This is a genomic window from Shewanella inventionis, from assembly GCF_019931735.1.
GTDB lineage: Bacteria > Pseudomonadota > Gammaproteobacteria > Enterobacterales > Shewanellaceae > Shewanella > Shewanella inventionis.
On the sequence record NZ_CP082926.1, the window covers coordinates 3633305 to 3690975 of the forward strand.

Below are 57671 nucleotides of genomic sequence, written 5' to 3' on the forward strand. Positions count from 1 at the left end.
TGATCGTTATAATCATTAACACCGACAAAAGTTGCGTAAATTGGCTCAAGTTTTAATTGGTCGTTAAAAAAAGCATCAACCATAGCTAAATACTGCTCAGAAGCAGTTTGTTCAACAGCTTGAACAGCTGATGATGTAGCAGAGTTAACGGGTTCAGAAGGTTTAGCACTATCTGAACATCCCTGAGACGCTAATAAAAGTGACACCGACAATGCCAATAAAGTTTTATTCATTGTTATTATTCCTTAACACACATCAAGACCAGTACGATGAGTCGTCAGGGACATACCTGACGTTACTCATTAGCAATATAAGACAGAAGATACAACATACCGAAATACCAAAGTTATATTGTATCGATGCGAAGCCATTCTTGAAACTATACTTACTCAAATACACACAAATTAACAATTTGCATAACCTTTTATAGTTAACAAATATGGAGTAATAAAAAAGCCCCTAAAAAGGGGCTTTTTTTTACAAACTTAATTGTTAAAGCGTTACGTTGTGAATACGCGCTTTTTCTTTGATATAAGAAATATAGCTTCTTGCACTACGCTCAGTCTTCTTATCATTGGCAGCAAGCACTGCACGGTTATAAGCTGACTTGTACTTTTTAAGACTTAAGTATGCTAAGGCTAACTCAAATTGAGCTTCACCAGGGTTATCAATACCCGCATCAAGTGCTTTTTTAAGCACAGGGATTGCATCGTTGTATTTTTGATCTAAAGCTAAGAGACGACCTTGCTTTAAATATAAATCACCCTTGCCGCTAATAGCCGCTGCTTTACCATAATAGTAAGCTGCTTCTTTTAGCTCTTTAGCATTATGATAAAAACCAGCTAGAGTGCTAAGACTCTTCTCGTTTTCAGCAATCAAACCTGACTTCATGTGCTTTTCAAAAATAGTAGCAGCTTTGTAAGGCGAACCTTTTTGCGCTAATAATTGAGATAAACGAGTAATGTTACCGTCTGTCTCTAAAAAGCCATTTTTATAAGCCAAATCATATGTTGCTAATGATTTATCATAATCTTCAGTCATTAAGTAAAACTGAGCTAACTGAACCCACAGACGCTTATCGTCTTGGAACAAAGGCACCATAATTTCTAATACTTTTACGGCATCTCTGTACTTTTTCTGGTTAAAGTAAGCAGTTAACTTCATCTGATACAAACCTTTGTCAGGTGCATCAGCTAAAGATAAACCTTTATCAGCTACTTGAAGTACTTTATCCCATTCTTTTAGTTCAGTATGTGCAATACCAATACGACGATACATTTGTGCATCAGCCTTACAGGTAAAGTCCATCCATTTGTAATAGTATGGAATCGCTTCTTTAAATTTTTTCTCTTGTAGTAATAAATCAGCATACAAACGCATTGTTGCAGCATGATCAGTACCACCAAGAATGTCAGCGTTTACAGCAGTCTTTAAATATTTGATTGCTGTACCCATCTGACCTTTTTCAGCATAAAAGTTACCTAACATACGATCGACATAAGCTTTGTCGAAATCGTTTTTGGCATTAGCTTCAAGCAGTATCGAAATGGCTTGGTCTAAGTTACCCTCGGTATATGCTTCAAAAGATTTTTGAACTTTCTTTGCTGCACTTTCACCTACAGCGCGAGATTGACGCTTGTCAATTTCACACTTTTCAGCTGCAAATGCAGCACCAGACAACATTGCACTTGTACAGACAGAAAGTAATAACGCAGTAGCGATACTAGTAACTTTACGCATTATCTACCTCCCTTCTCTAAAGTAAAATCAAGTTGTACGGTCATACCAGGTTGTTTTAATGGCTTACCATCAACAATCTTTGGCTTATATTTCCACTTTTTCAATGCGCGAATTGCTTCACGATCGAATAAACGCTTAGGTTCAGCTTTGATAACAGATACATCATCAACACCACCTAGTTCGTTAATAGTAAAGCTAAGTTGTACCCAACCTTCTTTACCGTCACGAGCTGCAGCAATTGGATACTGAGGCTCAATACGAACGATAGGAGTAGCGTCACCATCACGGGTCATCATATTGCCCAGCTTAAACCCAGTACTTGGTCCACCGGCTTCAATACCACCCATATTAAACGCCAAATTGGTGTCAATATTAGATGATGAATCAGGCGGAGTAGTATCCGGCTTCGGTGGCTGCTCCGGTGGTGGAGGTGGCTTAGGTGTAACCCTTGGTTTTTTCTGTGCCTTCGAATCCTGTTTATCCATCGTAATTTCAATAACAGGGGTTTCCGTTGATTCGTCGTTGCGCTGTGCGCCACCACCTACAAGGAAAGCCATGAAAGCAAACAGCCCAAAAGTCACTGCAGCACCAATGATTATTGATACGAGTGCTCTTAGCATATTACTCATTCCCCGCTGATACTGAAATTTTGTCAATACCCGCAGCTTTAACATTATCAAGCACTTTAACAACCAAACCATGTTGGGTGTCTTTATCTGCTTGGATCAGTACTGCTGCTTCTGGTGCTTCTGCTAGCATACGTTCTACGTTAGCAGTTACACGTTCGATATCAACCTGACGGTTTTCCATCATAATGACGCCAGTTTTGCTGATGCCAATAAAGATGTTTGCCGAAGGTTTAGACGTAGCCTGTGACGCTTTAGGCTTGTTGTAGTCTAAGCCAGATGGCTTAACAAACGATGTTGTTACAATAAAGAAGATCAGCATGATAAACACGATGTCTAGCATCGGGGTCATATCAATTTGAGCTTCCTCTTCCATATTGGAATGCTTCTTACGTGCCATGTTCAATCTCTCTCTAGTGGTGAGGCATGCTGTCTTTTAGCTTTTCTAAACTGATTCTCATTTTTGAGTCTAAACGGGTGCTAAAGAAAACACCTGATAGAGCTGCAACCATTCCTGCCATTGTTGGCATTGTGGCCATAGAGATACCAGCGGCCATTAAACGAGCATTACTCGTCCCCTGAACTGCCATCACATCGAATACTGAAATCATACCTGTTACGGTACCTAATAGACCGATCATTGGACAAATAGCAACTAAGGTCTTAATTAACAGCATACGTGCATTCAAATCTTGCTTCGCTTGGGACACCCAAGCTTCACGGATACGGTGAGCATGCCAAGAAGTTGTTTCTTCTCTTGCTTCCCATGAGGCAATTACTGCTTGATGTTGTTTAGGTGATATCCAATTTAGATACCAATAACGCTCAAGCATTAACACCCACATAAGAAATAGCACTGCTGCAACCAACCAGAGGACATCGCCTCCGGAGGCCATGAAGCCCCTGACGGAATCCCATATGTCCATCAGGATTAGCATCATTAGTCAGCCCTCTTCTCAGCATGTTCTGCAATAATACCAGCACTTTGCTCTTCAAGAACTTGAACGATAGACTTGCTACGAGCAACTACCACAGCGTGTAATAACATTAATGGTAATGCTGCAATCAAACCTTGAACAGTTGTGATAAGCGCCATAGAGATACCGCCAGCCATCAATTTAGGGTCACCAGTACCGAATAATTGAATTGATTGGAAGGTTGCGATCATACCAGTAACAGTACCTAATAGACCCATCATTGGTGCGATTGCTGCGATAACTTTGATAATAGAAATCCGAGCTTCTAGTGCTGGTGTTTCTTTTAAAATCGCTTCGTCAAGTTTTAGCTCTAAAGTTTCAACGTCTACATCTTTGTTAGACTGATACACTTTTAGGATACGACCAAGAGCGTTGTTACCTGGGTTATCGATATTTTTACGTTGGCTATTCACTTTACCGCCAATAACAGTAAGAGTGATTAAACGCTCAACTGCAATTAAAGCACCTAGTGCTAATAGAGCCAAAATAATATAACCAATTGTACCACCTGCTTCTAAACGATCTTCAAGACTTGCTTTGTTAGTGAAGATGTTTAATAACACGCCACGAGCTGGGTCGATGTAGAAAGGAGCAGTACCTGATGTGGTATTTTCCCAAGACGCTACAGCGCTCACTTGGTAACCTTCAGGTTGTTGTGATAATTGCTGAATCAAACGCAACTCTGGTTTGTAAACAACATACTTACCTTCAGCAGTTAAGTTGAATGGACCAACACGGTGAATAGCGGTATTAACCACGTTACCGTCGATAGCAGTAACAGCACCATCAAACTTAACAACTTTACCAGACTCTACCATTTCAAATAATTGAGCTTCCCAGAATTGCTCTAGTTCTTCAATTTTTGGTAATGATTTACGAGCACCTAGATCAGCGATAAATGCATCACGTCCAGGGAATTGAGCGCTGATGTTTGAAGATGCTAACTTACCAGCGAAATCGCCAGCTTCACCTTTAACAACACCAAACATTTCACCCAAGTCACCTTGAGCAGTTTTTAAGTCTTCTTCTAACTGAGCAATTTTACGCTCGTTGTCTAAGAAAGCTTGGTTTAAATCTTTACCGCGTTGTTTTTCTGCTGCTAAAGCATCTTTTTCACGTTTCAGTAAAGCAGCTTTATCTCCACGTTCAGCTTGGAATTCTCTTTCACGCTTAGCGTTGGTTTTGCCTTCGTTAGCACGGTCAACTTTAACTTGCTGTAACAGTTGATCGATAGTTTTAGGTGCGTCTGCAGCTGAAACCATACCGGCTGTTAAAGAGAAAGTTGCAGCTACTAGAGCTGATGTAATTAACTTCTTCATTATTGTGCAGTCTCCGCAGCAGGAATTGGTAATCCGAATAGATCAAGGGCGCCTTGCTTACGAGCAATGCGAATACCTTTAGTGATGTCACGTAAGTAGCTGTCTTCTAACTTGTTCCAAGTTTTAGCGTCAGCGTCATACATCCATGCTATTTTTTGATCTAAGCTTTGTGCGTAAAGAGCAACACGACCTAAGTTAAAGAAGTCAACTAACACTTCTTTACCGTCTAAGTTTAATTTACCAGTGTGCACTGCAACGAAGTTACCGTATTCACGCTCGATGCTGTAAGCATCAAGGATCAAACGGTATTTTTCAGCTAGAGTTACCTCAGCTGTGTTTAGAATGTTTTTTAGGTTTTCAACACGTTCTTTACGAACTTCGGTGTTGAATGGAAGATCTAAATTAACGAATTGATCTAAAGCTTCAACCATTTTAAACATCAATGGCACTACACCTTGACGTAATTTATCAACGCCATTGATGTCAGTTTGAATAGCATCAAGTGTTTTTTGTTGATCAGCTACCAAGCCTGCAACGTAGTCATTATAAGATTTTAATGACTCACGCTCATCAGCAACGCTGCCATACTCAAAAAGCATGTCTTGTGCTTGGTCAAAATATTTGTCGACTTTCTGTTGTGACGCTGCTGAAGCAGCGTGAAGGCTGCTATCCGCTTTTTGAACGTCAGCTAGAGGACCTGCAACTACGAAGTTGCTACCCGCTAAAGCCAGTGCGCCAACAAGTGCAGTAGCGATTTTTGTTCTATTGCTTACCTTGGACATAGTTCCCAACCAATTTGAAGTGAATTAAAAAGTTCTACTTACACACAAATAACGATGATACAAACTTGTTATCAATGTTAATTATGCTAAGTGTGTCTTTTTCTTGTGATTGTTAGTTTTCTTCCCTTTTCTACGCCAGTAAAGGCGTAGACCCGTTCGCATCATTTCACAAAATGTTGACCTGTGTCAACATTTGCAAAGCTTAAAAACTAGTGGAAAGAGCAGTTATAACAAGCAATGTAAACGAAAGGTGAATTAATGAACATCTTCGACATAAATCGGTAGTAATTTAGTGCTATGGGTAAAACTTTACTTTTTTAAAATCATGATCTTAATCAAATTATTATAGGAAACCTTTCATGAATTTATTTGAAAAACTGTTCAACCAACTATTTTTTGAGCACTTAAATACCAAGCTAAGATGTCATTTTGTTCATTTTTTAGCACTTTAATCTCATTTAAAGAAATTGAATGTTGATTAAAATGACTCACAAATTGCCCTAACTTGGCTTCATCAAATGAAGCTTGCACCAATTCTGTTAACCTTAATTTCAATGTATCCATTTGTAACTTAATGAATTCAATAAATTGTTGCTTTTTTGCTACAGTCCAAAACAATCCTTCCTTAAAAAATTGCGCAACAAATGCCATCAGTTGACAGTCTTGTGCCGCTTTCTCATCAAATAATACTAAATACTTAATCAATCGGTTAATTTCTGCGCGAATTTTTTCACAATTTGGATCTTGCTTAATCCTTGCAATATCATCGGGTGATGACACCTTGCCCATTGCAATGGCTATATCATTTAATCTAGCCACTAATGATTGCGCTTGTGGTAGTTCTATTAAACGTAAAATGTTTTTGTTTCGGTTTAATATCATTGAATTTGCATGGTGAAAAACCAAGCAAAACTGACCATTGTTCTTAAGTACTCTCGAAGCTTCTTTCAACGACAAATTGATATCTGAATACTCAAAACCAAATTGTGAGGTATATAAATCAACGCTAGCCGTTGCAAAGGGTAATGACTCACTTGCCTGATTAGATAATAACGTAATGTGAATATTGCTTTGTTCTAGCGCATCTTTTTCTGCTAATTTCACTTCAGCTAAATCAACACCAATCACTTCTCCAGTTAAATTTTCACTACGTAATGATTCACGTATCAAAAGTGGTAATGATCCATTTCCGGTACCAATATCTATAGCCATAAAGCCTTGCTGCAGCGCGATAAATGTTGGTTGCCATATCGACTTTAATATCCCTTCATAATTACCTGATAACGCATCGCCAAAAGAAGTTGTATGTCCTTGCTGCCAATATTCGCTCCAATGATTATTCATTTATTTCACCTGCTGATACTTCATCGTTTTGATTTATTATATTAAAGAAAAAGGCTCCCGAAGGAGCCTTTTTTGTCTATAAATCAAGCAAATACTTGCTCAGATTTAGAACTTAAGAGTATAACTTGCACGGTATTCACGACCGTAGTTGTTGTATAGGTCAGCATTAGTATATTGCCCTGTTGAAGTTAACACAGGATCTTCATCAGTTAGGTTGTTAATACCTAACAATACTGAGCCATAGTTACCAGCATCATATACGTAACTTAGGTTATGAATTAACCATGAATCTAAATGACCAGTGTCGTTAGTTTCATAAGTAGAGCTAGTGTAATTAATGTTCCAAGAGAAACTATGGTCACCTAACATGTAGTTAGTCGTGAAGATAGACTTGTAGTCAGGAGCACCGTTCCAACCAGCAGTATCAACAGCAGCCTGTCCACCTTCAACTTCTTCGATGAAATCTAGTACGAAGCTGTTAGTCCAGTTAAAGCCGATATCACCAATTGATGTTTCAAACTTAGCGTTTAATGCAACGTCAATACCAGTGATTTCTAACTTATCAGTGTTACCATAGCCAGTACCAATTTCAAGTGCACGGCCAAGAGTGCCATCTGTAGTAGGAGCACGTTCAACATAGAATGTATCAGTTTCTGCTAATGTACCTGCAGCAACACCGCGCATTACGTTTGTAATTGAACGTTGGCTGATAACATCGTCAATGTTTAAGTTGAAGTAATCAACTTTAATACCGATATCGTCTACGATGTCCCATGCAACACCTAAGTTGATGTACTCTGATGTTTCAGGTCCTAGGTCGCTGTTAGCACTAATGTATGTATCATACTGCTTTGAAGCACAATCAGCATCAGCTACATTTGTTGATGTACAGAAAGGATAATCAATACCCGTCTCTGCACTGAAAGTCGTTGCTGCATATAACTGGCTCAATGAAGGTGCACGGAAGGCTTCAGAGTAAGATGCACGTACAACTACGTTGTCAAGAGCCTGCCAACGCACAGATGCCTTAGGTGCTAGGTTATCACCAAAGTCACTGTAATCATCGTAACGAGCTGCAAGGTTTAACTCTACATCGTCAGTTAATGGTAATACTGCTTCATAGAACATTGCCCATACTTGACGGTCGCCGCCAGAAGAGTTACCTGCACTACCACCAATTAAGCCAGCTTCTGATTGAGCGTCATAAACTTCACTGAACTGTTGGTCGAAATATTCCATACCAACATAGTGAGCAACTGCACCGCCTGGTAAATCGAACGCATCAAAACCAAGACCAGCACTGTATTGATCGAATGTAGCTTTACCGGTAGTAAGCGTTGTTGCTTTCATGTTATTGATACCGGCTTCTGAACCTAGATCAATATCATTAGCTTGGTTGTAAGCAAGACCAGAATAACTTAAGTAGTACTGACCAACAGACTTGTTGTCTGCGATGTTGTGGTGGTAATAAACTTCCCACTCAGCATCATTTAATGCACTAATCGTACCGCGTAAACCAGTTAAATAATCTTGGTTGTAATCATCTACGTAACCGTCACGTGTACCGATACCAACCCAACGGAAATAACCTGTGGTTTCTTCACCGAAAGGGTTATTTGGGTTATCAGCAGACATGTTATTCCAAGCTGCCGCAGGAGGTGCATAACGACCAAATGAACTGTTTTGTGTAACCATCACACGACCAAACCATTCTACGTCTTCTGCAACTTCATAGTTAGCATCAACATATACTGTATTACGGTCAATAGATGCTTTGTTGTAAGATACGTTAGCAAACGCATACATACAGTAAGTTGAGCCTGGGCTCCAATCGTTGTCTGCCGCAACCGTTTGGAAAACGTCTGAACCATATTCAGCTTCTAAATCATCACATAAAGGAGATGCTTGAGCGCTTGAAAAATCTGGTGCAGCAACAGTTGCACCATAGATACTCCAACCAGATGTTTCGTCATAGGCTTGGATTTCACCATCGCCATTGAAGTCAGTCATGCTAGCAGCAGTGTAAGCACGGTCAGCGTCCGAAATACCTTTACGGTCTTGATGGTCAAAAGCAAAAGTAATGTTACCTTTGTCCATTTGATAACCAGCAACTACCGAGAATTCTTTACTAGTTAAGCCGCCATCTTGGTCACGTGAACCACCACCTGCAGTGAATTCAAGACCTTGATAGTTCTTTTTCATGATGATGTTTACAACACCAGCAATCGCGTCAGAACCGTACGTAGAAGAAGCACCGTCAGTTAGAATATCGATACGTTCTACAGCAGCCATTGGGATGGCGTTTAAGTTAGCAGACGAGCCACCTAAAGTAGGAGAACCTGGGAAACGCTTACCATCGATAAGTACTAAGGTACGGCTTGAGCCTGCGCCACGTAAGTTAATTGTTGCTTGAGATTGTGCAGAGCTACCTGAACGTTCAGAGAACGAACCGAAAGAGTTTAAGTTACTGTTACGAAGTGCGTCAGCAACAGTAAAGTTACCTTCCATCTTCATATCTTCAGTAGTGATAGTCGTAATTGGAGAAGCGCCTTCAAGGTCAGAACGCTTAATACGCGAACCAGTAACCTCAATACGTTCTACTTTTGCGCCATCTTCATCAGCAGCGAATACTGCTGGTACAGTGAATGCCGTTGCAGCTGCACCACTGATCAGTGCTAAACGCACTGATTTAGCTAATACGTTCTTATGCATTGTCTATCTCCCTGGACTTTATGTCTTTCTTATAATGCTAACGACTTTTTAGGCGTTAGTTCAATGAACGTAAGCAACAATTAGGGCTACATACGTTCAATTACGTATGCAATAAAATCACATTTGATACAACTAATCAACAATTGAAGTGTCGTAAGCGCAAAAGTTAATCAAATGTGATATCCATTCTTGTTAACTAAAATGAACACCACTACAAAAACATACTTAAAAACAATCGGTTGACTTTATTTGCAGAAATTTGCAGAAATTTTGAATGTTAAAAATAAAAAACTTAACACCCTGTTTTGCAGAATGATTTTTTGTGCTAGGGCTTTTTTTTTAAGCCTGTAGTGACCAAAAAAAATTTAACAATTATACCTCGCGGTTTGTTCATTAATTGTTAAGCACATTTTTTTTACTCTACTCTAGATGACTTAAATACTCGTTTATGCTAGTGATTAACGCTAAAAATGAACTTAAGATATGGAAAAAAAAGCCTTATTGTTACGGCATTTGACTATCGCTTAAATGCCTATTGCGCTTTAATGCCTATTGAGGTGTTTTTTGGCTTATTACTTCTCGACTTATATCTACTTTAGCTCATGCCAAAAAAGGAAAACTGACTTAGCGTTTAGAATTTATAATAGCGTTAATTGATCATTGACCAAGGTATCGAAAGATTGTCCACACAATTGCAAAATGGGCTCAGCAATCGGTTGAATTTGTTTACTGATATAATATTCGTAATCAATATTATTGGGTTTTGCCTCAACAGTTTGTGCGCCTGTTGTTGTCATTAAATATCTAATTTTTGCACCTTTTCTGGTTGCCTTATCGGTACCTTGAATTTGTGCTAATTGTTTTGCGGCTTTGACATGGGGAGATGACTTGGCTGTATAATCTTCAGCATGGCGACGTAAACGCTTATTAAAAACTAGTTCGAGATCTCTATCGCCTTTTTTGATGGCATCTAATTCTTCACGAAGATAATCAACAACATCTTCGCCTTTAAAAAACATTTCATATAATCGAAATTGCATTTTACGGGCAATGGGGCTCCAATCACTCCTAACTTGCTCCATACCTTTAAATGTTAATTTCAGCGTTTCATCATCGTTTATAGAGGCGCCAACATACCGCTTTTTACTGCCTTCATCTGAGCCTCTTAACGTTGGCATAATAAATTGGTCAAAATGCGTCTCAAATTCTAATTCAAGAAAACTCTCTAGTTGGTATTCATACTTGCACCAGTCGCGCCATCGTGCCGTAACCTTGTCTGCAAGCTGTTGCCCTAACTCGGCAATATTGGTAATGCCATGATTATCACCGAGCCAGACAAAGGTTGAATCTGTATCACCATAAATAACTTGAAAACCGTCCTCCTCTATCCATAGCTTAGTCAACTTCATAATTTGATGACCGCGCATGGTGATTGAACTGGCCAGTTTCGCATCATGAAACACGCAGCCTCTAGAGCCTAAAACACCATATAAGGAGTTCATAATAATTTTTATTGCTTGAGAAAGAGGAGCATTTTTATCTGCCTTCGCGTTTTCTCTTTGCGCCGCAAGCTTAGCGACCAATGCAGGTAAAATGGGATTATCACGTGAGAAGTGAGCCCCTAAATAACCTGGCACATTCATATTAACCTCCCCTTGTTCTACCGATTTCAACCCTTCAACTAACCCTTTGGGATCAATTAAAAAAGTACGAATGATAGATGGATATAGGCTTTTAAAATCTAGCACTAAAACATTTTTGTAATAACCAGGAATGGAAGACATAACATAACCACCTGGGCTTTCCAAACCATGACTTGCAGGCTGAGCAGGGGCTACAAAACCACTACGGTGCAAGTGGGGTAAATACAAATGATAAAATGCAGCTATCGAGGCGCCTACACGACCAAACTCTAGTCCAGTTAATTTTGCTCGTTCAATGGCAAAATCAATCAACTGAGTTTTTTCAAAAATGTCCCACACTAAACGACTGTCTGTGATGTTATAAAAAGCTAACGCATTTTTATCGGTATGGAACAATGTTGTAATTTCTTGGCCACGATTTTCCACATGGTCAATTGCCTTACCCTCGTTAAGAAGTTGCCTAGAAACAGACTCCAAAGAGAAACTGTCAAATTGATAAAATGCCGCCTTTAACCAATCAATACCATCTAATACAACTCGTCCAGGCAATGATAAAGTTTCAGGCCTATATTTATCGCTCACTTTCCAGCTTAACTCGGTTCTACCACGGCCAATAAGTAACGGAATTTGATGTAATACGCAGCGTCGATATAGCAAAGCTAAATCAAAGGTGACCACCGCCCAGCCGATAATGATGTCTGGATCATATTGCCCAAACCAAGCGATAAGATGGTGGATAAGATCAACTTCATCTTTTACCCACACAATAAAGTCGTGGCTGTTACTTTGTGGCTCACCAACCATAAACACACGTTGATATTGTTCACCATATAAAGCCACAGAATAAAGCTCACCCTCAAAGCTGCATTCAAAATCTAGCGAAATTACAGATAGTTTCATATCAACATCTGTCGATTTATAAACAGGTTTTCTTGCCCGTTCGATTACCATTAACGGCAAGACATTATCAACATTTGTATTTTGGTAAACGCCAATACATTCAATATCAAGTGCAATAAAGCGCTCAATTAAATAACGCTGCTCAGGTTTTATATCGGTTTCAAACAGCGTAATGCCTAAATCATTGGCGACCCGAGTAAGCCCTTTTAATTGATTATTTGTTTTTAAATACAAGGCACAAACAGGTTCATGAGCAAAACTTGCTAATGAAATGGCCTCCGATTTCAATTTATAATCGAGCCTTTGCGCCAACCTTGAAACATCTTGTTGGCGGCAAAAACAAATAATTTCGCTGTGGTGTATCTCGGCTAAAATTGGACCATTTGCCGTTTTTAAATAATATTGCAGCACCAGCTGCCCATAGCGGTAGATGGCATGACGAGTCAATACAGTGCCCTTCACGCTTACAAAATTAGGCTTTGGTTGATGGCCACTGTATGGCGGTGTTAATTGGGTCGTTAAATCATTCAATTTAATTAATACTTAGTAGCAGGCTAATTCACTGTTATTATGTACAGCATAATTCAGACAACACAGAAATCATACTTCTATGCTACCGGATACGATAAAAAGTCAAATTCGCACTATTTATAAACAAATTGCCGGTGCTATGCCGCAATTTCGATCTCGTCGCGAACAAAACTACATGGTGGCTGAAATATCTAAAACGCTGGCCGGTGAGTATGACAAAGACCGTCGAATTATTGTGGTTGAAGCAGGCACCGGGATTGGTAAATCATTATCATACATTTTAGGAACCATCCCCTTAGCACTTGCAAGTAAAAAGAAAGTTTGTATAGCAACGGCAACAGTTGCTCTGCAAGAACAACTCTTGCATAAAGATTTGCCGTTCTTTTTACAACAGTCTGGAATCGATTTTAAATTTGGCTTAGTAAAAGGCCGCCAACGCTATGTGTGTTTAGCAAAACTTGAAGCCATGCTAGGCACACAAGACAGCTCACAAATGGCCATGTGGCAAACCAAACCCGATCAAAGCCAAATAAATGAACTGCAAAAACTGCATCAAGATTTTCATCAAAAACGCTGGAACGGTGAAATTGACACCCTGCAACAACCTATTCCGGACTTTTTATGGCAACAAATTTGTTGCGACAAACACAGCTGTCATCGTCAAGTATCAGCCCATCACAATTGCCCATTTCATAAAGCGCGTGAAGACGTTGACACGTGGGATGTACTCATTGCCAACCACAACTTGCTCTTTGCAGACTTAGAATTAGGCGGCGGGGTGATTTTGCCTGAACCTGAAGACATGTTTTATGTGATAGACGAAGCTCATCACTTACCCATAGTTGCAAGGGATTTCTCCAGCGCGCAGGCCACATTACGGGGCGCCTGTGACTGGTTAGAAAAAGCATCAAAGACTTGCTCAAAACTGCAAAACCAGCTTAAAACCAATAACATTATTGCCCCGGTGCAAGCCATGCTTGATCACACCACCGATTTAACCAATTTACTGACACAAGTGGCGCATTATTGCGACACCCAGCCACAGTTATTTGCCAATCCTGAGAGTCGTTTGCGCTTTGAGCACGGCCAACTACCGCAAGCGTTATTAATTCAAGCCGAAAATTTAGCAACGGCATCTGGCTCTGCAGTAAAACAATTTAATAAAGTGGTGTCGGTATTAAGTGAAGCCATTAAAGACGGTGAAGTGCCCAAGCATCAATCTGAAGGTTTGTTATCTGAAACAGGCTTTATTTTACAGCGTTTAGAAAATCTACATAAACTTTGGAAAATGATGGCCAAAGAAGACAGTAAAAAAGGCGCGCCAATGGCACGTTGGGCAGAGCTTATCACTGGTAAGCAGCAAGATTATTTATTTTGCTCATCCCCCATTGAAGTCGGTTTTATGCTTGAGTCAATGCTGTGGCAAAAAGCGGCAGGTGTAGTACTTTGCAGTGCGACTTTACGGGCGTTAAACAATTTTAATCATTTTGCTCATCAGGTCGGTTTAGGCATAAATGACGGCAGTCGATTTTTAGCCTTATTGTCACCTTTTGATTACGAAAATAACGCCACATTGTTTATTCCGCAAATGGTCACCGAACCCACTGATGATAATTACACCGCCGAAATTGCAGAGCATATTATTGCACTGGTCGATGGCGAAATGGCCACGCTTGTATTGTTTGCATCGTATTGGCAAATGGAAAAAGTCGTCGAGTTTGTGGAAGGAAAAATACCGAGAGATCAATTATTCGTGCAAGGTGAAATACCAAGGCAACAGATCTTAGAAAAGCACAAAAAACGCTGCGATGACGGTTTACCCAGCATCATCTTTGGTACGGGGAGTTTTTCAGAGGGTCTCGATTTACCGGGTGACTATTTAACCAACTTAATTATTACCAAACTCCCCTTTGCAGTACCAACATCTCCGGTGGAGCAAGCACATGCTGAATATATCAAAGTAAAAGGTGGTAATCCCTTTTTACAGCTGACAATTCCTGATGCATCGCGTAAATTAGTCCAAAGTTGTGGTCGCCTCCTTCGTAAAGAGCAAGATTATGGTCGAGTCACCATTTTAGACCGTCGTTTAGTCACAAAACGCTATGGCAAATCATTAATTGATGCCCTTCCTCCCTTTAGACGTGTAATAGAATAGGTATTGAGTTGGATTTATTATTAGACCCTAGCCACTGGGCTATTTTAGCGGTCATCGGTATCATCGCAGGTTTTATTGATGCCATTGTTGGAGGCGGAGGCTTATTATCCATTCCAGCATTACTCACTGTGGGGATCCCGCCTCACCTTGCTCTAGGAACCAATAAGTTAGCAGCATGCTTTGGCTCTATAACTTCAAGTTTTACTTTTTATAAACAGCAACTGTTTAACCCCAAATTATGGACTGCATGTTTTATCGCAACCTTAATAGGGTCAATTTTCGGCTGTATTTTGGTATTTATGGTTGATCCTAAATGGTTAGATAAACTCTTACCCTTATTGATTATTGCTATTGCCATTTATACCTTATTGAGCCCAAAAGCCATGGGCGATAGTAATATGACTTTACCTGTAAAACGATCACCTAAACATAAACAAATCAGCCAAGGCTTGTTACTAGGCAGTTACGATGGTTTTGCCGGCCCAGGTATAGGCGCTTTTTGGACCGTATCGTCTGTGTCACTGCACAAATTGCCTTTATTACACGGCTGCGGCCTAGCAAGAGTGATGACCTCTGTAAGCAATATCACTGCATTAGTTATTTTTGCTGCAATGGGACAAGTACAATGGATGTTAGGGTTATGGATGGGCGTTTGCATGATGGCTGGCTCTTATATTGGTGCAAGAAGTGCTATTCGTTTTGGCATCCCTTTTATTAAACCCATTTTTATTACTATGGTATTGTCAATTGCGATCCACTTAACCTGGAGTGCTTGGGGATGAATACCCAACAATTGGTTTCAATGTTAAAACAGCAACTCAATCAACTTGAGCGCGATGTACTATCGCATGACCAAAATTTAGCACCAAACCAGCGACAAACCTTGCAACAAACTGAACGTTTTAACAGCCAATTGTTTGCTCAACAGGGCGCGCTACTCACGCCATGTATTGCTCAACTGCGCCAAGATATTCAAAAGCTTGAAAAACAATTATCTCTGCGTTTAGGCCAACACGTTATCCAGCTCAGTTGTGAGCGTATTCAAGACCGTTTTATTGCCTTAAAAAGAGCCCTGTTAACCACCGACATTAACTTAAAAACCGAAGCACAACGTAAAGCCAGTAATCGTGCGCGATATGCAAAAAAACAGCAGCAGGCGGTACAAGACAGTGGCTTTGGTTGGATAGCCAGTAACGTGATGCAAAACAGCCATCAATTATATGAAGAACTGAATAAACACCTTAACTGGGCTAAAAAAATTGAACAAAAAATACAACAAATGGAAGCAAATCTTGAATTCTGTCATAGTGATGACAAAATTAAATTGCAAAATGATATCCTTTTGATGCATCGTCGCTTAGGGAAATGTAAACAAGCAATTAGTTATATTGAGGAGCGCATTCAATTATTTGAACGACCTCGCCAAAGTTACCCTCGTTAAGGAGCAACAATGAAATCTGTATTGACCACTAGTGCGCTGTTAGCATTTTTAACTTCATCATCGTTATTTGCAGCTAATTTAACTATTCCAATGTCTTTTGAATACTTAGCGCTTGATGGCGAAGCGATTGAAACCAATATGTTTACGCATCAATCGGATCTAGCACTCACCAACGGCACCCATAAAATCGCTATCCGCTATCATGATGTCGTTGATGACTCTTTTAGCGACAGCCAATCATTTGTTAAATCAAAGCCATTTATTATCACACTAACCGTAGATGGCGACTATAAATACAGCCTAAAGCCTGCTGATGGTGATGTAGTCAAAAAACCAAAGGTCTTTGCCAAAGACCCAAAAATTAAGCTAACTCGACAAGATAATGGCCCAGTTACATATAGCGTTGAACACACTCAGTATACTGAAAAATCGTTTATCACTAATTTGTTTAAAACCAATCAGAAACAAGATTTTGACGAATTAGCTGTTTCAGCCACCTCAGATGCACCAACAGCCGTGACCCAAGCACCTGCAAAATCAGACATCGCAGTCGCTACGAGCGTGACTCCCACTGTAACCAGTACAACACCTGCTGCAACCAACAGCAAAAACCCAGCTCAAGCTGAACAGATGCTGCAATATTGGTGGTTACAGGCAGATGAAAAAACACGTAAAGAATTTATGGGCTGGGCGATAAAGCAGCTTTAAATGTTAACTTCCATTCCTTTTGTGTACCACGCCAGCTATTCGCAGCTGGCGTTACCTGCAACTCATCGATTTCCAACAACAAAATACCAACGGCTATATCAACATGCCATTGAACAACAATTGTTGTTTGAATCCTCACGTTATATCCCTAGCGCCATTGAAATAGACACTCTCCAAGCAGTGCACTGCCCAAAGTATGTTGATCAATTTATTCGCGGCCTGTTAGATCACAAAGCACAGCGACGAATAGGGTTTCCCTGGAGTGAGCAATTAGTTAATCGAACCTTGCATGCTGTTAATGGTACAGTGCTTTGTGCACAATTAGCATTAACGCATGGAATTGCAGTGCATTTAACCGGAGGGTATCACCATGCACACTATGATTTTGGCAGTGGTTTTTGTATTTTTAATGATTTAATTATTGCGGCTAAAAGTGCTATCGACAGTGGGCATGCTGATAAAGTGTTAATCTTTGACTGTGATGTCCACCAAGGTGATGGCACTGCAACCTTAGCTCAGCAGTACCCTAATATCATTAGCTGCTCTATTCATTGTGCACAAAATTTTCCAGCAAGAAAGCAAGACTCAGATTACGACATCGATTTAAATAAAGGTTGTAGCGACCAAGAATATATTGAGCACGTCGAGCAAATTTTGCCTTATCTTATCCGGCTTCATCAGCCTGATCTTATTCTTTATGATGCGGGTGTCGATATCCATCAAGATGACGATTTAGGGTACTTTACTATTTCAAGCCAGGGTATTTTGGCACGAGATACCCATGTTATATCGATAGCCAAAAGCCATAACATCCCACTTGCGGCCGTGATCGGTGGAGGCTATAGTCGTAATGAAGCAGAATTAACTCATCGGCATAGCCAATTGCTTATAGCCGCAAACGAGTTATGGTTACAGCCCAAATCAACATAACGTATTAATATTTGACACGAAACCAATTCGACATAGACGTCGATAACGAAACTGATCTCAATGGAGCATATAATGCACTTAGATATTCGTAACTATTATGAAGTTCTATTAATGGAAATATTAAGAGATGAAGGCTTAATGGAAGAGCTACCTGAAGAATACTTAGCTGATTTATGCTGCGTCACACTTAATCAGTTACCGGTGCGCTATATCCGTCACTTGGTTGATACTTATTTTTTTGAAAACTACCAAGAGCTGCACACAATGAAAACAGAAATTTACGATGCGCTTGAAAAATCACGCCAATTTCTAAAAGCCAATTTACAAAAACGCTTAAAAGAAGAGGCAGAAATAGCCGCAGCGCAACAAATATAATAAGACTAAAAAGAAATTAACATTACGCGAAGGGAACTATATTGGAGGTTCCCCTAGAGCCGACACCCCGGCACACGAGTCGCTTGCTGCGGTTGCTCCCTTCCGGGCCTGGCCGAGTTCACAAGTTATCGTTGCGGGGGGACCCTAGGGTCACCATAGATTTCTGACAAACAAAACTTGTTTTCAGAACGTGGCGATTATCCCCTAAGCTATAATCTTGATCAAGCCTTTATCCAGATAACTTTGCAATCCGTGGTTTAGTTGCGCAATAGTTATGCAAAACGGATTAATCTGCCTCAATCCAGCGCAATATCAACATTTAGGGTTATTGAAAGTACAAAATTGATTACTCCTAAATGAATAGTCAGATCTTAGTCACAACTCTACACATAATTCAATGAGTAACTTGCAAAGGTTAGCTAACATAATAAATGGATAAAATCCGCACACTGTTAACCCATGGTGAAATGCGTGATAACTAAAAAAAGCAGGGAATTCATGATGAAAACAATAACCGTTCGTCCCGCAACAAAAGCGGTATTGGGTGCAGGGCTTCTTGCACTGGTTCTTACTGGCTGTGGAGGCAGTGATGGCGCCGATGGTGAAAACGGCACTGATGGCATCATTGGTGTCAATATCGACAATGCGTCTACATTACAAGCTTCATTTACAGATGCGAGTATTGCCAACGGTACCGTCAATGTGACCTTCAGTCTAAAAAATGCCAATGGTGTTGCTGTGCTTGGGTTAACAAAAGATCATGACTTACGTTTTGGTATTGCTCAATTAACCCCTGTTGTTGAAACGGTTAACGATGATGAAATCGATCGTGGTTATCAGTGGCAATCTTATATCAATGTATTAAAACAACCGAACACAAGCTCAATCCCTGACGGTGAAACTAATATCGCCCCATCAGAGCAATATCAGGCTGAAGTAGAAGTAGCATCTGCTTGTGAAACTTGCTTAGTTGATAATGAAGATGGCACCTACAGCTATACCTTTCAAACCAATGTGAGTCAGGTTACTGAACCATTAACCATTACCTACAACCAAGATAATACTCAACGCATTACGCTTGAATTAAAACAACCATTAGTCACAGCCAATGCCCACTATGATTTCCAACCGTCAACAGGGTTAACAGAAGATATCGCCTCGCGTGACGTAGTATCAATTGAGACGTGTTACACCTGTCACCAACCTGACAGTCTTGAGTTACACGGTGGTCGCCGTATTGATTTAGAAAATTGCGCATCTTGCCATACCGCCACATCAGGCGACCCTGAAACTGGCAACAGTGTCGATTTTACTTACATGATCCACGCTATCCATAAAGGCCAAGACCGCGTAACGCATACCGCAACAAGTGAAGAAGCTGCGCCTTACAAAGTAATAGGTTATGGCGGAAGTTTACATAACTACGGCAATGTTATGTATCCACAAAAACCTGCCGCCGATTGCAGTGCATGCCATGTTGAAGGCGATAATGCACCAAAAGATGCCGCATTATTTACTGCTAATAAAAGCGATACAGCCTGTATTGCATGTCATACAGAATCCGCATCTGAGCATCATGTTGGTTTAAGTGCACAATGTACTTCATGCCATATTGAAGATGGCTATGCACGCAGCGCAAAAGAAGCTCATGGCGATGTAATGACGGCTTACAATGAAACTAAAACTATAAATGTGGTCTTTAGCGATACAAGCGTAACGACTGATGGTGCATTCACAACCAAGGTTCAATTTACCGATGCGTCAGCCAATGTTATTGCAGCAGAATTTATCGACACCAGTAGCCGCATTGTCATGGCATGGGACAGTAACATCGATTACCCAGCTTATAACGATGCAAGTTACAACCAAAGACGTTTAAGACTCAGTGAAGGTGTTGCTAATGAAGATAACAGCTGGACATTAGTGTGGAGCAACGTGACCTTACCAAGCGATTATGTGGGAAAAACGTTTGAGCTTTGGTCGGCTGTTACTGCGTGTTACAACAACGGCGGATATGGTCGCCCTGAAGTGCAACTCACCTCTTGTGATACTGACGATGTTCGCACCGTTGAAATCAAAAGCAATGCTTATCAGTTTGTTATGGGGGCTGATGCTGTAGATAGCACTCAAACAGCAGCAGAGCGCAGAAACATTATTGATACAACAACTTGCCAAGGCTGTCACAACCAAGAAGTGTATCACTATGACAATGGTGTTAACTGTCAAACCTGTCATACACCTGATAAAACACTCAGAACCGATGATACCTACCCAGGCGGTAAAAAATCGACTAGCTTTGCATTTAAAGCGCACAGCGCTGAAGGCCACGATTTAAGTGTTGCTGGTGTTGAATCAGGTACAGTATTAAAAACAGATTGCGCGACATGCCACACCTCAGATGGTTTTACCTTAGGCCGTGCAGAGGATCGTGTATGGCGCTTTGGTGATACTGATACTGGTGCTGATATTTGGGTGTCATCAGACACCGGGGCTTGTTTAACTTGTCACCAAAAAACAATAACCGAATCGACGGTGTCTCACATAGAGTCTAATGGCGGTATTGTTGATGGTATGAGTGAAGAAGATGTACGCACACGCGCTGCAGAAATGTGCTCAACCTGCCACACCCCAGAACGTGTAAGCGAAAGTCACGGCTCTTAATGTTAATCACTTAATCATCTATGTTTATTAAAAAGGCTCCAATCACATTGGGGCCTTTTTATTTTACAAACAATAAATATGAGTTAAGCCTGTATTTTACATACCTCTTTATTAATAGGCTGATCACCATCACACTATTGCGTTCGCCTTACAGACGTCTAGCTGATAGTAAAGTAATCTTAATGTTGGGAATACTTTTTAAACATCAACTTAACTGATTTAAATATTGCAGAACATACTGCCAGTGAGTTTGATGTATGACCTTTGCAGGGACAATATGATGAATATAAAACACACAAAAATTGCATTATTACTTGCTATGTCAGCATCAATGACACTGGTTGGTTGCGGTAGCGGAAGTGACGGCGAAGATGGTGACGCGGGTAACCCAGGTGGCGAACCAGCAGAAACAATCCAAACACTCAATCTTGATATCACAGATGTCACTTATCAGGACAACAAACCAACGGTCACAGTATTTGCGACTAATCAAAACGATTTACCCATTGTTGGTCTAACCGAATTAGAAATTAAAAAAGTGGTTCAGCTCATTCCAGCTGGCGCCTCTGGTGCAGGTAATGCTGCACAATGGCAATATATAGGTTCTCAAGATACTTTTACCGATGTAGGCAACGGTAAGTATACCTTTACCATCAACGTTGAAAATTTTAACCCAGAACTAACTCAACGTTACAATGTCATTTCAAGTGCATCGACATTACTTGACGGTGTAACCGCGGTACCAAGAGCTGAAATCACCGAAGATTTTGACGGCGAAGGCTATACCGCTAAATACACTAAAAATGTGGTTAGTGATGCCACCTGTAATAGTTGTCATGCAGAAGGCGAAAGCATTTATCACAGCTATACCGACTTAACGACCTGTATCAGCTGTCATACCAATGAAATGGCAATCGAAAAAGATAAAGTCCAGGTCGACTTCAGCCATCTTATCCATAACGTTCATAATAGCGCCAAAATGTATGGCCGAAATTTAGATAAAAGCGCCGAAGCCGCTCATGCCATAGTGCAAGACAACTGTACTAACTGCCATATAGAATCTGAACAACTCACTGAATGGAACAACTGGACGCAAATTCCTACTATGGAAACCTGTAGTAGCTGTCATACTGATATTGACTTTGAAGCAGGTGATGGACACCCACAGCAAGTCGACAATTCTAATTGTATTGCCTGTCACAATGCCAGCTGGACAGAAACATTACATATTTCAGCATTCAGTGAAAAGCAAACCTTAATCAACCAATATGGTATGGATGCAGCGCTTGTGGCCAACAAAACCACAGATGAAGACATGTCAGCAACCTTAACGGTGACACTAACTGATGCTAATGGAACATCAATTGATGCGGCAACTCTCGTAAGTAAAATTCAACGCATCGAAACCATCACCAACGTAGGGCCTAACTTCCCTATTATGGGATATAACGCTAGCCCAGGCAGTGGGTTAGCAAAAATTAGCAAAGATTTGGTCAAAGTGGGTGAATTGCAAGCCGATGTCACCCTTGTTGATGGCAAATTGGTTTACACCATCGCCTCTTTACCTTTTGGCAGCGGTGACACAGACACAGCATTTACCTTTATTGGTTTAGAAATGTGCAGTAATGGCAGCCAAGCAATTGATTGTGTTGATGGTGTCGAAACCACCAGCATGAAAGCAGAGCTTGCACACGCCACACGTTCAGGTGCAGCCCCAAGTTACCGTCATATCGATTCGGTTAACTTTGGATCATGTGAAAGCTGTCACGGTGAAACATTTGAACTTCATAAAGGTTATCACGCTGGCTTTATCATGACAGAGCAACTGGGTCGTGAACTCAATGGTGAAATAACTGTTGGTGTAGACGCCTGTGTGACTTGCCATACTCCAGACGGTACCTATGCTTCAGGTGGCAATCAAGGTGCACTTGAAATGAAACTGCACAGCGTGCATGGCGAACAAGGCATTATTAAAGACTGTACTCAATGTCACGACGACTTTAATCTTGATGCCTTTAAAGTCAAAGGAGCACTTGCTACATCAGCTGGTCTATATACCACACCCATTACCGCAACCTGTGCGTCTTGTCATGGCTTTGACGACATCGCTCAACATGCAACTAGCCAAGGTGCCATTGTTAACGGTAGTTACCAAGAAGCCAACGATGCAGCGCAATTAGAAACCTGTTTCTACTGCCATATACCAAGCATTGAAAATCATACCGAAGTTAAATTTTAATTTGTTCAATGGGAGATAAGCCTCACTTATCTCCCATGCTATGACTTACTTTATCAAACTGTTGATCATCAAAATGGACAAATTAGGAAGTCTACTTATGAAGACCACAAACCAAATAAATACGCTATTGTTCAGCTTACTTTGCCTCACAGCATCTGCCGTATTTTTATCAAATCAAGTGCACGCAGCAAAATGGGACGCCACCATGACGCCCGCAGAAGTAGAAGCCACACTTGATAAAAAATTTGCAGAAGGTAAATACTCCCCTAAAGGCGCAGATTCTTGTTTAATGTGCCATAAAAAATCAGAAAAAGTCATGGATCTGTTTAAAGGTGTTCATGGTTCAATCGACTCATCAAAAAGCCCTATGGCAGGTCTTCAATGTGAAGCATGTCATGGTCCACTAGGTACCCATAATCGTGGTGGTAAAGAACCCATGATTACCTTTGGCCCAGACTCAAGCCTGGCAACCGATAAGCAAAACAGCGTTTGTATGAGCTGTCATAACGATGATAAACGTATGACCTGGGAAAGCAGCCATCATGCCAATGCCGATGTTGCCTGCGCATCTTGCCATAGCGTTCATGCCGCACATGATCCTGTTTTGTCAAAACAAACAGAAATGGATGTGTGCACCAGTTGTCACACTAAGCAAAAAGATGACATGAACAAACGCAGCAGTCATCCCATGAAATGGAACCAAATGACCTGTAGTGACTGTCATAACCCACATGGTAGCTTAAGCGATGATGATCTGATCAAACCTACTGTCAACGAAACCTGTTATACCTGCCATGCAGAGAAACGTGGCCCAAAGCTGTGGGAGCATGCACCCGTGACCGAAAATTGCGCAAACTGCCATAATCCTCATGGGTCGGTAAATGATGCAATGTTAAAAACGCGTGCTCCGCAATTATGCCAACAATGCCACTCAGGCGACGGTCATACAAGCAGTGTTTATTTAGGCAACACCGGCATGGGTTCAACAGTTAATGGTAACGCATTTACTGGCGGACGAAGCTGCTTAAATTGTCATAGCCAAGTCCATGGGTCAAACCACCCATCGGGCAAACTATTACAACGCTAAGGAGATAACAACATGAAAACCAAATTGAATATCATTACCTTAGCGTTATTATCCAGTTGCAGTTTTGGTTTATTCGCACAAGGATACGGCTTGTCTAATGCGAAAACAGATAACGTTAAGTTTGATGCATGGCAATGCAAAAGCTGCGTAGTTGAAACAGGAACAACTGGCACTGTTGGTGCGGGTATTGCCTACAACAATGAAGATGACATTTATTCTGCCAATGCTTTTAACAGCAGTAATGAAGTTGCAGGCAAAGTTGACGCCGATATCCATTATCGCGGCGAAGAAGGCTATCAAGCCAATGTTGATGCCCATAATTTGGGCATGGACAATGGCCGCTTAGATCTCGATGTCGGTCAGCAAGGTGTGTATAACATCAATGTAAATTACCGCACGCTTGCTCATTATGAGTCGAACAATGCACTAAGCCCGTATCAACAAATCGGTAGCGACTACCTAACGCTGCCAGATAATTGGGAAATCGCAGGTTCAAGCTCTGACATGACGATGCTCAACAGTAGCTTAAATCCATTTGAGTTATCATTAAACCGTGACCGTTATGGCATGGGTGTTGAGTACCAAACTCAATCAGTTTTTTCCACTTATGTGAACTTTCAACGTGAAGAAAAAACGGGCACAAAAACCACATCGGGTAGTTTTTATAATCAATCAATGATGTTAGCTGAGCCTGTTGACTACACAACAGACATCTTAAATGCTGGCATTAAACTTAAAGGCGACAACTGGTTTACTAGCCTCAACTACTCAGGCTCGGTGTTTAAAAATGACAACAACCAACTTGGTTTTGACAGTGCATTCAACCCAACCTTTGGTGCACAAACAAGCGGCTATATGTCATTAGCCCCTGACAACGAAGCGCATACCGTTTCCTTATTAGGCCAATATAATCTGGCCAAAACAAACCTAAGCGGTCGTTTACTGGTTGGTCAAATGACCCAAGATCAATCACTCACCAGCATAGGTTATGGTTATGACTTACCGGCTGAAAGTATCGACGCCAAAGTCGATATTACCGGCGTGACATTAAAAGCAATGACTCGGCTTAACCGTGCTTGGCGAGTCAGTGCTAGTTATGACTTCAACGACCGAGATAATAAAACGCAAGTTGAACAATGGACTCAAATAAGCATCAATGATGTCACTGGAGAAGCGGCATACAACACACCCTATGATCTCACGACTCATCGAGCCAAATTATCTAGCGACTATCGAATTACTCAAGGGATAAAACTGGATGCTGGATATGATTTTGAACGCGATGAGCGCAGCTACCAAGATCGAGAAACCACAGACGAAAATACCCTATGGGCTCGAGTAGGAGTCAATAACTTTGAAATGTGGAATATGTGGTTAAAAGCAAGTGTTAGCCAACGTGACGGTTCAAAATATCAAGCATCACAGATATCATCATCTGAGCAAAACACCCTGTTACGTCGTTACTATCTTGCCGATCGTGACCGCAGCCAAATTGAAGCTCGATTAAGTCATACGCCATTAAGTGACTTAACGGTCGACTTTGGTGCGCGCTATTCGCTGGACGATTACACAGACACAGCAATTGGCTTAACAGAGTCAACTGACACCTATTATGATGTCAACGTCCATTACGCCATCAATGCAGATGTGTCACTCAATGCATTCTATAACCATCAAATCATTAAATCTGAGCAAGCTGGCAGTTCAAATTTCAGCATCGCCAATTGGCAGGCAGACATTGAAGACACCATTGATTATGTCGGTGCAGGCTTAAGTTACAACAACTTACTAGATAGCCGACTAAAACTTGGGCTAGATTATGCATATTCAGACTCAGACAGCACCACACAAGTAAGGCAAGGTATCACTGGCGAATATGGTGATTATTTTGCAAAAGTGCATAACATCAATGTATACGGTCAATATCAAGCAACAGACAATATGAGCCTGCGAGTTGACTACAAGATTGAAAAATATCTTGATAATGATGACGCAAATGACATAAACCCAGATACTATTTGGAACCTAGTCAGCTTTGGTAACATCGACCATGATTACACCGCACATATGATTATGCTAAGTATGAACTATCGCCTGTAACTAATAGATTGATTTTTAAGTAACAATAAATAAATACCAACATCTTACATGTTGGTATTTTTATTGGTTGCATAAAACGCTTGCAACCTAACGCGATTTAACATTATATTAACAACGTGAATAACTTGTGATTAAAATTTGGGCAAACGGATGTTGCCCACATTTTCTTATTTACTCCCCCCTCCCCATTCAATACCTGAACATGATTGGTTATGATAAAATCATTACTCAGTTCTTGCGTCTCGCATAGCAAACCAGCGCCAACTCTCAATTGATTATGCTTTTTGGCAAAAACACAACTGTTCCCTGAGGGCATTATGCTTCAAATAGATACCGACATTGCAGGCAAAATTGTCGACCGCACCATGAAAATTATTGGTCACAATATCAATGTCATGAACGCACAGGCCGTCATTCTCGGTTCTGGTGAAAAACATCGTATCGGCACCATCCATGAAGGGGCATTATTAGCCATCAGCCAAAACCGTAACGTTGAAATAAACCACACTATTGCCGCTAATTTGCAAGGTGCAAAACCCGGTTTAAACCTCCCCTTGCACTACCAGGGGCAAGTCGTTGGCGCGATTGGTATAACCGGTGAACCAGAAAGCTTAAGTCACTACGGCGAGTTACTCAAAATGACCGCTGAAATGATCGTCGAACAAGCAAATTTACAAGAGCAACTCCAGTGGCAAAATCGCCAAAAAGAAGAGTTTATTTCGCAACTGATCCACGCGAGCGAAACAGAACTCCCCTCGTTAAAGCAATGGGCTTTGCAGTTAGGTATTGATTTATCGATGCCAAGAGTGGCTGCAATTATCGAATTAGACAGCAATAACCCGTCTTTTCAGCAAGATAATCAAGCCCTCAAACAAGTGATGTACTTATTGCAAAACCCAATGCGCGATAACCTAATCGCCATGACATCATTAACCCGACTTGTGATTTTAAAGCCCGCTTTTTTAGACGGTAAGCAATTTGACCCTGAACTTGAAAGCCAACGCATCGACAAATTACTCAAACGCTTACCGGCTAATATGCAACTGAACTTACACATCTCATTAGGGCATTATTTTAGCGGTGAGTTAGGCATTACTTATTCTTACCGCACCGCCAAAGAAACACTCGACATAGGAAAAAAATACCATCCAAATAAGAGTAAATATTTATACAAAGATTACAGCTTACAAGTGCTACTGTCAGGCTTACGTCATCATTGGCGTGGTAATGCCCTCGCTGGTCCGTATCAAAAATTGATCGAAGCAGATACCAACCAACAACTGCAAAAAACATTCGCAGCATACTTAGACCATTTAGGTGATCTACAAGCTTGCGCCAAAAGTTTGTTTATTCATCGAAATACATTGCGCTATCGCCTTGATAAAATACAATCAATTACTAATGTAGATTTACATAATTTCAATGGCTTACTCAGTTTGTACCTCGCACAACTTATCCACCAGCCTGAATAACTCCACCCTTATAAAACTGTGCATCTGCACAATAGCGAGCATAAAAACAACATCAACTTAGTGCAAAACAACAAAGCTATTTAGACCAAATGATTTACTATTATTGAGTGTTTTTACCCTCAAACAATAATAATGAGTAACTTATGGGCCTAATATTGATCCTAATCGGTGTTATCGCGTTTATCGTGATTGCCACCTCAAAATATAAACTACATCCTTTCTTAACCTTAATCTTAGCGTCATTTATTGCTGCTTTTGCTTACGGTTTACCTAGCCAAGAAATCGCCAAAACAATTACAAATGGATTTGGTGGTATTCTCGGTTATATTGGCCTAGTGATTGTCTTGGGGACTATCATCGGCACTATTTTAGAAAAAAGTGGCGCAGCCATTACAATGGCAGAAGTGGTGATCAAACTGTTTGGTCAGCGCTTTCCAACATTAACCATGTCTATCATCGGCTACCTGGTGTCTATTCCGGTATTTTGCGACTCAGGTTTCGTGATTTTAAACTCCCTCAAACAATCAATGGCCCTCCGCATGAAAGTCTCTAACGTGGCAATGAGTGTTGCGTTAGCTACAGGTCTTTATGCAACCCATACTTTTGTACCGCCAACACCTGGCCCCATTGCCGCCGCGGGTAATTTAGGCCTAGAGTCACAATTAGGTTTAGTCATTGCAGTGGGTGTATTTGTTGCGGCAATCGCCGCATTTGCAGGCATGTTATGGGCAAACCGATTTAAAAATGAAGAACCAGATGGTGAAGGCTCAGAAGAGTTAAATCAACAACTTGATCAACTCGATGACCTTAAAAACGCTTACGGTAAACTACCAAGCCCAACCAAAGCATTTGCCCCTATTTTTGTACCAATTTTACTTATTTGCCTAGGGTCAATAGCCAACTTCCCTTCTAAACCACTTGGCGAAGAAGGTATATTCTCAGTATTGGTATTTTTAGGCCAACCGGTTAACGCTTTAATGATTGGTTTGCTATTGTCGCTATCACTTTTAAAAAGCGATAAAAAAATTGCCGAATTTAGTGAACGTATCAGCCAGGGGCTTGTAGTTGCAGCGCCGATTTTACTGATCACTGGTGCCGGTGGCGCCTTTGGCGCGGTATTAAAAGCCACTGAAATTGGCGCATTTCTTGGCAGCAGTTTATCGGCATTAGGTGTGGGTATATTTATGCCATTCATCGTTGCTAGTGCGTTAAAGTCAGCTCAGGGTTCTTCAACCGTGGCACTGGTTGCAACTTCTGCATTAGTTGCGCCATTATTAGGTGATATCGGTCTTGATTCCGAAATGGGTCGCGTACTGACCGTGATGGCGATTGGCGCAGGCGCAATGACAGTATCGCACGCCAATGACAGCTTCTTTTGGGTTGTGACCCAATTTAGCCGCATGAGCGTTAAACAAGCTTACCGCGCACAAACTGCAGCAACATTAATCCAAGGTGTCACAGCAATGATTGTTGTGTACATACTCAGCTTATTTTTACTGTAACCCTTAATCAGAGACTATTATGAAAATCGTTATTGCACCAGACTCGTTTAAAGAAAGCCTTAGTGCACTAGAGGTTGCTAACGCCATTGAGCAGGGATTTAAACATGTGTTTCCCAAAGCCGAGTACTGTAAAGTGCCCATGGCCGATGGAGGTGAAGGTACGGTACAAGCAATGGTCGATGCCACCGATGGAAAAATCGTAACATGCCGGGTCACAGGGCCGTTAGGTGAACCAGTTGAAGCATTTTACGGCATTCTAGGACAACCAGATACCAACAGTCGACGTACGGCAGTAATAGAAATGGCTGCAGCATCAGGCCTTCATTTAGTACCGACAACTCAGCGAAACCCTCTGCTGACCACCAGTTTTGGCGTGGGCGAATTAATTGCAGATGCGCTTAACAATGGTATCAAGCATATTATTCTTGGCCTTGGCGGCAGTGCAACTAATGATGCTGGTGCAGGGATGATACAAGCGCTTGGCGCTAAGCTCACTGATATTAATGGCCATAATATTGCTCTGGGCGGTGCGGCATTAGCAACACTGCATAATGTTGACCTTGAGTTACTTCATCCTAACATCAATGAATGTACAATTGACGTGGCTTGCGATGTCGATAATCCCTTATGTGGTCCTCGAGGCGCGAGCGCCATTTTTGGCCCTCAAAAAGGGGCGAGTTCTGACATGGTAGAACAACTCGACCAGGCTTTGGCTCACTTTGCCAACGTGATTAACAGACAAGATTCACCGCACATTAAACTCAGCTGTGAACATCAAGCAGGCGCAGGTGCTGCTGGCGGAATGGGCTTTGGGGTGATGGCATTACTCGCTGCAACCTTAAAACCTGGCGTCGACATTGTGACTGAAACCGTTCAGCTTGCAAAACATTGCCAAGATGCCGATTTAGTCATTACTGGCGAAGGCCGCCTTGATGGGCAAACAGTGTTTGGAAAAACCCCAATGGGCGTGCTTAATGTTGCTAAAAGATACAATGTTCCTGTTATTGGTATTGCTGGTTGCTTAGGTGATGATGCTGGCGCTATTGTGCAACAGGGGATGACAGCGATATTTCCAATCATTCCGTCATTACAGCCACTAGAGCAAGTATTGGCCGAGGCGCAAACAAACCTGACTCACACTGCGCAAAGCATTGCTGCTGTTTGGTCTTTATCTCTAAAGCGGATTTAACCTTATCGCCGATAATAAAACGTCTAACCCCCTCGTGTTAGGCGTTTTTTTATCGCTGTAATTTAACGCAAACAGGATAAATACTTGAAGCAATGCATGGCTTACAGTAAAGTTAGCACCCTCTTTTCGTTCATTGGGCATCGCAGTAGTTTTTACACATAAGCTATTGTCCATAACACGAAGTTTTCATCTTAACGGCAAGAAAATGACCTCTAAAATTCCACGTCAAGCACAGGCTTCTGAAGACAGTTTATTGCGTATTTTTACCGCGCCAGAAGACGCTACATCGACGTTAAGCATTATTGAACAGAGGTTATCTCAAGATTTAGCCGGATTTTTGGGTAACAGCATAGCTGCTTTAGAAAAACCGCTATCTGAGATTGAAACAGATTTTAATGCCTATCAAATTCCAATAGACCCAACATTTGTGTCTGATTATGCTGACGAAATCATGCAAAATCTGGTGGCTCATTCAGTGCACACTGCAGCACCAAGTTTTATTGGTCATATGACCTCAGCACTCCCCTATTTTGTATTACCGCTATCTAAGATGATGGTTGGGCTTAATCAAAACTTAGTTAAAATTGAAACATCAAAAGCCTTCACCCCACTTGAGCGTCAGGTGCTAGGCATGATGCATCACTTAGTGTATCAAGAGCCCGGCCGCTTTTATGACCAATGGATGCACAGTGCTAATCATTCGCTTGGCGCTTTCTGCTCTGGCGGCACAGTGGCAAACATCACCGCATTATGGATAGCCCGCAACCGCTTGCTCAAACCACAAGGTGATTTTAAAGGCATCACCCGCGAAGGTATGCCTAAAGCGCTACGTTTTTATGGGTTTGACGACTTAGCGATTTTAGTGTCCGAGCGTGGACATTACTCTTTAGGTAAAACCGCTGATTTACTAGGCATTGGCCGTGACAATATCATCAGTATTGCAACAGATAAAAACAATAAAGTCGATGTTGATGCAATGCGCCAAGCTGCTAAAAAACTAGCGGCGCAAAATATTAAAGTGATGGCCATTGTTGGCGTAGCAGGCACAACAGAAACCGGTAGTGTCGACCCACTAACAGAGCTAGCAGAGCTGGCTGCCGAGTTACAATGCCACTTCCACGTTGATGCTGCTTGGGGAGGCGCTAGCTTATTATCTAACAAATATCGCCATTTACTGAAAGGGATAGAGTTAGCAGACTCTGTCACTATTGATGCTCATAAACAAATGTATGTGCCAATGGGCGCTGGCATGGTGATATTTAAAAACCCAGAACTGGCACAAGCCATTGTGCATCATGCTGAATATATTTTACGAGTGGGATCTAAAGATTTGGGCAGCCAAACGCTTGAGGGATCACGCCCAGGCATGGCCATGCTGGTACATGCTTGCTTGCAAATTATTGGCCGCGACGGCTATGAGATTTTAATTAATAACAGTTTGGAAAAAGCTCGCTATTTTGCATCCATTATCAAACAGCACCCAGAGTTTGAGTTAGTAACAGAACCTGAGTTATGTTTACTTACATATCGCTATGTTCCAAGTGCAGTACAACAGTTTTTAAACGATGCAGTGACAAACCAAAATGAGTCATTGGTATCTCAAGTCAATGAGCTTCTCGATGGCTTAACTCAATTTATTCAAAAGCATCAACGTGAGCAGGGAAAATCGTTTGTATCACGTACACGCATAAAACCGGCTAAATACTTCAGGCAACCCACGACAGTATTTAGAGTTGTATTAGCCAACCCGTTGACCAGCGAGCAAATTCTGCAAAACGTGTTAACAGAGCAAGTTGAAATCGCCCAATTAGATAATGAATATTTACCACAACTCATGGCGTTATTAACCTCAACTCTGGATAAGAGATGTATTGATAACGATATAAATTAATAGATTGACTAAAATCCACTGTCAAGCTTGTGATTTGTTTTGCTAACAAGGCGAATTAACGCGTCAATAGCTAGCCTATTGCAAGTTAATTCAACGCAGTGAGGAAGGCAAAGAACTGCTTGAAAGGCGTTTGTTATCCAGAGCTGAGGTTGATTAACATAAGTAACGCCATTTCCCACTAAAAATGCCCATTAATAGCTAAAAACAACTAAAAATGGGCATCCAAAAAAATCAAGCTGTTAATGTTAAAAAGTAAACACTTCGACAGACGCTTTCAGTTGTGACGAAATGCCTTTAAGTTCTGTGGCAGTATGATTGTTACTTTGTGCACTGTCGAACGTGCCTTTGGCTAAATCATTTATCGCGACAATACTTTGATTGATTTCTGCCGCAACATGGGTTTGCTCTTCAGCAGCGGTAGCGATTTGGTTATTCATATCTAATATCAGCGACACCGATTGTAATATGGCCACTAACGCTTCATTTGCACTTGCTGAACGCGCCGCAGTACTTTGAGCGTTTTTCATATTCACTTGCATTAAGCTCACTGACTCTTTTGCTTCAGCTTGTAATTTACCAATCATATCTTGAATTTCACGAGTACTTTCTTTAGTACGATTAGCTAAACTCCTTACTTCATCCGCCACCACAGCAAACCCGCGACCATGCTCACCTGCCCTTGCAGCTTCAATGGCAGCATTAAGTGCTAACAGGTTGGTTTGCTCTGAAATGCTATCAATGACGTCTAAAATGCCACCAATTCGCTGCGTTTCTTGCTCCAATCGGGTCGTGACAGTAACGACTTTATCTAACCCGCCAACTAAAGTGGTGATTTCAGAATTCATTTCATTAACGATCTGAATCCCTCCTTCTGAAGACTTTTGCGCTTCATCTGCAGCCGTCGATGCCTGCAACGCATTACGTGCGACTTCATCGACAGTCACTGTCATTTCGTTCATTGCCGTCGATGTTTGTTCTAATTGATGCATTTGCGATTCTGAACTGTGACTCACATTCGATGCAGCGAAAGACATTTTTTCTGAAGACGTCATTAACTCAGCACTCGCCTCATTAATACGCTGCAGAGTTGAAGTAAGTTGCTTCACCATCACCAATGTCGCGGCATAGACTCCCGTTTCATCCCCGGTGCCAATCCCAGCCGCTGATAAATCCCCTTTTGCCACGCGTTTAACAATTTCTTCAATATCAGTCGGTTCACCACCAATGGGGCGGTACATTAAGCGGGTCACCAAGATGTACGTCAACACCAACGATGCCAATAGTGCCAGTAACGCAATACCCACGCTCAACATTAAATTTGCCGTTGATGCAGCATTAATCTTTTGCCAACGGTCCCAAGACCAAACACTCCAACCTAAGGTAGTTAATTTAGCATTAAGCGCAAAGTAATCTTCACCCTCTTGCTTATAGTTAATACCAGTTGAGATACTGTTTTTAAAAGAGGCAAAATCAGGTTGCACATCAAATAAATTTTTCCCTATTTGCTCTGCATACTTAGACGCTAAAATAAACCCGTCCTCACGGCTCACATACAATTGACCATTGTCAGACAACCCAGCAATAAAATCAGTGATCGATTGCACGCCAATATTGACACACAATACAGCGAGGATTTTACCGCCACGAATAACAGGTACAGCAACCGCCATTACAGGTGTGCCAGTGCTACTAATATAGGGTGTCGTTACTATGTATTGCTCGCCGGCGAAGGCTCTAACATACCACTCACGTTTCAACTCAACTGCACTAAAATTGGGGATCATACCATTTGGCAAATAGGTAACTCCGCTCTCGAGTCCAACATAAGCTTCCAATACGCCCAATTCCTTTTCCATATGGGCTAATTGGCGCTTAATTTCCTCAATATTAAGTTGTCCTTCAGATATCGGCATATTTGCAGCGACCAAAGATAAAGTATCAAAGTAACGCAGCATTCTTTGCTCTAGGGCGTCTGCAATCAGTTGAGCTTCATTACTTAACTTATCACTGTAATCATTCACCGATGACGCCTTAAAATTTAAATAGCTCACTGTCGTTATCAATAAAATCACAACAGCAAATAACCCACCAATAAAACTGACTAATTTTAACTTCGCGCTCATTGACACTCCTCATCACCGTCATATTTAAACGATGTCATTATTCGATATCTCAAATTAATCAATATAACTATAAGCTACTGGTAAAATTTGGTGAGATTTTTTATATCAGTAAAAGTGCTATCGGTAGAAACCCCAAAAAGCATCAAGGCTTGCCGAGGCGATAAAAGCAAGCCGATCAATTTACTTAAAAAGGAGTGTAACCAGGGTCTGTTGAAAAACCACTTGCACCTAAAGCATCGCCTAATTGATCAACCAGAGCGCAAGGGATTTCACCTTTCACCATTCTCTTAACAATAAACCCAAATTTCAGACACAAAAAAGCCCCGACTGATATCGAGGCTGATTCACAGCATACTTAACGTATGTAATTTCTTACTATAAATAATGGTACCCGAGGCCGGACTATTCTCGATAGCAAAGAATGGCACGCCTGATGTTCAACCAGAGCGCGAGGGATTTTGCTTTTGACTTTAATCCTTAACAATAAACTCAAATTTCAGACGTAAAAAAGCCCCGACTAATGTCGAGGCTTTTGTACACCATACTTAACGTATGCAATTTCTTACTATAAATAATGGTACCCGAGGCCGGACTACTCTCGATAGCAAAGAATGGCACGCCTGATGTTCAACCAGAGCGCGAGGGATTTTGCTTTAACCTTTAACGTTAAAACTCAACTGGCACATGCAAAAAAGCCCCGACTGATGTCGAGGCTTTTTTGCACCATACTTACGTATGTAATTTCTTACTATAAATAATGGTACCCGAGGCCGGACTTGAACCGGCACGCTTATTCAGCGAGGGATTTTAAATCCCTTGTGTCTACCGATTCCACCACTCGGGCAAAGTGTTGTTTTAACCGTTACGTAAAGTAACCATCAAATGCAATTCGTGGAGGCGCGACCCGGAGTCGAACCGAGATCGACGGATTTGCAATCCGCAGCATAGCCATTCTGCCATCGCGCCATCTTTAACCAACTTCAAATCCATCGGATAAGATAAGAAATTGGAGCGACATATCGGGTTCGAACCGATGACCTATACCTTGGCAAGGTATCGCTCTACCAACTGAGCTAATGTCGCCTATATAACTTTTACAATGCTTTATTACTACTGCTAGAAAGGTATCGTCTTTTAACCTATCCAACTGAACTAATATCGCCTATATAACTTTTACAATGCTTTATTACTACTGCTAGAAAGGTATCGTCTTTTAACCTATCCAACTGAACTAATATCGCCTATATAACTTTTACAATGCTTTATTACTACTGCTAGAAAGGTATCGTCTTTCAACCTATCCAACTGAACTAATGTCGCATTTTAAAACTGGTAAACAGTGCTAATTAACGTTAAACCTTAAGGTTTGTTGTGGCTCATCACTTGTCTACGGGGAGGCATTCTACCGAATAAACCTCGTGTGTCAATTATTGATTTACGCAATTTTGACTGTTTGCGCACTAAATAAACTTATTGGGCTATTATTATGCTATTCAGCAGTTAAATCTTTCCAAGCTGCTGAAATATAACTCATCATCGACCAAAACGTTAACGCTGCAGCTACATAAAATAATGCAAAAGCAAGGTCGGTGAGGAGCTCGGTAGGCTTCCAAATCAATCCTACAATTGCAGCCATTTGCGCAGCTGTTTTGTATTTGCCTATCCATGACACTGCCACTACGCCCCGTTTGCCTATTTCAGCCATCCATTCACGTAAGGCTGAAATCACAATTTCACGGCCAATCATAAACAATGATGCTAACGTTAAATACATATTGTCATTTTGCTGCACCAGTAACACCAGCGCAGTAGACACCATAACCTTATCTGCAACCGGATCTAAAAACGCACCAAAGCGAGTTAATTGACCCAATTTACGTGCAGCATAACCATCTAACCAATCGGTAAGCGCGGCAAGCCAAAAAATAAATGCGGCTACAAAGGGTGCCCATGTGTAGGGAAGATAAAAAACCACTACAAATACGGGTAATAGAGCAATACGAAATAATGTCAGTGCAATAGGTACATTAAACGGCATAAAAAGACCAATTTGTCAGAAGCAGCGCCAATCTTGCCTTAATTTTAGCCCCCTCGCAATGCATCGTGAATTGTTTGTGCCATTTCTAGGCTAATTCCAGGTACTTTAGTTAATTCAGCTACACTTGCGCCTTTAACTTCTTGGAGTCCACCAAGGTGCTGCAACAAGGCTTTACGTCTTTTAGGGCCAACACCAGCGATAGATTCGAGTGTCGACGTGTTACGCGTTTTTTGGCGTTTGTTACGATGACCAGTAATTGCAAAACGATGCGATTCATCCCGAATATGTAAAATGAGGTGAAATGCAGGGGAGTCGCTAGGGATCTCAAAGGTTTGCTCACTGCCGCCGACGGTAAAGGTTTCTAAGCCAGCTTTACGGCCCTCGCCTTTAGTCACACAAATTAATAAAGGTGGGTTATCAATGTTAACGCACTTTTCATCTACTATGGTTTGCGCCACCCTAAGCTGGCCAAGCCCACCATCAATAAACAGTAAGTCAGGTACTTTGCCATTATTGTCGATTTTATCAAACCGGCGGCTAATGGCCTGCTCCATTGCGGCATAATCATCGCCACCGGTTATGCCGGTAATATTGTAGCGACGATAATCGGCTTTATGTGGCCCTTCGCGGTTAAATACCACGCAAGATGCCACCGTACTTTCACCCATGGTATGGCTAATGTCGAAACATTCCATACGCTTAATTGGTTCGTTAAGCTCCAGCGCCTCTTCCAATAATTGAAACCGCTGTTCAACCGTATTTTTGTGAGATAACCGTGTAGCGACTGCATTGCTGGCGTTTGTCATGGCTAAGCGTAAAAAATTCGCTCTATCGCCACGCACTTGAGTCTTAAGTTCAAACTTTTTATCAAGGGCATGTTCTATTGATGCTTCAAGCTCTTTAATACCGTCAAAGTGGTGGCTTAGTATCACCTCTTTAGGAATGGTGCGTTGAATATCGGCGTTGAGGTAAAATTGCCCTAAAAATGATGACAGTACTTCTTCAATGTCGGTTTCAGCAGGCACCGAAGGATAATAACTGCGACTGCCAAAGATTTTACCATCACGAATAAATAACAAATGAAAACAAGCAATCCCCGAGGCATAGTCCACCCCGATAACATCCATATCACCTTTATGGTTAGACACTTCTTGTTGCTCAGCCACGCGCCTCAGTGCGGTAATTTGATCGCGGTACTGCGCAGCTTGTTCATAGTGCATATCAATTGCAGCCGCTTCCATTTTGGCCACCAGCTGGCTAATAACCTGCTTGTCTTTGCCGCGTAAAAACAGTCCTGCCAGCTTTACCTGTTCACTGTATTCTGCGTCGCTAACAATACCGACACAAGGCGCACTGCAACGGTCTAGTTGGTACTGTAAACAGGGACGAGAACGCGATTTATAATATAGGTCATCACATTGGCGAATAGGAAACAGCTTTTGCATTAAGTGCAAGCTTTCGCGCACCGCACCGCCATTTGGATACGGCCCAAAGTAATGACCTTTTTCACGTTTTGGGCCACGGTGATACGCTAATCTTGGGTGTTTATGACCACTGAGTAAAATATACGGATAAGACTTATCGTCGCGCAGTAACACATTATACTTAGGCATGTACTGCTTGATGTAGTCGTTTTCAAGTAATAATGCATCGGTTTCACTGTGAGTGACAGTGACATCGATATGATCAATATGGCTAACTAAAGCCTGAGTTTTAACACTGGGGATGTTAGCGCGAAAATACGAGCTTAGGCGCTTTTTGAGATCTTTAGCTTTACCAACATAAATGACCTGTTGGTGTATATCGTACATTCGATATACACCCGGTGCGCTGGTGACGTTTTTTAAAAAAGATTTGGCATTAAAACCACTAGACATGATTAAAACTGCTTAAGCGTTACGCGGGTTATACCCAACTAAAATGAACCTGTGTCGAGCATTTTGTATCGAATAGCCAAACGGGTCAACTCAACATCGCCACCAATCCCTAATTTAGCAAATAAGCGATAGCGATAACTATTAACGGTTTTTGGACTTAAATTGAGTTTTTCAGAAATATCGTTAACTTTTTCGCCGTTGGTAATCATTAACATTATCTGCAGTTCGCGCTCTGACAAACTGCTAAATGGGTTTTCGTCTGAGTGATTAAACTGACTCAGTGCCATTTGTTGGGCAATTTCAGGCGACAAATAGCGCTGACCACGTGCGACTTGAGTTATTGCACGTAGCACTTCTGGCGAGGTTGAACCTTTGGTTAAATAGCCCGAAGCACCGGCTTGCATAACCTTAGTCGGAAACGGATCTTCTGTCTGTACTGTTAATACAATGATTTTAGCTTCGGGTTGATAACGTAAAATTTTACGGGTTGCTTCTAAGCCCCCCATACCCGGCATATTCATGTCCATTAAAATTACATCAGCTTCATTCTGTCGAGACCACTGAACGGCGGTTTCACCGTCGGGCGCTTCGCCAACAACTTTAATGCCTCGTTCGTCTTCCAGAATACGACGGATCCCTGTTCTTACCAGTTCATGATCGTCAACTAAATATACAGATATCACGTTAACCCACCTATTATTATGCGTTATTTTTTAAATTCTTTAGGGCCGTTTTATATACAAAACATTTGTATGCTAGCAACAGGCAAAGTAAGCCCAATAAAACTGCATACCTTAAGCGTTTCAGTAAGCTAACTGAATTTAGCATCTTTACATTTACTTACACAAGCAAAGTCAGCCACCAACGTGAGGGCTGCATACAAAACAAGCAAATATGTTATCCAAGCCCCATTGAGTATGGATAAACAATTAACATATTTATACTACTCGCCCTGTATTGTAACAATGATTGTTCGCGAAGATGCATGATCGCGATGTTCACATAAATACAATCCTTGCCAGGTGCCTAAATTCAAGCGCCCAGCCGTAATAGGTATGGTTTGGCTTACACCAATCAAGGTCGACTTTATGTGCGCCGGCATGTCATCTGGGCCTTCATAAGTGTGCTTATAATAAGGTGCACCTTCTGGGGCAAGCACATTGAAATGACGCTCCATGTCACCTCGCACTGTTGGATCTGCATTTTCGTTTATCAGCATGAAGCTGAGGTATGTTGAATAAATACATGCAATAACCCAACATTAATCTCTTTTAACTCTGGTAATTGCAATATCACTTCGTCAGTAATTAAATGAAAACCACGTTTTTTAGAAGCAAGTGAAATTGTTTTTTGCATCCACATAAATAAACCTATTCAATAAAATACACCAGCGATTAACAGTGATGGCAATGAGGTAGTAAACAACACCCGAAAAAGTGGTACACCTTAACATAGACAGTGCAAACCATTTCCGTCCACAGCAGCAATAGAGCATACACCCTAGTGATGACTATCGATACTATTTAGACCGTCATTTACCATCGTGCAGGCCTTGAAAAATGCATAATTTGACATGCTTGAGTACATATTATGAAGATTAAGCGTTTGGGTAAACAGATTGCCCATAACTCAGGAAAGGATGAAAATTAAAGGATGAATTTTAAATTTTTCAATGGGGTAATACAAAAAAACAAGCCGTTTTTATAATTAATGTTATACAAAAACGGCTTTAATACTGCGGTTTTATTCAGTCATTAATTGCTTTATGTCAATAATAAGATTGGCAACAGAGGTGTTATTTAACCCATTATAGATCCCTCTAATATGCCTGTTTTTATCCACTAATACTAAGTTTTCTGTGTGTAAAAAATCTTCGTTACTCACATATTCCCCTAAATCTTCATTGGCAAAATAGGCGTTTCTAGCCAGCGAATAAATGTGGTCGCGCTCCCCAGTGACTAAGCGCCATTTAGCTGCATTGATGTTATTTTTTTTGGCGTATTGCTGGAGAACCTCAACCGTATCATTTCCAGGTTGAATAGAATGAGACACAATCATTACATCGGCATCGTCCATAAATTCACTTTGCACTTTAGACAGCTGCGATTTCATGCGAGGGCATATACCTGGGCAACGTGTAAAGAAAAAACTCGCCACATAAATTTTATCTTTTACCGTGTCTTGAGTGACCATTTCACCCTGCTGATCAATAAATTGAAACGCCGGAATTTGATGAAAACCGACCAATTCAGGGCTGCCCGGTTTAAACCAATGTGGCGTAAATTCAGCGCTACCGTAATAAGGTAATGCCCCCATAGTGGGTTCGCCACTAGGCTCGGCTTGCACAAAACCGCTAAACAAAGCCACAGATAAACTAATTAGACTCAACCACTTCTTCATCTTCTAATTCCACACACATATTTGAACGTTTAAGGCCAAACACTCGGCCGTTAATATACTGATAGTTACTAAATAACTTGCCATTTCGTCGCCAGGCTTGTTGTAATCCTACTTCTTGGCCATCAACATAATTCATTTTTTTAAACAGCTCCCCCGTTGCATACCATTGTAACGAGGTGCCATTAACCTTGCCCTGACGATACACCGACTCCGAACGCATATTGCCATTACTCCACCAGCTTTGCGTTTTACCCTCAAGCACTCCTGCAACATACCGAGAGTCAAACGCTAAGGTGCCGTTTTCAAACCATTGAGTTAAAAAGCCGTCACGCAGTCCGTGCTCAAAATGTTCTAATTTAGCCCGCTGACCGTTGGGATAATAAGTTACTGCATCACCAGTAAAAGGCTTGTTTTGATACATTCTTAAACCGGTTGAATGTGAAATGCTGATGTCTTCACTAGCTACGGCTTTATTTTCAGATTCAAAAAACGAAATAAAGACCGCGGTAAACACCAACATAACACAAACCAATGCAAGCCTAACGGATAGCACTGGCGCTTCCTTGGTAATCACCTGGGAATAAAATATAGTATGACCCTAAGTAGAGCTCATTTTGGATGTGATAATGGTATTCAGCTTCTTGTGCAAATTGGGTAATCGACGTATGACCACCAGAAGCATCTAAATCTGTTGGATAAGTCCCCGTTGAATTACACATTCTGCCATACAAGAAAAAACCATCCGCAATCACGCCAACTAAGTTTGAGTCATCATCTGAAAAAGAAATGGGTTCTAAATGATAATGATAGCTTTGAGGCCCTGTGTGCGCGCCATTAAAATCAAGACTTGTAGCAGCATCATCTAATGGCACCCCTGGCCCTTCTTCATCGTTATAAATCACGGAGCCACTGACTGCAATACCAATTGCCCCAAGTCCGGTTGCCGATGTAGATGTTGCTTTAGTTGGGCTATTGTCGACAGTTAATGTGTAGGTTCCAACAAAGTCATCAATGTTGCCCGGCGCCATTTGTGCATATGATGTGACAGTAGGCTCAACATGTAACTCATGGCCTGACGACCAATATGGCGAAGTATGGTTAGGTAATCCATTAGTCTCAATCACGACTTTGCTACCGCTTAGCACAACATTAACGTTATCTTGATCAAATTCATAATATGCAGGATGTAAAATCCCGCTGCCTGAGTCTTCAGAACCATCATCGGTATCAGTACTTGTATCAGTAGCGGTATCGCTTGTACTGGTCGCATCTATTGACTCAGTACTGTCTTCTGAACCACCACATCCTGTTAACCCTAAAGTTAGAGCTAACGTAATGGCCAATGCTGTCGAGCTTAAAGGTGAAGAATTCATGGTATTTCTCATTGCTGTAAACATAAGGCAAAGCTTAACAAGCAAATGTGCAGAAATTACGCAGAAACCATGAATAAGCAGCAGGTTTGTATACATCAATGTTAAAAACGTTAAACACTATTCTCATCGCTTTTTTCGGCAAAAATATCGCAATATCAACAATGAGAATAACTTCACAATTTTAATTATCACAAAGTCTTAGTATCAAGAAATAGCTCACGTTTGTTGCAAAAAAGAGCTGATAACAAACACATTTCTCGTCGCTTAAGGTGCACCCTGACACCTAAGGAAGCCGCCATGAAAAGTACTGATATTCGTGTTATTCCCGGCATTATTTCTATTGCAATAATTTTACTTCTTTGGTTTATCGTCGAGCCTCCGCAAGGGGTATCAGCCAATGCCTGGCATCTACTGGCGTTATTTGTCGGTACTGTTGTTGCCATTATTGGCAAAGCAATGCCAATTGGAGCTATTGCTGTGCTTGCCATTACACTTGTTGCGTTAACAGGAGTAACCAATGACAAGCCATCAGATGCGATTAAAGATGCATTAAGCGGGTTTTCAAATTCGCTCATTTGGCTAATAGGTATTGCTATTATTATCTCGCGCGGATTAGCCAAAACAGGTCTAGGAAATCGTATTGGTTATTACTTTATTGCTTTATTTGGCCGAAAAACCATAGGTATTGGCTACGCATTAGCGTTATCAGAGCTCGTTATCGCCCCTGTCACCCCAAGCAATACAGCAAGAGGGGGCGGGATTATTCACCCAATAATGAAATCCATAGCCAACAGCTTTGGCTCATCACCAGAAGAGGGTACATCGCGAAAAATAGGTCACTATCTTGCGTTAGTGAACTACCACACAAATCCTATCACCTCGGCGATGTTTATTACGGCGACGGCACCTAACCCATTAATCGTTAAATTAATTGCAGATGCCACTGGTGCAGATATTAGTATTACCTGGGGAACATGGGCACTAGCAGCCTTATTACCAGGTCTGTTATGTATTGCACTGATGCCACTGATTATCTATGCAGTTTACCCTCCCGAGATTAAACGCACTCCAGATGCCAGCACTTATGCAAAAGATAAATTAGCCGACATGGGGCCAATGTCATTTTCAGAAAAAATCATGGTAGGTGTGTTTGGCTTATTGTTGATTTTATGGGCAGGCGTGCCCGCCATGGTATTTGGCCCAGACTTTGCCGTTGATACTACAGCCGTTGCCTTCTTAGGATTATCAATTTTATTAATTAGCGGCGTATTAAGCTGGGAAGATGTGCTAAAAGAAAAAGCTGCATGGGACACTGTCGTGTGGTTTTCCGCATTGGTGATGATGGCAACCTTTTTAAATAAACTCGGTTTAGTCGCTTGGTTTTCTGGCGTGGTTGAAAGCAAGATTGCTCAATTTGGCGTTGGTTGGATGGTGTCGGTCATTATCTTAGTGGTGATTTACTTCTATGCACACTATTTTTTTGCCAGCACTACTGCACATATTACCGCCATGTTTGCAGCATTTTTCGCTGCTGGTATCGCATTAGGTGCACCACCATTATACCTAGGCCTTCTACTTGCGGGCGCATCTTCCTTAATGATGTCACTCACCCACTATGCTACTGGCACCTCACCCATTATTTTTGGATCGGGCTATGTCTCAATGGAAAACTGGTGGCTAATGGGCTTAATAATGAGCGTGGTTAATTTAACTGTTTGGGGCGTAGTTGGTGGGCTTTGGTGGAAAGCACTGGGATATTGGTAAATAAGCTCAAAACAGGATCGGGCCAAGCAAAGCAAAAGTATCCCTTGGTTCGAATGTGACAAATACAAAAAACCTCGACATTTATGATCAAGACTTATAGATAAATATGCTGAAGAGATAGCTTGCTTATAATAAAGAGGAACCCGTGGGTTCAAAATCCTATCTTTCGCCCAATAAAAAGGCCTTATCAATTTCTGATGAGGCTTTCTAGTTGAATATTGAGGAGGGATAGTTTGCTTGTAATAAAGGAGGAACCATTGGGTTCAAAGTCCTATCTTTCGCTAAAATAAAAGGCCTTAGATTTGTCGATTTGGCATTTGATTTGAAATCTTGCAAAGGGATAGCATGTTTGTAATAAAGAGAACCCGTGGGTTCAAAGTCCTATCTTTCGCCAAAATAAAAGGCCTTAAATTTGTCAATTGGCATTTGGCATTTGGTCTTAAATCTTGAGGAGGGATAGCTTGCTTGTAATAAAGAGGAACCCGTGGGTTCAAAGTCCTATCTTTCGCCCAAATAAAAAGGCCCGCTAAACATAGCGGGCCTTTTTATTGAATGTGGCGGAGGGATAGGGATTTGAACCCAAGAAATCAGCCACAAAATAAAACTAAAATTCATTATAATCAATTACTAATCGAAAAATCACATCTCAGATATTGAACATTCGTAGTCGATATATGACATTTAAATATTTATCGGTTAAATTGTCAAAGATTAACGCCTTATTATAAGTCATATCCACCGTTCTCAATTTTGGCTCTTATTTTCGGCAATTGGCGCCGAACAATTGTATACACGGGTATTAAAGGTATAAATGCTACCAACGGCAGGCTGCTAAAGACCCAGAAATATATAAACCACGACTGAGTTATTATTAAAGTTATCGCTTTTATTTTTTTGCTAAAAAGCGAAATATCTACAGCTGCAAGAATGGGGTATGAATAACACAAACTACCGACACAAGAAATTACAGCAAAAATTAACGTCTGTGGGAAAGCAGAGTCGGACTTGATAAATGAATAAACTAAATCTACGTAAAAAGGCAGCAAACCCAATAGGATAAGCACTAACGATGACCGTTCAGCATCTATGTGCTTCCTGTGAGCGCGGTTTTTCTCCGCAAGTTTCTCTAATGCATCCATGACTTTTAACGCCTAGCTAAAGCGCGCCGCTTTTTGGCGTCGCCTTTGAGCTTTTTGTGTACGCCCAGCATGGGCATGAACTAATGAGGTGAAAGTCCTCTGTAGGAAGATCACCGTTACTCTTTCTAAAAGAGAATAACATACTGTTATTAAACGTTAACTACTAGCGAATGGCAAGGGCTTAATCGCAAGGTTTGGTCTGGAGGAAGCCGCTAGCAAATTTGCGAGCTGATGAACAAGAACATCATATGAGGCGTAGGCTAGAGGTGAGTTGGCAGGGTCTGCCCCGTGAAGCAAGGGTACAAGACGACGAAACCACGTGATCTAATGGCACCATAATGATGCAGCAGTGCAAAGAAAGTTCATGTTCCTTCTCTACCAATAAAGAGTGGGGAGATCTGCTTAACACGCGATCGGTCATTAACCAGTAAGGCTCTGGTTTATAAGTGCCTTGGCTTTTCAGCATCATCGACTGAAAAGAGCGAACTAGATGGAAACCGATAGCGCATGACGGGGTAACTTGGCATGTGATTAAGCAGAAGTCAGCAGACGGCATAGTAGCCCAACGCCCAGCGTAATGGTTGGGACATGGTGAAGGCCTGAACATTTAGAAGAAGGAGGAGTCTTGTCAAACTTGTCGATACCCACTACGTCGCCAGACGATTACTATCGGCAGCGTATTGATATGCAACCGGCCTTCAACCGCGATCTATTTCAACAACTGCTCGAACCTGAAAATCTACACCGAGCTTGGCGTCAAGTTAAAGCCAATAAAGGTGCGGCGGGCATTGATGGCATGACCATCGAAGCCTTCCCGCTCTGGATGCAACAAGGCGGCTGGCAACAGTGTAAATCTCAATTGGAACGAGGTGAATACCAACCCTCAGCGGTCAGGCGCGTGGAGATCGACAAACCCGATGGCGGTAAACGCAAATTGGGGATCCCGAACGTTATTGACCGTGTGATACAGCAAGCCATTGCTCAAATACTCACGCCACTGTTTGACCCATTCTTCTCGACTAACAGCTTTGGCTTTAGGCCGAACAGAAATGCCAAACAAGCGGTACTGCAAGTAAGGGATACCATCAAACAGAAACGCAAATTTGCCGTCGATGTTGATCTGTCTAAGTTCTTTGACCGAGTTAATCATGATCTCTTGATGACTCAACTTAGGAGCAAGGTGCAGGATAAGCGTCTGTTGGCGCTTATTGGTAAATACCTTCGAGCTGGTGTGATGGTCAACGACCAATTTGAAGCAAGCTTTGAAGGTGTGCCTCAAGGCGGCCCACTCTCACCATTACTCTCTAACATTATGTTGGATAGTCTAGATAAAGAGCTGGAAAGCCGAGGGCATAAATTCGCACGCTATGCGGACGACTTTATCATTTTGGTAAAGTCTATTCGAGCGGGAGAACGAGTACTCAAGAGCATCACTCAATACCTTGCTACTAAGCTAAAACTGGTTGTTAATGAACAGAAAAGCCAGGTGGTTAAGGTAAGTCAAAGCAAGTTCCTAGGCTTCACATTTAATCGCGGGAAAATCCAGTGGCATGCTAAAACATTGCACATTTTCAAACAAAAGATGAGGCGACTAACGAACCGAAATTGGGGCGTGAGTATGAGTTATCAGCTGTTTAAAGTGCGGCAGTACATGCAAGGCTGGATCAATTACTTTGGCATCGCTAACGCTTATCAAGGGTGTGTCGATTTAGATCACTGGATCCGACGTCGTGTGCGTATGTGCTACTGGCGTCAGTGGCGAAAACCACGGACTAAGGTACAAAACTTATTAAAACGTGGCGTCAGGATCCAAGCTGCTGTTGCTTGTGGTACCACTAGTAAAGGCCCTTGGCGTAGCTCGAAGACACCAGGAATACAGCAAGCACTGAGTAATGAGTATCTGAAGAAAGCAGGATTATATTCACTAAGAGATGGATGGATCGCAGTTCATTATCCTAACCAGAAAGCTAGTTAGGTGTTCTAAATGAACCGCCCTGTGCGGAGCCGCATGCAGGGTGGTGTGGGGGCTGGAGGTTAGATACCTCCGGCTACCCGATTAGACCTATTTTACTAAGTATTTCTAATTCCATTTCAATTTTAGCTGTCGCTTTTTTTGTACGAGAACAACTACTTGTACTAAAATAACCATTTTTATCAGTACCATGTAGATAAAGGAGGTAATTTTCACCTTCTTCAAAGCTATACCCGCACATACAGCAGGCTATTACAATCTCTGTAAAAAACCTTTTTCCATGCTCCCCTTTCCATGACTTCAATGCAACAAACTGAGTCCGTTGTTTATTATAATAAGTTTCTTTATGATGCCCTTTCTCTTCACTCCATACATCAGAAACAAACGGTTCCAAATTTTCAACGTGCTCAGCCGTTGCTAGGACGACAGCGGATGCATTTTGATAAGATTCGATTACCGCTTCCTCAAGCGTGCCATCATGAAATGCGCAAGAACAGGCCACCGCTTTAGTAGTGGCGAGCATCAATAAAAGTAAAACGAGTACGTTCTTCATAAACTTTCCGTGATTCTGATTATAGGTCTAACGCCCTAATAATGGGCAAAAAATTGTTGGCTAAAATGTTGAGGAACGAAAACAGCCAACTGTTTTTTGTCCTTATTTATTAGCTTGTTATGTTTCATTTGGTAATGATAGGTTGCTTATTAACCTTTGTAAGATTAGCAACTTTTGCAACACCGTAGCCACCAAACATTAATGGTTGTGCGCAAACTTCCGCACTCAAGGTGTAACCCTGTTCTTTCATATCTCGCGGGTTAACTTCCCATAGTTTTTTCTTGTCTATATTCTCTATAAAGAAGCGTTTATTTTCAATAGCTAAGGTTACAACGCTTTTACCTAAAACCCCTGTTTCAAATATTTCTCTAGGAGAGAGTTGTATATCAACAAAATCAAATACAACTTCACTTTTAAAGCATTCAACTTTATCAAAGCTTGGCAATCGATAAATAATAACGCTTATAACAAGGTATAAAACGACAACGGAAATAATAGAAAGAACTAAATACTTGAGAAATTTCACCAATCGTCCTTGAAACATAACGCCTCATTAAGAGGAAATTTATAGTTGGCTAAAATGTTGAACGCAGTGAAAACAGCCAACTGTAAATTTTCCTGCTTTAATGACTTGTTGAACGAAGCCGCTCTGCGGCAGAAAAGATAAAAGCCCATCTTTCTCACCATCATAAATACTTACTAGACCCTGCCTACCTTGGCATTACCTAGGAGTATCACCATGGAAACTCATGAACAACAACGCTTTGATTTTCTTTATCAACAACATCTTACCAATTTAACCCTGCAAGGCAAGCGACCTGCTACCATCGATGCGTACAGTCGCGCCGTTAGGCGCATTAGTGCTTATTTTGACTGTTGCCCTGATAACCTTTCAACCGATGATTTGAAGCGTTATTTTGCTGATTTAATTGCCTCTCACTCCTGGAGTACCGTAAAACTCGACCGTAATGGATTACAGTTTTTCTACCGGTATGTCCTTAATCAATCTTGGGAGTGGCTCAACATTGTTAAGCCGCCGCAGGTCAAACGCCTACCGGATATTCTAACCCCTGCCGAAGTCTCAATCGTCATTAGCCTCACCCATAAGCTGCGATATCAAGTGTGCTTTTTAACCTTATACAGTATGGGGCTGCGCCTCGGTGAAGCAATTTCATTGCAGGTTGGCGATATCGATTCAGCGTTGATGCAGGTGCATATTCGTGACGCCAAAGGCGGCAAGGATAGGCTAGTACCTTTACCGCAACGCACATTGTTAGCGCTGCGGTATTACTGGCAAACCCATCGCCATCCTCGGCATGTATTTCCCGGTAAAGACGGTAAACCAGACTCGCTGATGGACCGCGGTGGTATTCAAAAGGCCATGAAAAAGGTGATTTCTGAGTGCAACATTCACAAATCTATCAGTCCACATAATTTACGTCACAGCTATGCGACTCATTTGCTAGAGCAAGGATTAGATTTACGCTCAGTACAACACCTGCTCGGTCACAACAGCCTAAACACCACAGCAAGGTATACACGTCTCACTCAAATTACCCGTAAGAACACGGCCTTGTCGGTTAACCAGCTCACTAATAATTTGGTGTTGAAGTGGGAGTGTGACATATGAAGTTTATCGATATTTTACGTGACCATCTTGATGTGTTTAATCAAGCTTATGACGGCCAAATAACAACATCAATGCGTCAAGCGATTAATGCCATGCTGAGTTGCCGCACTCATACCCAACGCGCCAGCCTCTGGACTTGTCAGGGGTGTACTCATACAGCTGATTTTCCGCTGTCATGTGGTCATCGCAGTTGTCCCCAGTGTCAGTACAACACCACGGCAGATTGGTTAGCGAAGCAGCAGACCAAACTGTTACCTGTCGATTACTTTATGGTGACATTTACGTTGCCATATGAACTGCATGTGGCGGCTAAATATCAACCGGAATCACTCTATCCAGCCATGTTTTCAGTGGCTGCCAGTGTGCTCAAAGACTTTGCGCTTAATTCACCAAAGCTTAGCGGTGATATTGGTTTTACCGGCGTATTGCATACTCACAGCCGGCGGCGTGATTTACATCCGCATATTCACTTTATTATTCCAGCGGGCAGTTTCAACAAAACCCAACAACACTGGAAAAAGAATAAGGGCAAATACCTGTTCAACGCTTTCAATTTAGCTAAAGTGTGGCGCGCACGTTTACTGGAACAGTTGGTAAAACTGAATCTCAAACTGCCAACCTCACTGCCGAAAAAATGGGTGGTTGACTGCCAGCATGTGGGCAAAGGGTTGCCTGCACTGCAATATCTATCACGCTATCTTTATCGTGGTGTACTGCCTGACAAAAACATCAAAAGGCTCGTCGATGACAATGTGAGTTTCGAGTATGAAGACAGCCAAACAAAGTCAACAAAAGTCCGCACTTTACCCACCATAGAATTTCTCTGGTTAATACTGCAACACGTATTACCGAAGGGATTAAGACGAGTGCGCGACTATGGATTACTCAGAGGCAATGCCAAAAAACTCAGGCTACAAATACAACTGATGCTGGCGGTTGCTGGGGCTGTATTTCCAATCATTCCAGAGATAAAGCGCAGATTAGCGACGCGCCGTTGCCCCTGTTGTCAGCAACCAATGCGCTTTATGGGCATAGTGAAACGACCGACAAACTTAATACCCTGACCCTAATGTTGAAAATGATAATAAGGATAATGGCTTAACTGAATACCGTGGAGGGTTAATTTAAGATACTGAAATATAGCGAGTTAACTAATTAGCAAAGAGGCTAAGGGAACTTGCTGCCTACTGAAAAGTAGCGAGCTAACAATCACATCAAACAGCGCGTTTTCTCGAACTGTTAATTACATAATAAAGAGTCACATCTCACGTGTTCGGGCTTGTTCAACACTTGGGATAAGGACGCGGCTTCGCGCGGCCTATCCTTATTAGTTATATACCGTTTACTCGTTAAGTATGTTTTCTTTTACTTTATCCGGTAATTTATCCCATAAAACATCGTAATAATACTTTCGGATTAACGGGTAATTTTCCTGCCCGAATTTTTCGACTTTATCAGAATCAGAGTAGTTCATTGGTTGATGAAATAGCTCGTTAGCTTTTTCCATAAATCCATAAAGCTCAAGCAACTCAGCTTCTGTTAATTGGACACCTGAACTCATAAGTTACCTTAGGTATATAACAGCTTATTGAAGGGCAAATGAAAATTAAAGTCGCCCTTTAACTTATTGATTAATAACATCCTACATTTGCTATCTTATTGAAGTAAAGCAATTAATTGTGCCTAACAGACAAAAACAAACCGAGCTTGCGCGTAAAGTAGAATTTTGGCTCAGTACACTAAAAATTAAAGTCAATAAAATCAGATGATTACGGTTTTTCTATTTTTAATACGATACAACTAAAGAACGATTTTGAATCGTTTTTTAGTTGTAAATCGATGAAATCCCATTATAACTGTACATAAAAACAGTGCGTACCATATAAAGGTGTCCCAGCTGATTTTATCTTTCACTCTTTTGACTTTTTCACATGCGCAGCATGTGGCTGTTGGGGTTAAGGGGTTCACCCCTTGCCCGTAGCTCCTATCCGATCTTTTTGGAACAAAAAGTGGGATAGGAGCGTACCGGGTTACGTTGTAGTCCCACTTAATAAGTGGGCTGCTTTGGCTTCGCACTCACTGAGTGCGAAGCGGTTTAAATTGCATTCTTTAAGTGAACAGTTACGTGAAATGAGCGTGAAATTAATGCGAAAAAAGGTGAAATTTCGATTTCTCAGCAAGATGTATTATCGATTTACGCCCGTAGGATTTGATAAGTGCGGCTGAGAAATGATGCCGCTGATAGGCTCCATCATTTCTCAGGCTGATTATTGGTTCTGTGAGAGCAAATTTTGGCGTATAAAGTCACTCAGGATTTACTGACTGTTGTCATGATTAACGCTCTACGGTTGATCTTTTCAGCAAAAATCCTCTCATATAATCCCACTTCTTATACTGGTAGAAATAAATTCAATGTGTAACTTACTTTATCCACCACTGGTTTGAGTGTTTTCACATCATATTGCTTGCCGTATCGTCCATAGGTGATGTTGTGATAAACGTGTCCAACAAGCTGTGCCACCATCGACTCTTCGATTTGCAGTTGTTTCAGTTCATCAATAAAGGTGTGACGGAATGAGTATGCTGTAGGTCGTTTACCTGCGATAAAGTGAAGTTGCTCGAGTAATTTACCAAACTCACGGCAGAATCTGTGCGACCAAACACCATCGCTACTGGGTTGATAATGAAATAACGGGCTGTTTGTTAAATGACTATTTTTTAACTGACAGCTTTTTGATGTTCGGTCAGTAATGGTTTGAACGAAATCAATAAAACCAAGCTCAATGAGTTTTTGATGTAGCGGAACAGTTCGTTTTGACTTAGCAGTCTTGAGTTGTTGGCTCATGCCCTCATTAGTCACGTGAATGACGCTTATGCCATCTATTACGGCTATATCATTGCTGTGTAGCTGACAAGCCTCTGAAGGCCTTAGGCCGTGATAGAGCATCAATAGTGTTATCCATTTAAAGTCGGCTTGTTTATCAATAAAGTCTTGTGATTGCAGTACGTGTTTTAGTTGCTCTGGTTGCCAGCGCTGACGCGCTAAATCATGCCCAGCGTGGTTACTTGGCTTTGACAGTTTCACTTCATCAAACGGGTTGGCGCTGGTGTAGCGCATCAGTTTGCACCACTTAAAGAACTGCGACACCGCTGCTAAGTAGTCTTTATTACTTTTATGGCTTCGACCTTCTTCGAGTAAGCAATCCTTGTATTCCATCGCCTCAGCGCTGGTTATGTCGAATACATCATCTAGGTGAGTTCTTTCAATAAAGTGGCCTATACGTTGATTAAGCTGCTTTACCGTTAACACTGAGACAGACTGCTTTTGTTTAGACGCAATAAACTTAATTAGTGCATCCGTTAATGTGACGTTAGCGACTGAATTTGTTTGTTTTTTACTATCCGATTTTTTTGAGAATGCCAAGTTTGTTAGTGAGGGACAATTGTCATATGTCGCACTATTATGGGCTAATTGCGTTGGCCGAGTGGGAATAAACTGAATGATTTCCCGCACTGGCTTGGCATTTTCATCAAGCGTATCTGTTGCCCCAACAAAGCCTGCACGGGCATCATTAATCAATTGATTAACGTGTTCCTTAAACGCATCGGGCTGTGATTGTGGGGTTAAGTTGCTGATTAATGGTCGTAAGATACCCGCAACGACAAGGTTACGGCCTATCGCGATTGAGCGCTGTTTAGTGAGCAAGGATACTTTGATGTCGGCAGCGAAGCCTTTATCACGAAGATAAGCAGGCAATACCATGCGGGTGTAATAGGTACAATTTGTGGCTCTGAATAGGTACATATGTCTCAGTCATCCGTTTTGGGTCTGAGAATATGATTTTTCAAATGCTAGAAAGCAAAAAAGCCATTGATTATCAATGGCTTTTTCACTTTAGAATGTGGCGGAGGGATAGGGATTTGAACCCAGACTCTCGAATTAAATAGTTAAAATAGTCGTTTAAATTCATTTGGTTGCAGAGTTTTACATCTTCAAGTTCTGCAATTGCTAACTAAGATTGACTTTATTCCTGAAGTTGAAAAAAGTCAATAATTATGAACCTTTAAAAGTGCTAACTTGATACATCTAAATTTTTAATCAAAATGCCATATAAATGAAACAGCTATGATTACAAAAATCGAGCAACCCATTTTTTGAACAAGTAACGAAATAATTATTGGTGTCATAATTATTATGTCTTCTTTGTTGGCCATTCTGGCTATAGGCTCACTGAGTGAACGCATAAACCAACTAATATCGATTAAGCGTTTATGATACTCGGTAATGCATTCATTAACCGTTTGACGCTCAAATTGATTGAGGTCTTCCCCTTTTAAAAACTTATGGGTTAATAGTGTACCCTTAAAGCCTTTGTGCCATTGAATGAGCACTTCTTTATCTGACCACTGTTTTACTTTGTCAGCATCAACCTTTAACACCACATGTAAGTGATTACTCATCACGGCATAAGCACAGATATCAATAGCAAAAATGGTCGCTAACTCAAGAATGCGTGAATCAACCCACTCGCGCCGATGCTCAAAGTTCTCACCAGTAGATTTATCGATTCCACATAAGAATGCCTTGCGTACTACTCGGGAACAGCAGTGGTAGTAAGGCGTATCTTCTAGACTAACGATAGTTTGTCTTGGTCTGGCCATCTTCTATTACCATTTGAAAAGGGTAATAAAGCCTAGTTCAGTGTTGAATATTTAGCCAGTTAGAATGGGTGGCCATGTTATTGTTAAAACCTTCGGGTAACTACAACGAGAGGTTTGAAATCAAGTGAGAATAACTCTCAAATGTTACTACACCTTTTTATTTAGTTCCTAGTTTCAATAGTTTTATTTTGACCTTCGAATTCGAAAGTTATCGGTGATACTTTTTCAGAATCAATACTCAGGCCACCTAAATTTAGCTCAAATTTTTTCAACGGATTTATTTGAGGAGTATCATATTCAATTTTCAGACAGGCGTAGTCATTTCCCATCAGCTTTATAGCATCAACTTTATGACTAACCACTTTATTGCAAGTGCCATCCAAAATAAGAATATTTACGTAGTCTATTTTATTTATTTGAACTGACTTTCCTTCATAAAGTAAGTTAACAAAAGCTGAATTCCAAAACGAATTACCTCCAACTTTCGATCTAACCGCCACATAAAAAGACTGATTTTTGTTTTCTGTATTTGTTGAAAAGCTCTCCTGATCTATAGTTAGTAAAACTTTACTAGTTCTATTAATAACTAAATCATTATCAGGTTTAATAAATATATCAAAATTATCAGTTCGTAAAGGCCAAGTTTCAATAGCTACACTATTAACTTTGGGAATACTCCTGATGATATCTGAACTAACTGAGCAACCAATAATTGAAATAGAGAATACAATCAAACCTGCCAACACTATTCGTTTAATAGCCATCTCTTATGCCTCGATAGTAATATTTATAACTATTCACACCTAATCCAACATAATTCAGTCCATTAATTGGAACTATTGTCATTTGGTTTGTTAGAAATTGACCAGCAGTACCTAAATAACTTACATCGGATGACCAGAATCCATGCCTGGTAACTTGCCAATTGAGCCTGTTAACCAACCATTTTCATTAATCATACCAGGTGCTTTAGAAGTTACATTACCTATACCTACATGATTATAGCCATTTCCTCCTAAGCCAGAGGTCGCATCACAAATATCAAGACATGGGTTCCATACCTCATCACCTAAATAGTCATCAGCATTAACTTTTACTAAATGTCCCTTATCTCCATTTTTATATGTAGGTTTTTGAGTTGTAAACTTTTCAACACCGATACTAACTGCTTGAGCTATAGCTGCTAACTTAGCACCTCTGCTGCAAGAACCGCCAGACGCTTTACCAGCTCCACACCCACCAAGCGCTGACACAGCGATCCTTTGTGCAGCATCTCCCCAGCCACCAACACTGCCAAGAAAAGAAAACGATGCCACCCATTTTTTGAACAAATAACATAACTCGTTTTCATGGCTTTGGCGAGGGTTACGAACGATGTGATCAACTCATCAATCTTTATCGATACAGCTAAAATATTATCGTTAAATGAGTGGTTTATTCATCATTTGCAGAATTCAACACAGCAGAGGACCTTGATATCAATCAAGTATAAGGTGAATTGTAATTTGATTGGGGATGATGACTTAAGCGCACAGCCAGCGCTGACAATTTGCAGCGCCTTGTCGTCGTTTTCGCTCTAAATGCTCACAATATTCAGTTAATGCGGGTAATGCTCCGACAGCACCTTTAAATAATGTACCAAATTCAGTGGTGATTTTAAGCCAATTCTCTGCTGGGATGTTGAGTCTATTCAGTATGTCCTGACTGCTTGAACTAATGGCACCACGCTTATCTTCTCGAATTATCCGACCGGTATCTTCAACCAGTACAATGTAGTCTTTCACGCTGAACATGAGCCCGTTAGGCATATTGAGTCTTTCATTACCCACAAACGGTAATAGCTCTGGTGGTTGCTCGCCTTTTATTGCTGAATTTATTCGGCGCTGAATACTGGTGTAATCCGAGGTTTCAGGGGTTGCAGCCATTTTGGCTCTGACAGGGTTTAAATCGACATAAGCCATACAGGCTAAAACTGCGGCTTCATCAAGTAGTGCTTGAGATTTAAACCTGCCTTCCCAGAATCTTCCGGTACATTTATCTTCTTTGTTGGCCATTCTAGCTATAGGCTCACTGAGTGAGCGCATAAACCAACTGATATCAATTAAGCGTTTACGGTATTCAGTAATGCATTCATTAACCGTTTGAAGCTCAAACTGGTTAAGGTCTTCTTCTTTTAGGTATTTGTGCGTAAGCAACGTGCCCTTAAAGCCTTTGTGCCATTGAATGAGCACTTCTTTATCTGACCACTGTTTTACTTTGTCAGCATCAACCTTTAACACCACATGTAAGTGATTACTCATCACGGCATAAGCACAGATATCAATAGCAAAAATGGTCGCTAACTCAAGAATGCGTGAATCAACCCACTCGCGCCGATGCTCAAAGTTTTCACCAGTAGATTTATCGATTCCACAAAGAAATGCCTTACGCACCACACGCGAACAGCAGTGGTAGTAAGGTGTATCTTCTAGACTAACGATAGTTTGTCTTGGTCTGGCCATCTTCTATTACCATTTGAAAAGGGTAATAAAGCCTAGTTCAGTGTTGAATATTTAGCCAGTTAGAATGGGTGGCCATGTTATTCGGGTGTAGCCAGTTAGAATGGGTGGCCATGTTATTCGGGTGGCCATGTTATTCGTAGAAGAGTCAGGCCAAAAGCCTTAGGTGAGCAGAGTATTGTCTTGACTCACAGGGAGCGTCCATATATGGCACTTATTCCCTTTTTATTTTTTACAATAAGCTTTTGATAATTTCATCTCCTAAATTTCTTCCTGTTTTAGCGTAGTAGATGAATAGAACTCCAAAAGCAAGGGAGCTAATAATTTCAATTATCAAAGTCATATAGGTAGTAAAAAACAAAATACTTAAAAGAGGCCCTAATATAATAAAAAGCCCTCCGATTAATGCTGCTAAAATTCTCATAAAATTACCCTCCACTATTTATACAATCTACAGTACAGTATCCACGCGCTCCCCAAACAAAACCTTTTGCACCAGCGCCTGCTACGGCAGAAATCCCCGTTACATATTGAAATTGTTTTATAGTTTTTAATTGCCTAGTACCTGCTTCAAACTGTTTTTTCCCCCCATAGGTATTTCTATTTGCGATTGCAGGGGACTTTTTTTGAATATATTTTGCGTATTGATTAGCAGCCAGTCCAGCCAACCCCTGCTCAGCTACAATTTGCGCATCATAATATAAGTCGCCATAGTATTTATCAATACAAGTTGCTCGACACATTTTTGCAGCCTCACCTGTGAAATTATTTTCCATCCAATCCCAATTTGAAGCCAATAAGCCCTCTCCACTAGCCAACATAGCTTGATCTGCGGCTAACTCAGCTTGGAAGTATGCTTCTTCTCTAGCATCCCATGCTGCACTACCTTCTTTAGGTGGGCTTGTCCAATCCTGCCTCAAAGCAGCAGAAAAAGCAGCACTCATTGCACCATTAGCAAATTTACCTCCTGTAACTTTTGAAATTGTTCCACCAATAATCCCAGATATAACAACATTCGCATAAGGGTTATCAGTAATACTATCTCCGCCTACGGCACTATTTAATCCGGCAGCCCAAAAGCCATGTCCAAAATTCCCACCGGATGCATAAGATATACTTCCACCGACAGCACCATCTAACACAAAGTTACCTATAGAACTTCCCGTATCGGCAGCAGGCAGTGATGCTGACACATAAGATATAAAGGCTGCTTTCAACGAACCTGTCGAACTATTACCCATTGCCCTATTAAACTCATATGTCCAAGCAGCTGCCCCCAAAGGACCACCAACATAAGTTGCAACAGCAGTTCCAACCA

General features: G+C 41.3%; 45 protein-coding genes, 3 tRNA genes, 1 other RNA gene and 2 pseudogenes (2 of these 51 running past the window's edge). 18 read left to right on the plus strand and 33 right to left on the minus strand.

The features are described 5' to 3' along the window. The 10 genes from K8B83_RS16210 to K8B83_RS16255 all read right to left on the minus strand — a co-directional run. Window positions 1-233, minus strand: partial view of a DUF885 domain-containing protein gene (locus tag K8B83_RS16210; protein ID WP_188739789.1) — the 5' portion only. Its footprint begins 1597 nt before the window's first position; the window shows 233 of its 1830 coding nt (coding positions 1-233); its start codon is at window positions 231-233; its stop codon lies beyond the left edge, outside the window. A 259-nt stretch (window positions 234-492) separates the two neighbouring features. After that, on the minus strand, window positions 493-1740 hold the full coding sequence (locus K8B83_RS16215) for a tetratricopeptide repeat protein (protein WP_188739790.1): 1248 nt from the start codon (window positions 1738-1740) through the stop codon (window positions 493-495). After that, complete coding sequence (locus K8B83_RS16220) at window positions 1740-2360, minus strand: energy transducer TonB (protein ID WP_188739791.1); 621 nt, start codon at window positions 2358-2360, stop codon at window positions 1740-1742. Before K8B83_RS16220 ends, K8B83_RS16215 begins: the two co-directional genes overlap by 1 nt. Window position 2361: 1 nt before the next feature. Then, window positions 2362-2766, minus strand: a complete 405-nt coding sequence (locus tag K8B83_RS16225) for an ExbD/TolR family protein (RefSeq protein ID WP_188739792.1) — start codon at window positions 2764-2766, stop codon at window positions 2362-2364. A gap of 13 nt (window positions 2767-2779) precedes the next feature. Further along, window positions 2780-3307 carry a MotA/TolQ/ExbB proton channel family protein gene (locus tag K8B83_RS16230; protein ID WP_188739793.1) on the minus strand — a complete coding sequence of 176 codons (528 nt, stop codon included), beginning with the start codon at window positions 3305-3307 and terminating at the stop codon, window positions 2780-2782. Beyond that, window positions 3307-4662: a MotA/TolQ/ExbB proton channel family protein gene (locus tag K8B83_RS16235; RefSeq protein WP_188739794.1), complete on the minus strand. Its 1356-nt coding sequence runs from the start codon at window positions 4660-4662 to the stop codon at window positions 3307-3309. Before K8B83_RS16235 ends, K8B83_RS16230 begins: the two co-directional genes overlap by 1 nt. Further along, complete coding sequence (locus K8B83_RS16240; RefSeq protein ID WP_188739795.1) at window positions 4662-5444, minus strand: DUF3450 domain-containing protein; 783 nt, start codon at window positions 5442-5444, stop codon at window positions 4662-4664. The genes K8B83_RS16235 and K8B83_RS16240 overlap by 1 nt, the downstream gene beginning before the upstream one ends. 381 nt (window positions 5445-5825) lie before the next feature. Then, a complete protein-coding gene (locus tag K8B83_RS16245; RefSeq protein ID WP_188739796.1) occupies window positions 5826-6788 on the minus strand; it encodes a class I SAM-dependent methyltransferase in 963 nt (320 codons plus the stop codon). A gap of 105 nt (window positions 6789-6893) precedes the next feature. Further along, a complete protein-coding gene (locus K8B83_RS16250) occupies window positions 6894-9500 on the minus strand; it encodes a TonB-dependent receptor plug domain-containing protein (RefSeq protein ID WP_188739797.1) in 2607 nt (868 codons plus the stop codon). A 638-nt stretch (window positions 9501-10138) separates the two neighbouring features. Further along, window positions 10139-12505 carry a DNA polymerase II gene (locus K8B83_RS16255; RefSeq protein ID WP_223420097.1) on the minus strand — a complete coding sequence of 789 codons (2367 nt, stop codon included), beginning with the start codon at window positions 12503-12505 and terminating at the stop codon, window positions 10139-10141. 148 nt (window positions 12506-12653) lie between these two features. On the opposite strand from K8B83_RS16255, the gene dinG reads away from it, so the two are divergent. The 6 genes from dinG to K8B83_RS16285 all read left to right on the plus strand — a co-directional run bounded on the left by dinG (window position 12654) and on the right by K8B83_RS16285 (window position 18183). Next, a complete protein-coding gene (dinG, locus tag K8B83_RS16260) occupies window positions 12654-14729 on the plus strand; it encodes an ATP-dependent DNA helicase DinG (RefSeq protein ID WP_223418220.1) in 2076 nt (691 codons plus the stop codon). A gap of 8 nt (window positions 14730-14737) precedes the next feature. Further along, the gene (locus tag K8B83_RS16265) at window positions 14738-15511 is read left to right on the plus strand and encodes a TSUP family transporter (RefSeq protein ID WP_223418228.1); all 774 of its coding nucleotides are present in this window, start codon (window positions 14738-14740) and stop codon (window positions 15509-15511) included. Beyond that, window positions 15508-16170 (plus strand): primosomal replication protein, encoded by a 663-nt coding sequence (locus K8B83_RS16270; RefSeq protein ID WP_223418230.1) that lies wholly within the window; start codon window positions 15508-15510, stop codon window positions 16168-16170. Before K8B83_RS16265 ends, K8B83_RS16270 begins: the two co-directional genes overlap by 4 nt. A 9-nt stretch (window positions 16171-16179) precedes the next feature. Next, the gene (locus K8B83_RS16275) at window positions 16180-16878 is read left to right on the plus strand and encodes a DUF2057 domain-containing protein (RefSeq protein ID WP_223418232.1); all 699 of its coding nucleotides are present in this window, start codon (window positions 16180-16182) and stop codon (window positions 16876-16878) included. After that, window positions 16879-17808 carry a histone deacetylase family protein gene (locus tag K8B83_RS16280; RefSeq protein ID WP_223418239.1) on the plus strand — a complete coding sequence of 310 codons (930 nt, stop codon included), beginning with the start codon at window positions 16879-16881 and terminating at the stop codon, window positions 17806-17808. 72 nt (window positions 17809-17880) lie between these two features. Then, entirely contained in the window at window positions 17881-18183 is a 303-nt protein-coding gene (locus K8B83_RS16285) for a late competence development ComFB family protein (protein WP_188739804.1), read from the plus strand. A 50-nt stretch (window positions 18184-18233) separates the two neighbouring features. Here K8B83_RS16285 and ffs read toward each other — a convergent pair. Beyond that, an RNA gene (gene ffs, locus K8B83_RS16290) (signal recognition particle sRNA small type) lies at window positions 18234-18331 on the minus strand. Between the two features lie 350 nt (window positions 18332-18681). Here ffs and K8B83_RS16295 point away from each other — a divergent pair. From K8B83_RS16295 to panP, 8 genes are all read left to right on the plus strand, one after another. Continuing rightward, the gene (locus K8B83_RS16295; RefSeq protein WP_223418245.1) at window positions 18682-20844 is read left to right on the plus strand and encodes an OmcA/MtrC family decaheme c-type cytochrome; all 2163 of its coding nucleotides are present in this window, start codon (window positions 18682-18684) and stop codon (window positions 20842-20844) included. Window positions 20845-21121: 277 nt separating this feature from the next. Then, window positions 21122-23083, plus strand: a complete 1962-nt coding sequence (locus tag K8B83_RS16300; RefSeq protein WP_223418251.1) for an OmcA/MtrC family decaheme c-type cytochrome — start codon at window positions 21122-21124, stop codon at window positions 23081-23083. Between the two features lie 97 nt (window positions 23084-23180). Then, the gene (locus K8B83_RS16305) at window positions 23181-24170 is read left to right on the plus strand and encodes a DmsE family decaheme c-type cytochrome (protein WP_223418253.1); all 990 of its coding nucleotides are present in this window, start codon (window positions 23181-23183) and stop codon (window positions 24168-24170) included. Between the two features lie 12 nt (window positions 24171-24182). Further along, a complete protein-coding gene (locus K8B83_RS16310) occupies window positions 24183-26270 on the plus strand; it encodes an MtrB/PioB family decaheme-associated outer membrane protein (RefSeq protein ID WP_223418255.1) in 2088 nt (695 codons plus the stop codon). Between the two features lie 317 nt (window positions 26271-26587). Continuing rightward, the gene (locus K8B83_RS16315) at window positions 26588-27742 is read left to right on the plus strand and encodes a sugar diacid recognition domain-containing protein (protein ID WP_223418257.1); all 1155 of its coding nucleotides are present in this window, start codon (window positions 26588-26590) and stop codon (window positions 27740-27742) included. A gap of 143 nt (window positions 27743-27885) precedes the next feature. Continuing rightward, window positions 27886-29244, plus strand: a complete 1359-nt coding sequence (locus K8B83_RS16320) for a GntP family permease (RefSeq protein ID WP_223418264.1) — start codon at window positions 27886-27888, stop codon at window positions 29242-29244. A gap of 19 nt (window positions 29245-29263) precedes the next feature. After that, the gene (locus tag K8B83_RS16325; RefSeq protein ID WP_223418266.1) at window positions 29264-30433 is read left to right on the plus strand and encodes a glycerate kinase; all 1170 of its coding nucleotides are present in this window, start codon (window positions 29264-29266) and stop codon (window positions 30431-30433) included. 205 nt (window positions 30434-30638) lie between these two features. After that, entirely contained in the window at window positions 30639-32324 is a 1686-nt protein-coding gene (gene panP / locus K8B83_RS16330) for a pyridoxal-dependent aspartate 1-decarboxylase PanP (protein ID WP_223418268.1), read from the plus strand. 245 nt (window positions 32325-32569) lie between these two features. Here panP and K8B83_RS16335 read toward each other — a convergent pair whose 3' ends face one another. The 11 genes and pseudogenes from K8B83_RS16335 to K8B83_RS16385 form a co-directional block, all read right to left on the minus strand. Further along, window positions 32570-34447 carry a methyl-accepting chemotaxis protein gene (locus K8B83_RS16335; protein ID WP_223418271.1) on the minus strand — a complete coding sequence of 626 codons (1878 nt, stop codon included), beginning with the start codon at window positions 34445-34447 and terminating at the stop codon, window positions 32570-32572. A gap of 758 nt (window positions 34448-35205) precedes the next feature. After that, a tRNA-Leu gene (locus K8B83_RS16340) sits at window positions 35206-35291 on the minus strand. 48 nt (window positions 35292-35339) lie between these two features. Beyond that, window positions 35340-35413 (minus strand) — tRNA-Cys (locus tag K8B83_RS16345). Between the two features lie 41 nt (window positions 35414-35454). Next, window positions 35455-35530 (minus strand) — tRNA-Gly (locus K8B83_RS16350). A gap of 406 nt (window positions 35531-35936) precedes the next feature. Then, a complete protein-coding gene (pgsA, locus tag K8B83_RS16355; protein WP_188739812.1) occupies window positions 35937-36485 on the minus strand; it encodes a CDP-diacylglycerol--glycerol-3-phosphate 3-phosphatidyltransferase in 549 nt (182 codons plus the stop codon). Between the two features lie 44 nt (window positions 36486-36529). Further along, complete coding sequence (gene uvrC / locus K8B83_RS16360) at window positions 36530-38362, minus strand: excinuclease ABC subunit UvrC (protein ID WP_223418273.1); 1833 nt, start codon at window positions 38360-38362, stop codon at window positions 36530-36532. Between the two features lie 38 nt (window positions 38363-38400). Further along, a complete protein-coding gene (uvrY, locus tag K8B83_RS16365; protein WP_188739814.1) occupies window positions 38401-39045 on the minus strand; it encodes a UvrY/SirA/GacA family response regulator transcription factor in 645 nt (214 codons plus the stop codon). A 260-nt stretch (window positions 39046-39305) separates the two neighbouring features. After that, a pseudogene (locus K8B83_RS16370) lies at window positions 39306-39724 on the minus strand (secondary thiamine-phosphate synthase enzyme YjbQ). 381 nt (window positions 39725-40105) lie between these two features. Then, a complete protein-coding gene (locus K8B83_RS16375) occupies window positions 40106-40762 on the minus strand; it encodes an SCO family protein (protein WP_223418275.1) in 657 nt (218 codons plus the stop codon). After that, on the minus strand, window positions 40737-41282 hold the full coding sequence (locus tag K8B83_RS16380; protein WP_223418276.1) for a toxin-antitoxin system YwqK family antitoxin: 546 nt from the start codon (window positions 41280-41282) through the stop codon (window positions 40737-40739). Before K8B83_RS16380 ends, K8B83_RS16375 begins: the two co-directional genes overlap by 26 nt. Before the next feature lie 19 nt (window positions 41283-41301). Then, window positions 41302-42135 (minus strand): YHYH protein, encoded by an 834-nt coding sequence (locus K8B83_RS16385; RefSeq protein ID WP_223418278.1) that lies wholly within the window; start codon window positions 42133-42135, stop codon window positions 41302-41304. Window positions 42136-42432: 297 nt separating this feature from the next. On the opposite strand from K8B83_RS16385, the gene K8B83_RS16390 reads away from it, so the two are divergent. Further along, window positions 42433-43899 carry a DASS family sodium-coupled anion symporter gene (locus tag K8B83_RS16390; RefSeq protein WP_223418284.1) on the plus strand — a complete coding sequence of 489 codons (1467 nt, stop codon included), beginning with the start codon at window positions 42433-42435 and terminating at the stop codon, window positions 43897-43899. 722 nt (window positions 43900-44621) lie between these two features. Here the strand turns inward: K8B83_RS16390 and K8B83_RS16395 are convergent. Continuing rightward, the gene (locus K8B83_RS16395) at window positions 44622-45038 is read right to left on the minus strand and encodes a hypothetical protein (RefSeq protein ID WP_223418285.1); all 417 of its coding nucleotides are present in this window, start codon (window positions 45036-45038) and stop codon (window positions 44622-44624) included. Window positions 45039-45663: 625 nt separating this feature from the next. Between K8B83_RS16395 and ltrA the strand changes: the two genes are divergently transcribed. Next, window positions 45664-47013 carry a group II intron reverse transcriptase/maturase gene (gene ltrA, locus K8B83_RS16400; protein WP_188739590.1) on the plus strand — a complete coding sequence of 450 codons (1350 nt, stop codon included), beginning with the start codon at window positions 45664-45666 and terminating at the stop codon, window positions 47011-47013. A 73-nt stretch (window positions 47014-47086) separates the two neighbouring features. Here ltrA and K8B83_RS16405 read toward each other — a convergent pair whose 3' ends face one another. Both K8B83_RS16405 and K8B83_RS16410 read right to left on the minus strand, forming a co-directional pair. Continuing rightward, a complete protein-coding gene (locus tag K8B83_RS16405; RefSeq protein WP_223418287.1) occupies window positions 47087-47563 on the minus strand; it encodes a hypothetical protein in 477 nt (158 codons plus the stop codon). Window positions 47564-47687: 124 nt separating this feature from the next. Then, window positions 47688-48107 (minus strand): hypothetical protein, encoded by a 420-nt coding sequence (locus K8B83_RS16410; protein WP_223418289.1) that lies wholly within the window; start codon window positions 48105-48107, stop codon window positions 47688-47690. A 195-nt stretch (window positions 48108-48302) separates the two neighbouring features. Between K8B83_RS16410 and K8B83_RS16415 the strand changes: the two genes are divergently transcribed. Beyond that, window positions 48303-49193, plus strand: a complete 891-nt coding sequence (locus tag K8B83_RS16415) for a tyrosine-type recombinase/integrase (protein ID WP_188738534.1) — start codon at window positions 48303-48305, stop codon at window positions 49191-49193. Beyond that, on the plus strand, window positions 49190-50257 hold the full coding sequence (locus K8B83_RS16420; RefSeq protein WP_188738536.1) for an IS91 family transposase: 1068 nt from the start codon (window positions 49190-49192) through the stop codon (window positions 50255-50257). The genes K8B83_RS16415 and K8B83_RS16420 overlap by 4 nt, the downstream gene beginning before the upstream one ends. Window positions 50258-50535: 278 nt before the next feature. Here the strand turns inward: K8B83_RS16420 and K8B83_RS16425 are convergent, their stop codons facing one another. From K8B83_RS16425 to K8B83_RS16460, 8 genes and pseudogenes are all read right to left on the minus strand, one after another. Continuing rightward, window positions 50536-50754: a hypothetical protein gene (locus K8B83_RS16425; protein WP_223418291.1), complete on the minus strand. Its 219-nt coding sequence runs from the start codon at window positions 50752-50754 to the stop codon at window positions 50536-50538. A gap of 828 nt (window positions 50755-51582) precedes the next feature. Then, window positions 51583-52998 (minus strand): site-specific integrase, encoded by a 1416-nt coding sequence (locus K8B83_RS16430; RefSeq protein WP_223418304.1) that lies wholly within the window; start codon window positions 52996-52998, stop codon window positions 51583-51585. A gap of 392 nt (window positions 52999-53390) precedes the next feature. Further along, window positions 53391-53855 (minus strand): annotated as a pseudogene (locus tag K8B83_RS16435) (transposase); the annotation flags it as partial. Window positions 53856-54016: 161 nt separating this feature from the next. Next, window positions 54017-54619 (minus strand): hypothetical protein, encoded by a 603-nt coding sequence (locus K8B83_RS16440; protein ID WP_188741233.1) that lies wholly within the window; start codon window positions 54617-54619, stop codon window positions 54017-54019. A 120-nt stretch (window positions 54620-54739) separates the two neighbouring features. Next, the gene (locus tag K8B83_RS16445) at window positions 54740-55186 is read right to left on the minus strand and encodes a hypothetical protein (RefSeq protein WP_188741234.1); all 447 of its coding nucleotides are present in this window, start codon (window positions 55184-55186) and stop codon (window positions 54740-54742) included. A gap of 192 nt (window positions 55187-55378) precedes the next feature. Continuing rightward, entirely contained in the window at window positions 55379-56356 is a 978-nt protein-coding gene (locus K8B83_RS16450) for a transposase (protein WP_188741235.1), read from the minus strand. Between the two features lie 229 nt (window positions 56357-56585). After that, window positions 56586-56777: a hypothetical protein gene (locus tag K8B83_RS16455; protein WP_188741236.1), complete on the minus strand. Its 192-nt coding sequence runs from the start codon at window positions 56775-56777 to the stop codon at window positions 56586-56588. A gap of 4 nt (window positions 56778-56781) precedes the next feature. Next, window positions 56782-57671: the 3' portion of an FG-GAP-like repeat-containing protein gene (locus K8B83_RS16460; RefSeq protein WP_223418311.1), read on the minus strand. It continues 5599 nt past the right edge of the window; the window shows 890 of its 6489 coding nt (coding positions 5600-6489); its start codon lies beyond the right edge, outside the window; it ends in the stop codon at window positions 56782-56784.

Excerpts from the sequence above, each read along its gene's own strand:
- K8B83_RS16215 (WP_188739790.1), bottom strand. The coding sequence starts at position 1,740 with ATGCGTAAAGTTACTAGTATCGCTACTGCGTTATTACTTTCTGTCTGT.
- K8B83_RS16220 (WP_188739791.1), bottom strand. The coding sequence starts at position 2,360 with ATGCTAAGAGCACTCGTATCAATAATCATTGGTGCTGCAGTGACTTTT.
- K8B83_RS16225 (WP_188739792.1), bottom strand. The coding sequence starts at position 2,766 with ATGGCACGTAAGAAGCATTCCAATATGGAAGAGGAAGCTCAAATTGAT.
- K8B83_RS16230 (WP_188739793.1), bottom strand. The coding sequence starts at position 3,307 with ATGATGCTAATCCTGATGGACATATGGGATTCCGTCAGGGGCTTCATG.
- K8B83_RS16235 (WP_188739794.1), bottom strand. The coding sequence starts at position 4,662 with ATGAAGAAGTTAATTACATCAGCTCTAGTAGCTGCAACTTTCTCTTTA.
- K8B83_RS16240 (WP_188739795.1), bottom strand. The coding sequence starts at position 5,444 with ATGTCCAAGGTAAGCAATAGAACAAAAATCGCTACTGCACTTGTTGGC.
- K8B83_RS16245 (WP_188739796.1), bottom strand. The coding sequence starts at position 6,788 with ATGAATAATCATTGGAGCGAATATTGGCAGCAAGGACATACAACTTCT.
- K8B83_RS16250 (WP_188739797.1), bottom strand. The coding sequence starts at position 9,500 with ATGCATAAGAACGTATTAGCTAAATCAGTGCGTTTAGCACTGATCAGT.
- dinG (WP_223418220.1), top strand. The coding sequence starts at position 12,654 with ATGCTACCGGATACGATAAAAAGTCAAATTCGCACTATTTATAAACAA.
- K8B83_RS16270 (WP_223418230.1), top strand. The coding sequence starts at position 15,508 with ATGAATACCCAACAATTGGTTTCAATGTTAAAACAGCAACTCAATCAA.
- K8B83_RS16275 (WP_223418232.1), top strand. The coding sequence starts at position 16,180 with ATGAAATCTGTATTGACCACTAGTGCGCTGTTAGCATTTTTAACTTCA.
- K8B83_RS16280 (WP_223418239.1), top strand. The coding sequence starts at position 16,879 with ATGTTAACTTCCATTCCTTTTGTGTACCACGCCAGCTATTCGCAGCTG.
- K8B83_RS16285 (WP_188739804.1), top strand. The coding sequence starts at position 17,881 with ATGCACTTAGATATTCGTAACTATTATGAAGTTCTATTAATGGAAATA.
- K8B83_RS16295 (WP_223418245.1), top strand. The coding sequence starts at position 18,682 with ATGATGAAAACAATAACCGTTCGTCCCGCAACAAAAGCGGTATTGGGT.
- K8B83_RS16300 (WP_223418251.1), top strand. The coding sequence starts at position 21,122 with ATGATGAATATAAAACACACAAAAATTGCATTATTACTTGCTATGTCA.
- K8B83_RS16305 (WP_223418253.1), top strand. The coding sequence starts at position 23,181 with ATGAAGACCACAAACCAAATAAATACGCTATTGTTCAGCTTACTTTGC.
- K8B83_RS16310 (WP_223418255.1), top strand. The coding sequence starts at position 24,183 with ATGAAAACCAAATTGAATATCATTACCTTAGCGTTATTATCCAGTTGC.
- K8B83_RS16315 (WP_223418257.1), top strand. The coding sequence starts at position 26,588 with ATGCTTCAAATAGATACCGACATTGCAGGCAAAATTGTCGACCGCACC.
- K8B83_RS16320 (WP_223418264.1), top strand. The coding sequence starts at position 27,886 with ATGGGCCTAATATTGATCCTAATCGGTGTTATCGCGTTTATCGTGATT.
- K8B83_RS16325 (WP_223418266.1), top strand. The coding sequence starts at position 29,264 with ATGAAAATCGTTATTGCACCAGACTCGTTTAAAGAAAGCCTTAGTGCA.
- panP (WP_223418268.1), top strand. The coding sequence starts at position 30,639 with ATGACCTCTAAAATTCCACGTCAAGCACAGGCTTCTGAAGACAGTTTA.
- K8B83_RS16335 (WP_223418271.1), bottom strand. The coding sequence starts at position 34,447 with ATGAGCGCGAAGTTAAAATTAGTCAGTTTTATTGGTGGGTTATTTGCT.
- pgsA (WP_188739812.1), bottom strand. The coding sequence starts at position 36,485 with ATGCCGTTTAATGTACCTATTGCACTGACATTATTTCGTATTGCTCTA.
- uvrC (WP_223418273.1), bottom strand. The coding sequence starts at position 38,362 with ATGTCTAGTGGTTTTAATGCCAAATCTTTTTTAAAAAACGTCACCAGC.
- K8B83_RS16375 (WP_223418275.1), bottom strand. The coding sequence starts at position 40,762 with ATGAAGAAGTGGTTGAGTCTAATTAGTTTATCTGTGGCTTTGTTTAGC.
- K8B83_RS16380 (WP_223418276.1), bottom strand. The coding sequence starts at position 41,282 with ATGTTGGTGTTTACCGCGGTCTTTATTTCGTTTTTTGAATCTGAAAAT.
- K8B83_RS16385 (WP_223418278.1), bottom strand. The coding sequence starts at position 42,135 with ATGAATTCTTCACCTTTAAGCTCGACAGCATTGGCCATTACGTTAGCT.
- K8B83_RS16390 (WP_223418284.1), top strand. The coding sequence starts at position 42,433 with ATGAAAAGTACTGATATTCGTGTTATTCCCGGCATTATTTCTATTGCA.
- K8B83_RS16395 (WP_223418285.1), bottom strand. The coding sequence starts at position 45,038 with ATGGATGCATTAGAGAAACTTGCGGAGAAAAACCGCGCTCACAGGAAG.
- K8B83_RS16405 (WP_223418287.1), bottom strand. The coding sequence starts at position 47,563 with ATGAAGAACGTACTCGTTTTACTTTTATTGATGCTCGCCACTACTAAA.
- K8B83_RS16410 (WP_223418289.1), bottom strand. The coding sequence starts at position 48,107 with ATGTTTCAAGGACGATTGGTGAAATTTCTCAAGTATTTAGTTCTTTCT.
- K8B83_RS16415 (WP_188738534.1), top strand. The coding sequence starts at position 48,303 with ATGGAAACTCATGAACAACAACGCTTTGATTTTCTTTATCAACAACAT.
- K8B83_RS16420 (WP_188738536.1), top strand. The coding sequence starts at position 49,190 with ATGAAGTTTATCGATATTTTACGTGACCATCTTGATGTGTTTAATCAA.
- K8B83_RS16425 (WP_223418291.1), bottom strand. The coding sequence starts at position 50,754 with ATGAGTTCAGGTGTCCAATTAACAGAAGCTGAGTTGCTTGAGCTTTAT.
- K8B83_RS16430 (WP_223418304.1), bottom strand. The coding sequence starts at position 52,998 with ATGTACCTATTCAGAGCCACAAATTGTACCTATTACACCCGCATGGTA.
- K8B83_RS16440 (WP_188741233.1), bottom strand. The coding sequence starts at position 54,619 with ATGGCTATTAAACGAATAGTGTTGGCAGGTTTGATTGTATTCTCTATT.
- K8B83_RS16450 (WP_188741235.1), bottom strand. The coding sequence starts at position 56,356 with ATGGCCAGACCAAGACAAACTATCGTTAGTCTAGAAGATACACCTTAC.
- K8B83_RS16455 (WP_188741236.1), bottom strand. The coding sequence starts at position 56,777 with ATGAGAATTTTAGCAGCATTAATCGGAGGGCTTTTTATTATATTAGGG.